We start from the raw sequence: 57,671 nt of genomic DNA on the forward strand, positions 1-57,671 counted from the left end.
GTGTCCGAAGAGAAATAGTTTAACAAAAACAAATTTTAATTAAACAAAGGCGTCTTACCAAAAAGACGCCTTTACTATTTATAGTGGCCAAATTTGACCCTAAATCCTCCTAGTTAAATTTTTTGTTTAATATTTTTAAAAAATAATTCAACATTATGCTTGCTTTTTGTTTAATCATTCATAGATTTGATTCAACAAAAACGAACAGCCATGACGACTCTAGAATTCAGCTACTCATTAAACAAGCTCTCAAGCTCGTTGAAGCCTTTTGCAATGAAATTGACACGGGACGTGGACGATGCAAATGATCTTTTGCAAGACACGATGGTGAAGGCCTTCACCAATAAAGACAAGTTCACCGAAGGCACTAACCTTAAAGCATGGCTGTACACCATCATGAAGAATACCTTCATCACTAACTATCAGCGTATGGTGCGAAGAGGAACTTTCGTGGATACCACTGATAATTTGCATTACATCAATTCGAGCGACTCATTAATCGAAAATGGTGTTTTTGGAAACTTCACCATGGATGACATCAATGAAGCTATCGATAAGCTGGATGATGTCTACAAAACACCATTCATGATGCACTTTCGCGGTTTCAAGTATCATGAAATTGCCGACAAGCTTCAAATTCCGATAGGAACTGTAAAAAATAGAATCCATATTGCCCGCAAACTTCTCAAGGAAGACCTGATGGTCTATAAGCATAAAAATTAATTCAATGCAAAATAAACAGATTGTGGTCATCGGGTCCGGTTTTGCAGGGCTTTCCGCTGCCACATATCTAGCAAGTGCCACGAGTTGTTCAGTTACCCTTCTTGAAAAAAACGATTCCCCAGGCGGTCGAGCCAGAAAGTTCGAACACCAGGGGTTTGTTTTTGATATGGGTCCCAGTTGGTATTGGATGCCGGATGTTTTTGAAGATTACTTTGCTCATTTTGGTAAAAAGCCAGCTGACTATTATGATCTGATTCGCTTGGATCCATCCTATGCAGTAGTGTATGGAGAAAATGATGTGTTGGATATTCCGGCAGATCTGGGCAAATTCAAAGAAATGCTGGACCAAATCGAGCCGGGTGCAGGTGTTCAACTCGATAAATTTTTGGCCCAGGCAAAATATAAATATCAGGTTGGCATCCATGACCTCGTGAAAAAGCCAAGCCGATCACTGCTGGAGTTCGTTTCGCCGAGTCTTTTGGTGGATATGATCAAAATGGACATCTTCCAATCGATGTCCAAGCATGTGAGAAAGTATTTCTCGCACGAGAAGATCATTAGACTGATGGAGTTTCCAGTACTTTTCCTGGGAGAAACAGCCGAAAATATTCCTGCATTATACAGCTTGATGAATTATGCAGATATCGCTCTGGGAACTTGGTATCCCAAAAAAGGAATGCACGAAATCATCAAAGGAATGGTGGCATTGGCTGAAGAAAAAGGTGTAAAAATCCGATATTCAGCCGAAGTGGATACTATTGAAGTGGTAGACGGGTTAGCGAAAAGTGTCCGCCTTAAATCCGGAGAAATCATCTCAGCCGAAATAATTGTGGCTGGAGCAGATTACCACCACGTAGACAGACATTTGTTGGATTCCAAATACAGTAATTATTCTGAATTCTATTGGGACAAGCGGGTGATGGCCCCATCCAGTTTGCTTTTTTATCTTGGAATAAATAAACGACTGAAAAATCTTCGTCATCATAACTTATTCTTTGACGAGCCGCTTGGACCACATGCGGACGCAATTTACACCCATCCAAGGTGGCCCGAAAAGCCGCTTTTCTATGCATCCGTTCCTTCAATCACTGACCCGACAGTAGCCCCGGAAGGCATGGAAAATTTATTTCTCTTGATTCCTTTGGCTCCGGATCTGGAAGACTCAGAGGAAATGCGGGAAAAATATTTTGGAATTATTATGGACCGCTTGGAAAAGATTTCCGGTCAGGAAATCCGTTCTCACATCGTCTACAAACGGTCTTATGCGCATACCGATTTTAAGTCGGATTACCATGCGTTCAAAGGAAATGCCTATGGATTGGCGAATACACTACTTCAAACCGCTATTTTAAAGCCCGGATTGAAAAACAAAAAAGTAAAAAACCTGTATTATACTGGTCAACTGACAGTGCCCGGACCCGGGGTTCCACCGTCATTGATATCAGGAGGAGTTGTGGCTAGAGAGGTGATAAAAGAAAACAATTTGTAGACAAAATGGTATATTTTAGCAATGGATGCAATTGCGCTTTTTGACCAAACCACACTGGAGTGTAGCCGCCTGATCACGCAGCGGTACAGTACCAGTTTTACCCTTGGAATCAAAACCTTGGACAAAAAGTTACACCTTCCGATATATGCCATCTATGGTTTCGTCCGTTATGCGGACGAAATAGTGGACACCTTCCACAATCAAGACAAGCAGGCTTTATTGGAGCGGTTCAAAAAAGACACCTACGAGTCCATAGAGATGGGTATTTCGCTGAATCCCGTCCTTCATGCATTCCAACTTATCGTGAACAAATACAAGATTGACCTGGATTTGATCGAGGCCTTTCTTCACAGTATGGAAATGGACCTTGATTTTAAAACCTACAACGACTCCAAATACCAGGAATACATCTATGGATCGGCTGAGGTAGTAGGTTTGATGTGCTTAAAAGTCTTCTGTGAAGGGGATCAAACCCTGTATCAGAAACTCCGGGAACCAGCCTGTAAGCTGGGAGCGGCTTTCCAGAAGGTTAATTTCCTGCGTGACTTGAAAAGTGACTATGAGGAGCGGGGAAGGGTTTATTTCCCAGGCGTTGATTTCAACCAATTTGATAAAAATGTCAAATCGCTGATAGAAGCAGACATTCAAAAGGACTTTGATGATTCACTCATCGGCATCGAGCAACTTCCAAAAAGTGCCAAGCTCGGGGTGAAAGTTGCTTACCTCTATTACCAGAAGCTCTTTGACAAAATCAAAGGACTTCCGGCCGAAACCATCACACAAAAGCGAATCCGAATACCCAATTCTCAGAAAATCTCGCTACTGATCGGAACTTACTTCGAATCCAAACTCGGGCTTACCTGATGGAAAAGTATCTCTATTTGGTTGTCAATCTCTTTGCACTTTCTTATCCTTTGGCGCAGTCTTTTGAGCAGAGAATCAAATTTTCCTCCCATTGGTATGCCTTGTTCCCTGCCATTTTAATAAGCGGAACATTTTTTTTGATTTGGGATTTTTGGTTTACCCGGATGGGCGTTTGGGAATTCAATCCTACCTATTTGTTGGGAATTTATTTCTTTGACCTGCCGCTGGAGGAATGGTTATTCTTCATTACCGTTCCTTTTGCATGTGTTTTCATCTATGAAGTTCTGATTTATTTCTTCCCAAAGGATTACTTCCTGCCATTTGCAAAGCCATTTATCTACGTCATGATCCCTTTCCTGATCGGATTGGGACTGCTTCATTTAGACAAATGGTACACATCTGTCAATTTCCTCGTGGGTGCCGCAGCGCTCTTGATCCATTTTGTGATTTTCAAAGACAAATACTTTGGAAGATTTCTTTTTGCTTATCTGGTGCACTTAATTCCTCTGATGCTTTGCAATGGAATCCTTACAGGAGGCTTAACAGTGGAGCCAGTCGTGATTTACAATAACTCAGAAAATCTTGGAATCAGGATATGGACTGTCCCGATTGAAGACACCATCTATTCAATGACGCTGTTTCTAATGAATATCAGTATCTTCGAGAGTATTCGAAGCCGAAAAAACAATTCCATTACCAAGCAGTTAACAAGGCAATGAAAAATCTCCAGGTTCAAATTGACGACCATTCCGGGTTTTGCTTCGGTGTAGTCTACGCCATAGAAATGGCCGAAGAAATTCTGGATGAACAGGGTTATTTATACTGTTTGGGCGATATCGTGCACAACGATGAAGAAGTCAACCGTCTGACCCGAAAAGGACTCAAGATTATTGACCATGAAGAATTGTCCAAACTCAACAATGAAAAGGTCTTGATCCGGGCTCACGGGGAACCACCCTCCACTTACGAATTGGCGATCAACAATAATCTGACCCTGATTGATGCCAGCTGTCCGGTCGTACTTAAGCTCCAAAATCGAATCAAGAATTCTTTTGACAAGGACGAAACGATCTATATCTACGGCAAGCATGGACATGCTGAGGTCATCGGGCTATTGGGACAGACTAACAACAAAGCGGTGGTATTTCAGGACATCTCAGAATTGGACATCCCCAGCTTACCCAAGAGCATTACGCTCTACAGTCAGACCACAAAAAGTACAGACAAATTCTACGAAATAAATGAAATTCTAAGGCAAAATGGGATCACCGTCAACACGAATGACACCATCTGTCGGCAAGTGTCCAATAGAGACAAAGAGCTGCGGGATTTTGCGGAAAAATTCGATAAAATAATTTTTGTCAGTGGTACCAAATCTTCGAACGGTAAGGTTTTGTACAATGTCTGTAAGGAAAAAAACCAGCACACCTATTTTGTGTCTAACCCGGATCAAATTGATACCGAATGGTTTGATACAAATGACACTGTCGGAATCTGCGGGGCCACATCCACGCCAATGTGGCTCATGGAGCAAGTGAAGGAGCGTATTCTCAACCTTTGATAAAACCGATTCGCTATGAATCCGGCGACTACCCTTATTCCCAAAAGCATTGACCCAAAAGGACTTTTGATCGGCTGGGGGATAATTTTACTTTGGTCAACATCCCTTATTTATCTGCTTCAGGTCAAGCTCAGCTGGTCCAATCCACTGACTTACCTGGGGATTCTTATCCAAATGCACCTCTACACCGGTCTTTTTATTACTGCTCATGATGCGATGCATGGCATTGTTTCATCCAACAAAAAATGGAACAAATTCACCGGGTTAATCGCTGCATTGCTGTTCTCTTACAATTTCTACTGGAAATTATTCCCAAAACATCACGAGCATCATCGCTATGTGGCCACGGATAAGGATCCGGACTATCATCCTTCCGGAAATTTCTTTCTTTGGTACTTCAGCTTCATCAAGCAATATGTCACGATCTGGCAGATTCTTTTGATGGCAGCGACATTCAACATTTTGAAGCTTTTCATCCCAACCGAAAATCTGATCGTGTTCTGGATGACACCTGCAATCCTTTCTACTTTACAGCTCTTTTTCTTCGGAACCTACCTCCCGCACATGGGAGAAAGTGACAACAAACATCATTCAAACTCACAATCCAAAAATCACCTTTGGGCGTTTATCAGCTGTTACTTTTTTGGCTATCATTATGAGCATCACGACTCACCGGGCACTCCCTGGTGGAGACTTTGGCGCGTGAAAGAGAAACAAACAGCTTGATTTCGTTGATTTTTGTCAATTATTAGACAATCAGGAAACTTTCTGGGGGATTTTCGATTTTATTTCTAAACCAACTTCCATATGCACTTTAGATTGACATTTTTACTCGTCTTTTTAATCCCATTACAGGTTTTTTCTCAAGGAGTCATTCGTGGCCGAGTCTTCAATCCTGTCAATAATGAACCCATTGCCTTCGCCAATATTTTAATTCTAAATACAGATATTGGAGCAATTACGGACGAAAATGGAAAATACGAAATCAGTCCTATAGCACCGGGTCTTTACAATGTTAGGGCAAGTTTTGTTGGATTCAAAAGTTCTACCGCTTTTGAAGTTCAAGTCACCTTAGCGAAAGCAGTTCAGTTAGATTTTGAGCTGGAAGAAGATGCCTCTGAACTGAGTGAGGTGGTGGTTAGCAGTGAATTTACCAGATCGGAGGAGACGCCATTATCTGTCCGTAAACTCAATACCAATGAAATCGAGCGCTATCCTGGCGGGAATAGGGACATTTCACGTGTCATCCAGGCTTTGCCGGGTGTAGCAAGTACGCCCAGCTTTCGCAATGATATTCTGATCCGTGGTGGAGCGCCTAATGAGAACAGGTTTTATGTGGATGAAATAGAAGTTCCCGTCATCAATCACTTTTCGACACAAGGTTCATCAGGAGGTCCAGTTGGAATTCTGAATGTAAACCTGATCAAAAACCTGGACCTCATAGCCGGCGGATTTCCTGCCAACCGGATGGATGCCCTGAGTTCCTTTTTTGAAATCCAACTCAAGGAAGGCCGTCGGGACAAAATGGCCACACAACTGACGGTGGGCGCGTCCGAGCTGACTTTATCCAATGAAGGTCCACTTTCAGAAAAAACAACCTATTCCTTTTCGGCCAGAAGGTCTTACTTACAAGGTTTGTTTAGACTATTAGGACTGCCATTCCTCCCAACTTTCAATGACTTCCAAGTCAAGACCACAACGAAGTTAAATGCAAAAACCGAACTGACATTTATTGGATTGGGGGCCATTGACAACTTTGCACTCAATCAAGATATTCCTGACGATGAAACAGCTGAGGAGCGGGAAAACCGACTCTACCTATTGGATGTACTTCCAATTCAAACACAATGGAATTACGTCACCGGAGTGAAACTGAAGCGCTTTCGGGAAAATGGCTTTTGGACCTTGGTCCTCAGTCGCAACATGCTGAATAACCAATCCTTCAAGTATGCAGGAAATGACAATACTTTAGAATCCAACCTGCTCTTTGACTATAAGTCTCAGGAATCAGAAAATAAATTCCGGGCAGAAAACAGCATTTTCGGCAAAGGATATACGCTCAAATACGGATTCAATTACCAGTATTCGCGCTATTTCATCAGCAATTTTGATAGATCCACTCTTTCAAGTTCCAGTGAGGTAATCGATGTAGCGTCCACTACATTCTTCAATCAATACGGAGCATTTATATCAGGGAGCAAAAATTTCTATTCAAATCGACTCTTACTGACAGGCGGACTAAGGATGGATGGCGCTGACTTTGCTAAAACCGCCTCTAATCCTCTCAATCAACTTAGCCCACGAGTTTCGGCCTCTTACCAATTAAGACCAAATCTCTTTGCAACTGCGAACGCCGGAGTTTATTACCAAAAACCGCCTTATACTGTCTTAGGATTCAGAAACAATGAAGGAGAACTTGAAAACCAAGAAAATGATGTACGATTTATCAGAAACTCCCAACTGATTGCAGGCATTGAGTTTTTGGTACCTGAGAAAAACCGAAGATTCACCGCCGAAGCATTCTACAAAAAGTACAGTAATTATCCTTCCTCCATTCGAAATGGAATAGCACTGGCCAACTTAGGGGCAGACTTTGGCGTGATCGGCAATGAACCCGTGCTGTCCGATGCCGAAGGAAGAGCCTACGGTTTGGAGATTTTGGCGCAGCAGCGATTATTCAATAATTTCTATGGAATCGCATCTCTGACGCTGGTCCGAAGTGAATTTACCAATCCAAATACTGCTGGATTTGTACCCTCCTCATGGGACAATAAATTTATTGTGAGTTTGACAGCGGGGAAGCGATTTGGCAAAAATTGGGAAATTGGTACGAGATGGAGATTTCTTGGCGGAACTCCCTATACTCCATTCGATCTGGAAGAATCCAGCCTGATCAGTAACTGGGATTTGAGGAATTCAGGTATCCTTGATTACAATCAAATCAATGCTATCCGACTGAATCCTTTCCATCAGTTGGATCTGAGAATTGACAAGAAATATTTCTTCAACCGCTGGAATCTCAACTGGTATGTGGATATACAAAATGCATACAATTTCCAGGCAGAGCAACCTCCGATTTTAATCCCGATTCGTGACGATGCCGGAAAACTTCTTGTCAATCCCAATGATCCATCTCGCTATCAGCTGAAATTACTCGAAAATCCGGCTGGTAATATCCTTCCGACCGTAGGGATAATTATAGAATTTTAAAATCTCGTCCCGGGCTCAAAAAGTAGCTTAACAATTCGATCAGCTTTGGATGCATCAGAATTAGTGCAATAGCTGAATTCCACCTATTGCTTCTGCCCCGCATCGGAAAGTTTGATAACCAAGGGAAGTTTACCGGGGTCAGCCTGCAGGCATGCAATCAACGCCTTGGAATGGATGTGGAAATTTCATCTCGATAAAGCTTAAAAATGACTTTGTCGCCTTCTTCTTTTACAATTTCCTGCCGAATAGGTTTTGAGATTGGCATATAGAGAACCTCTTTTCCCATGGACATCAGCTGTTTTTCCTCAAATTGATAGTCGTCAACTGTTCCTCAGACTTTGAGCATGCCAAAAGCTTTGCCGGATGGCAAGAGCGCAACAGGTGTTTTGATGAATGTCCACCCCCCTTTTCCTGATAACCTCTCCAAAAAAAAATCACCTGCGACCATCTGTTCCATAAAAAAAGCCGACTATCTGGCCGGCTTAAAATTGTTGATTTTGGTCTGATTACGGTAATCTCCAACGGACGTTTAGACCAAATCCTGCCCTAAATTCTGTTTCTTCAACCAAAAACAAATAGGGTCTGAAGTCCAATCCAAGGGTAATCGGTACTTCTGAAAATGCATATTCGGCACCTACCTCACCCGCTGCTCCAAACCTGAAATTATTTCCGAGGTAGACCGCCGGGCCAAAACCTGCATACCACTGAAAATCTGTGTCCGGGATATCATCAAAGATAGGATTCCAAAGTGCATCGATCCCGAGTCCATTCCCTCCAAAACTGACATCAGCATGGATTCTACTGAATTCACCAAGGGCGAAAACCCCGTCGATGGCGACGTTATTTCCGTAAAAATCTCCAAACCGAAGACCAATTTCCTGAGCTTGTGATTTCAATGAAGCCAGTAGGGTAAAGCCCAATACAAGAGCGAATAGTTTAAGTGTTTTCATATAGCTGTTAAAAGTTTGATCCAAACTTAGCGAAAATTGGGCCAAGTCCGCTGAAGGGCCATTTTCAATTGTTACTTTCAAAAATTTCAGTACCGATTCTAAGTACTTCTTTGACCAGCAAATCCATGTCTTCCATTCGCGTTCGTTGGTTGACATTGGCTACCCTGAGCGTGTATTTCCCATTCAAAATTGTCGAGCTTGGAGAGGCAATCCCTTCCTCCTGCAGCCGAAGTAAAATCTCCCGGTTTAGCTCCCGAAGCTGGCTCTCAACATAGCCGGGCTGAATCATCCGAAAACAAGTGATGCTCATCGAGACAGGTGCCATCAATTCTAACTTTGGATTTCCATTGACCAATTCAGCCAAGTATTCCGCTTGACGGTTGTTTTGGGCGATCATCTGTGCATATTTCTCTCGGCCATGCTCCTTGAGTGACATCCAGATTTTGAGTGCTTTGAAGCCCCGGGAAAGCTCAAAGCCATAATTATTAATTGAATCCAGGCCACCGGAGAGCCCTCTACTTTCCTGAATTAAATAATTGGGCGTTAGCGCAAAGGAATCACGATGTTTTTTGGCATCTCGAATGAGTGTACATCCAACTTCATAAGGTACATAGAGCCATTTATGCAGATCAAAAGCCAAACTATCGGCCTCTTCAATCGCCTTTAAGGGTCCTGCGTATTTCGGATCCAGTTTTGCCAAAGCACCGTAAGCTCCGTCCACATGAAACCAAAGCCCATATTTTTTTGAGATTGCCAATAAATCATCCATGGGATCAATCGCTCCGGTATTTACAGTGCCGGAAGTCCCAACGATACAAAACGGCAACAATCCTTTTTGCATGTCTTGTTGAATCTGAGCCTCCAGCTCCTCGACTTTCATTTCATAGGATTCGTTTACTCCGATCTTTCTTACTGCCTCCGTACCCAAACCAATAATTTCAGCAGCTTTTTGAATACAGGAGTGAGTCTCCACCGAGCAATACAAGACCAATTGAGCAGAGGCAGATTTTAGACCTATGGTTCTGATTTTTTCATCCCTAAAAGAATTCCTTGCTACGGTTAGTGCAGTGATATTGGCCATGGATCCCCCACTAACCAAAATTCCGGAGGCGTCACTTGGAAAATTCATCAGTTGCTTGCACCAGTTGACCACTTGTCGATCCACATACATCGCCGCATGTTCTCCGATTGCCACATTGGGGTTCATCCCCGATGCAAGTAAATCCGCCAAAACTCCCAATGGTGTTCCTGTGCCCTGGATCCAGGCAAAAAAGCGGGGATGCACATTGCCCTTGTTGTAGGGGAAAATATTGTTTTTGAATTCCTGGTAGATGGTTTCCGGGTCCTGCCCAAGCTCCGGAATCGGCTGATCTAGAAATTCCTTTACCTCGGAAGGAATAGGCTTCCAAATTTTCTCCTCTCTTATTCCCTTCCAGTAATCAAACAAGTCATCAATCATCTGATGCCCAAGTTGGCGCATGGATTCCCAGTTTTCAGGGTCAAGGGTGAGGTTAATATTTTTCTTTTCAGTCATGTTTTTAGGGTTATCCAATCTGATTATCCGCAATCCTGCCAGTAATTAAGAATTATGCTTTAGAAGTTGCGGCTAATCGTCCACAGACGACGGTCGACGGTCCACAGCATGTTCTAAGGAACTTCAAACGATAGTTAATAGGGTTACTGGTAAGAAAGCGGATATACATATTATCCAATTACCAGGATGAATATTCAGAAGTAGGGGTGATCAAGTAGCTTATTTTTTGAAAATAAAATACACTGCCAAGATCAGAAACAAGGCGCCCACCGCGTGATTCCATCGCAAGGTTTCTGTTTTGAAAGCGATGAGGGTGAAAATCATAAAAATCACCAAGGTGATGACTTCTTGAAGGACTTTGAGCTGAACTAAGGAAAACGGCCCACCATTACCAGCAAAACCAATTTTATTGGCCGGAACCTGAAACAGGTATTCAAACAGGGCGATCCCCCAACTGATCAGAATAATGGAGACCAGCCCCAGCTTATTAAACCATTTCCACTCAGCAAACTTCAGATGACCATACCAGGCTAAGGTCATAAAGGTGTTGGAAAGGACAAGAAGTCCGATGGTAAGGAGTGCTTTCATACCCAAGAAGATTTAAAATCAAATTTAGCGTAGAAAAACTGGTTTTAGGCTAATCCGTGTGAGACCACACCGAAAGTCACAAGACGACCAAAACTTTTCAAAATGGGGGTTTTTATTCAATCAAAAATCAAAACAAAACATAGACATCAGCTTCAATTTGAATATATTGCCTAATAAACTACTTGCCCTATGAAAATGACATTTTTTTCTTTTTACCTTCTTTTCAACATCCTGCCATTACGAGCCTATTCGCAGCAAGAGAATCCAACAGCGATTCTACAAAGTTGGTACAGCACCGACGGAACCAATTCTTTAATCTTGGCGATTGGAGAAGATTTTGCGTTGTATGACGGTCAGGTTTGGGCGCTGAAATCATCAGAGGATGGCACCATAGCGATTCATCAGGGCTCAGAAATGCGAACGCTTACGCTGAATAAATCCGGAGATAAAGCCATTCTCACCGAAGCAGACAAAGAGTTGGCTGTTCGCTCCTCCAAATCTACCGATCTCAAAAATCGCAAGGTTGGCCAAACTGACGTTTCCAAAGATTTTTTCCGGGAAGATCAAGTGCTTCTTCAGGGAGTTTTCCTGCCAAAAGAGGCTATGCCCTCCACCATCACCATTATTTACAACCATGCTTTCAGCGAAGAGCAACTCCAGTTTACAGGTGATGTGGATGAGAAGGGACTATTCAAAGTCATATTTCCTTTAGACTATCCCCAAGAAGTAATGGTCCGAATCGGAAATGCATTTTTCACATATTTCTCCAAACCCAGCGCCAAGCAAATCATGGTAGTAGATGAGCGCTCCTTTGGTAGCGGCCAAGCTACTTGGACTCAAGTAAAAAACATCGACTTCATGGGAGATTTGGCTGTAGAAAATGAGGAAAGAAGACTTCTAAATCCCGAATTCATGAAGGTGAGGGATTATTTCATCACCGACAGTATGCAGAAGAACCTCGATCCCGAGGCTTTTTTAAATTATAGATTAGGCTTGATGAAAAAGCACGAGGACTTTTTCAGAAATTATTTTGACTCTCTTCCCGTCAGCCCGCTGATGCAGGAAGTACACCTTCGCAATGCACGAACCTATGCTGGGGACGACCTAATGCGATACATTTGGCTTAATCCTATCATAGAAAACGGACAACAGGTTCTTCGTGAAGTCTCCGATGTTTACATCGCTGAGGTAAAGAAATTGATAACAGCAGATCGGGAGGATTTAATGACGGCTGAGTTTTCTGGATTCATGCGTGAATTCTCCATGCCTACCCGGAAATCGGAATCCGAAAAGTCAAAAAAAAGAGGTGATCAGCTGATCTATGACTATCTGAAATCCTTGAACTTGAGCGATTCTCTTCTGGCTGATCTTGAAAATTGGAAAATACAACTAGACAAAGGAACCCCACCTCAAGAGATGAAAAATCCGGAAAGGTTGGTCTCCTTGATGAAGGAGAATCAGGAAACACTAATCAATTTTAGGTTCCAGGCCATGTGGGAAAACCTTCTGGAAAAAGTTTCAGATCTACCTCCGATTCCCAAATCAAGCATCATCTCCACATTCTTTGACATGGTGTATCTCAGCAGAGGTCAGCAAATCCCTGAGTTTATTCAGGCCCAATTTGATCAAGTCCAGCTCGACCAGAATATCCTTGCGATTATTGAAGACAAAATCGATTACTTCGAACGGAGTAAAAATGCAAAATTCGTGGAAGGAGTAGCGATAGCAGAAAATGCAGACAATGTCCTTGCGGAACTGAAAGAAAAACATCCCGGAAAGGTTATTTACATCGATGTCTGGGCAACTTGGTGTGGACCATGCATCAGTGAATTTAAAAATGCCGAAATCCTAAAAAAGGAAGCTCCCGAAGGAGTAGTTTTCGCCTATATCTGCGCCCAATCTGAACGTGAAGCCTTTGAAAACCAAATCAAAAAATACCAACTGGCAGGTGAACACTACTTTCTGGATCAGGAAGCCTATCAGCAATTTGACAAAGAGCTCAATATCACTGGATTCCCGACCTACTTGCTCATCACCAAAGAAGGCAAACTCATCCGAGAGGGAATCCATCGGCCCAGTTCAGGCGACCAGCTTCTCCAGCAACTGGAAAAGTTTGTCTCTCGATAAACAGTAATTCATATCTCAAAAAATCAACTGATACATCTCCTCCAACTTACTCACCTGTAGGATTTCGATTTTGAATTTCTTCAGGTCCAATCCCTTTACTGCATACTTTGAAACCATAATTTTCTTAAAACCGAGTTTATCTGCTTCTGCGATCCGGTTTTCGATGCGTGATACAGCCCGGATCTCTCCGCCCAGTCCCACCTCGCCGGCAAAAGAAATATGTTCGGAAACCGGGGTATCCTCATAGCTCGAAATCAGCGATGCACACACAGCCAAATCCAGACCCGGATCATCGACTCGAAGACCTCCGGCCACATTCAAAAACACGTCCTGTTGCCCCAGTCGCATTCCACCACGTTTTTCCAGCACTGCCAATAGCATATTCAATCGCTTTGCATCATGTCCGGTGCTGCTCCGCTGCGGCGTACCATAAGTCGCAGGACTGACCAAAGATTGAATCTCGATCAAAAGTGGGCGATTCCCCTCCATCATTGCGCCAATAGCCACACCATTAAGTACTTCTTCCCGCTGGGTAAGCAAAATCTCTGATGGATTAGCCACTGAGCGGAGACCCTCTGCCCGCATCTCGTAAATACCAAGTTCGAGCGTTGAGCCAAATCGGTTCTTGGAGGTCCGTAGAATTCGGTAAGTCAAATGTCGATCTCCTTCGAATTGAAGGACGGTATCAACCATGTGTTCGAGGACTTTTGGTCCCGCAATCGACCCGTCTTTGGTAATATGTCCGATCAAAAACACCGGCGTTCCAGTTTCCTTGGCGAACTTCATCAGCTCAGCCGTGCATTCCCGTACTTGAGATACTGACCCTGCGGCTGATTCCACGTATTGGCTATTCAGGGTCTGAATGGAGTCTATGACCAACAAATCAGGATTAAGTACTTCGATCTGCTGAAAAATCTGCTGGGTATTTGTCTCAGAAAGGACATAGCAATCGGGATTTTTGGCTTCCATCCGGTCTGCACGCATCTTGATTTGGGCTTCGCTTTCTTCACCTGAAACATAGAGAATTGTCTTTCCTTTCAATATCAATGCAATCTGAAGCATCAGCGTTGACTTGCCAATTCCCGGTTCCCCGCCGATCAAAACCAACGAGCCCGGCACAATTCCTCCTCCCAGTACCCGATCCAATTCCGGGTCTCCAGTGACCCAGCGGGCTTGGGCCTCATAGTTGACTTCTGCGATTTTTTGAGGGGAATTCGTCTTTTTGACACCCGTTCCTTGCGGTTTCCAGCTTCCCTTTCCGGTTTCTTCTTTCTGAATGATTTCCTCCACATAGGTATTCCATTCTCCACAGGCCGGACAGCGCCCGATCCACTTAGGACTTTGGACTCCGCAATTTTGACAGAAAAAGGTGGTTTTTACTTTAGCCATTCTTGAAATACGAGGAACGAGTTATGAAATACGATGGGAAGAGAAGTTCTAAACCCAAACTTTCTATGAAATCCAATTAGCACACAAAATTTTTTAATCTTCCAATTTTAAAATCTTCCAATCTTAATGTGCCTGAAGCCAATCCGTCCCCACACCCACTTCCACTTCGATCGGCACAGGTAATTTGATCGCTTTGGACATCAGTCCCGGAATTTCCCTTTTCAACAACTCCACTTCATCCTTGTGTGCGTCAAAAACCAATTCATCATGCACCTGCAGGATCATTTTGGACTTGAGGTTTTCCTTTTTCATCCACTCGTAGACATGGATCATGGCAACTTTGATCAGGTCCGCAGCCGAACCCTGAAGCGGTGCATTGATGGCGTTTCGCTCAGCAAAACCGCGCATGGTCATATTTCGGCTGTTGATATCTCGGAGGTAGCGGCGACGGCCTAGGATAGTTTCGACAAATTCATCCTTTCTGGCTTTTTCTATTGCCCCTTCCATGTATTCTTTCACGGCAGGAAATTCCATAAAATAGGCATCAATGATTTCCTTGGCTTCCCCTCTTGGAATAGCCAGTCGCTGAGCCAAGCCAAAAGCCGAAATCCCGTAAATAATACCAAAATTAGCGGTTTTGGCTTTTCTCCGCATATCTGACGTTACTTCTTCCAGCGGCACTTTGAAGATCTTTGCAGCCGTGGTAGCATGAATGTCCCTCCCATTTCGGAAGGCTTCCAACATGGATTCATCCTGTGAAAAAGCAGCCATAAGTCGGAGCTCTATCTGGGAATAATCCGCTGAAAGCAACACGTGATTTTCGTCTCTGGGAACAAAGGCCTTTCGGATTTCCCGACCACGGGCAGTTCGGATGGGAATATTTTGGAGGTTGGGATTGATCGAGGAAAGTCTCCCTGTGGCTGCGACAAATTGATTATAAGTCGTGTGAATTCGGCCGGTTTTCGGATTGATCATGGTCGGCAGCGCGTCTACATAAGTTGATTTTAGCTTCACCATCTGTCGGTACTCCAAGATCGCCTCGGCTATGGGGTGTTCATTGGCCATTTTACTGAGTATCTCCTCTCCTGTGGCGTATTGACCGGTTTTGGTCTTCTTTGCTTTGGGATCCAATTTCAGTTTTTCAAAAAGCACATCGCCCAGTTGCTTAGGCGAAGCCAGATTGAATCTGACTCCGGCGAGTTCATAGACCTTCTTTTCGATCTCCTGACTCTCTTTTTCCAGCAGCACAGAAAGTTCTGCAAGACTCTCCGTGTCGACTCGGACACCTTCAAACTCCATTTCAGCCAAAACCCGAATGAGCGGATTTTCAACATCCTCAAAAAGTGACTCCAATCCGTTGCCTCTTAGAATCGGATCAAATTTCTCCTTCAGTCTTAGGGTAATATCTGCATCCTCTGCTGCATAGGACGTTACTTCATCTTCATCCACATCCCGCATATTACCCTGATTTTTACCTTTTTTCCCAATCAGTTCCGTGATGGATACCGGCATGTAATTCAAGTACTGCTGTGCCAACCAGTCCATGCTGTGTTTTCCCTCCGGCTCGATCAGGTAATGGGCAAGCATGGTGTCATAGAGCGTCCCCTTTATCTCAATTCCATAATTCTTCAACACCAGCATGTCGTATTTTACATTTTGACCGATTTTGGTGATGGCTTCATTTTCAAAAACCGGACGTAAAATCTCCAAAATTTCCTGGGTCTCGGTCTGATTCTCTGAAACGGGAATGTAATAGGCCTCGCCTGGAAGATATGAAAATGACAAACCTACCAACTCAGCTTGCATTGCATCCAGCGCCGTGGTTTCGGTATCAAAGCATATTTCCTTTTGTAAAAGCAAGTACTCCACCAGCTCTGTGACTTCCTTTTTCCCTTTTACCTTGTGGTAATTATGAACATTGGACCAGATGGTATCCAAGACTGGCGGCGGGCCTACTTCCGGTAGTTCCTCTTCTGTAGACTCTTGGGAACTTGCTGTAACTACAGCAGGCGATGCCGTGGCAGCTCCAAATAAATCCATCTGAGCAGGTGCACCCAGACTGGCTTTTTTTGCACTCGGTTCTTTGAAAATACGTGCAGCGAGTGTTCTGAATTCCAGCTCGGTGAAGATGGCTCTCAGCTTTTCCTCATCGATCCCATCATACCTCAGTTCCTCCTCATGAAAGTCCACCGGCACATCGATTTTTATGGTTGCCAATTCCTTTGATAGGATTCCCTGTTGGGCAAAGTTTTCCACATTCTCCCGCTGCTTTCCTTTCAGCTTATCGACATTGGCAATCAGGCCTTCCAATGAACCGTATTCTTTCAGCAATTTGACGGCTGTTTTTTCTCCGATGCCGGGAATGCCGGGAATGTTATCCACCGCATCACCCATGAGTCCCAAGATGTCACGAACTTTGTCTACATGATCTATGTCCCATTTTTCACAAACCTGCTTTGGCCCCATCACATCGACTGCATTACCCATAAAAGCAGGTTTATACAGGAAAATATGGTCATCGACAATCTGGCCATAGTCCTTGTCAGGAGTCATCATGTATACGGTAAAGTCTTCCCTTTTTGCTTTTTTGGCCAAGGTACCGATGATGTCATCAGCTTCGAATCCGTCCATTTCAAGGATAGGGATCCGAAACGCCCTGACAATCTCCTTGATCCAAGGAATTGCCGTGGTAATATCTTCAGGCTGTTCCAGGCGGTTTGCCTTATACGGTTCGTACTGGACATGACGAAAAGTTGGGGCCTTTGTGTCGAACGCCACCCCAATGTGGGTAGGTTTTTCCTTATCCAGCACCTCAACCAGGGTATTGGTAAACCCCAACATCACACCTGTGTTCAGCCCTTTTGAATTGATTCTTGGGTTCTTGCTAAAGGCAAAGTGGGCCCGGTAAATCAGGGCCATGGCGTCTAATAAAAATAGCTTATGCGCTTGTTTTTGGGACATTTTTGAATGGAATTTTGGTAAATAGTCAGGTCAAACCCGCGCTTCTAAGTTACCATTTTTCCGCTAGGGTCTTCAAAGGATTTAGCGTATCGTCGGATAATGACAGAGTTTGGAGTTCAATTTGGATTGAGTAATTTGTCCAAAACTTAAATATTTATCGCTATGAAAAAGATCCTTACCATCCTTGCATTATTCCTAAGTGTGCAGTTTGTACATGCGACACCGGAAAAAGATCCCAAGAAAGAACTCACTGAGGCACAACAAATCCGGTTGGCTGAAATGGAAGAAAGGCTTGAAGAAATAAAAGCCATGGATTTCAAATCGATGAGCAAAGACGAGATCAAGTCGATCAGAACAGAAATGAAAGAAATGAAGGAGGAGGCTAAAAAGGCCGGAAACGGCGTTTACCTTTCTGTGGGTGCCATTATCATCATTTTACTTATTTTGATCTTGATTCTTTAAAAAAAATACAGGCTGTCTTTCAATTCAGTAAGACAGCCTGCTTTTTAAAAATAAGTTATAGCGTTCCTTTGAGCGCTTATTTTTTTTCCAATTCATCCTGCTCGTTAAGGTAATTTTTCACCTGCAGGCTTCTGAGAAAAATCAAAATCAAGGGAACTAGCCACACCAGTTCATTGAATACCAAATGAAAAATACTACGCTTGTTCCAGCTTAGATCGGGAGCAAACCCCAAGGTAAACCAAATTGCCGTGATGATTTTTCCGGTGATTCCAGCAAGAATTAACCATACCCAGCTCACCGGATAAAAGGCAGACACAAAAACGACCAGTCCTACCACAATCCCAAAAGTCCCAAAATAAGAGGAGGGAAGTCCCGCAAGATCTCCGTTCCCCATCGCCATCCATTGAAGTAGCTGCGGCCCAAACCACTTGTAAAACGCAGACCAGGCAATGGTGTACATCCCTGCCAAAAGCAGCAATCCTCGAAAATGCATGGGGAACGTAGGGTTTATTGTATTTTGATCCATGAGTGGTTTGATTATTTGGGGCGATTTAAACACCTTCCGGTGCTTTAAGTTTGGTATTTACACAAAACTATCCAATGGAACGAAAAAACCACCTTCACTCCCAGGCTTTTCTGCTTTTAGCAGCAACTGCCTTCTTGGCCCTCGGCTTTACGATAGGTCGAAATGCCGGAGAAATCACCCCAATCTCCATAGAAGCCGCCGCCGACTTAGTCGGACTTTCTTTTTCTCCCGCAGAAAAAGACAGCATGATCAGTGCGTTGAATACACAACGGGACAATTTTGAAATTCTCCGAAAAACAAAACTGGAGAATTCCGTTGCTCCTGCGCTGATTTTCAATCCCCTTCCCCAGGGCTTTTACCCAAATCAAGACCAGAAAACTTACGATTGGGGTTTACCTGTAACGGTGGAATTACCCGAAAAAGAGAGTGACATCGCCTATTTGCCAGTAAATCAGCTGGCTGTTTTGATCAAAAACAGAAAGATCACATCCGAACAACTGACCAAAATCTACCTCGATCGGATCAAAACCTACGCTGACACACTGCAATGTCTGATCACTTTGCTGGAGTCACCTGCTTTGGAGAAGGCCCGGGCCATGGATCAGGAGCTTGCAGCCGGGAAATATCGGGGACCACTTCATGGCATCCCCTATGGCATCAAGGATTTGCTTTCAGTCAAAGGGACCAAAACCACTTGGGGAGCAACTCCTTATAAAGATCAATCTTTTGATGAAACAGCCACTGTGGTTCAAAAGCTGGATGATGCGGGTGGAGTCCTGATCGGAAAATTCACGATGGGCGCACTCGCCATGGGAGACATTTGGTACGGAGGTGTCACTAAAAATCCCTGGAACCTAAACCAAGGTTCCAGCGGCTCCTCGGCTGGATCTTCTTCAGCTGTGAGTGCCGGTCTGATACCCTTTGCCCTTGGCACAGAGACATTGGGATCAATCGTTTCGCCTTCGACGAGAAACGGCGTGACGGGACTTCGTCCTACCTATGGCAGAGTAAGTAAAAATGGCGCTATGGCCCTAAGCTGGTCCATGGACAAGATCGGCCCGATTTCACGCTCAGTCTTGGACAACGCCATTGTTCTTTCTGTTCTGAATGGAAAAGATGTAAAAGATGCCTCCACTATTTCCGCTGCTTTCAACTACTCCGCTAAAAATGATGTCAAAAAGCTTAAAGTCGGTTATTTCAAGGCATTCTTTGAAGGGGATCGTGCAAGTAAAAATGATCAGAAAGTACTGGAAGTACTCAAGGCTCAAGGAATCGAACTTCATCCGGTTGATCTCAAGACAAGTATCAATCCTGGGCCTCTTGTAAACATGCTTTTGGTCGAGGCTGCCGCAGCATTTGATGAACTTACACGCTTGAATTTGGATGATCAACTTGTGGCCCAGGGTAAAAATTCCTGGCCGAATATCTTCCGTGCAGCCCGTTTTATTCCAGCTGTAGAGTATGTTCAAATGAGTCGTCAGCGAAGCGTCCTGATCGAGGAGATGCATGAATTAATGAGCCAGTACGACGTGATCGTGACGCCTTCCTTTGCCGGACAGCAACTGCAGATCACCAACCTCACCGGACATCCGGCTCTGTGTATGCCAAATGGATTTTCAGCCAACGGCAGCCCTACTTCCATTACCCTCCTAGCTAACCTTTTTGAGGAGGAAAAACTGATTATGCTTGGTCGACTGATCCAGGAAAATACCGACTGGCAAGCTCAGCGTCCTCCGATGTTTAACAAATAGAATTGAGAAACCCTGAAGGGTAAAAAGTAAAAAAGGCCTTTGATATTTTTTTTCAAAGGCCTTCTTTACTGTAAATCATGATTTTACTTTATGCGTGTTCGGATAGCTGCACATAGCCAAACAATGAATGGCTAGATCACCAGTTTAACGTTACTGTTGACAGTGGACCGTCGTCTGTGGACGTGTATCCGCCCGGTTTATACCAAAATTCATTCAACGTACACCTTTGCGGATACACCTATTTTACTTTACTATTCCTGATATTTTAATGTTGGTAGGCTTCATAAACCAGACTTTCTGTGTCGTCTCAATGGAATAATGATCCAACCTGTTGGTAGCCAGATTCAAATGAAACTCCCCAAACGTGGAAGTTTTAAAAAAGAGGTTTTCTTCACTTGAGTGGAAGGTAATGGAGGAAGGATAATCACGCGTGTATTTGATTTTGATGTTTTTGACTTTCCCTTTCTCCTCCGGCAACAGCTCATGGATCAAATATTCATATTTCGTGTCTGTCGAATACGCTCGCGCCAATGAAGGGGAATTGATGTCAGCCTGATAAAACGCCAGGAACTCTTCTTTCCAATCGGCTGCTGAATAGACCAATTCCACCGTCTTTTCTTCCCCGTTGATTCGGGAGGTTTTAATCACCGAAGCACCGTCGATTTTGGCTATTTCCACATCAAAGAATCCACTCAAATTAAAGTAGGGAAGTTGCTCCATTTCTTTACTTTCTTCGCCAGATACGCAAGCAAAAAACGCAAAAACCAGCACACTTAGGATAAAGTATGATCTGAACTTCATTACTTCAACAGGATTTCACCGGTCATTTCGGATGGAATTTCAATACCCATCAGCTTCAAAATCGTAGGAGCCAAATCGCCCAATTTCCCATCAGTCACCTGAATTTGTTCTGTGTCATCGACCATGATAAAAGGAACAAGATTCGTGGTATGCGCAGTATTTGGAGTCCCGTCCTCATTGATCATCATATCCGAATTTCCATGATCTGCAATCACGATGATGGTATATCCGTTGGCCAAAGCCGTGGTCACCACACTGTGGGCACACGTGTCTACTGCTTCACAGGCTTTCACTGCCGCATCAAAGTCCCCGGTGTGCCCCACCATGTCCGCATTTGCAAAGTTAAGACAGATGAAGTCGGCACTTTTCCTTTTTAGCTCTAAATTGATCTTTGAAGCAATCTCAAAAGCACTCATTTCGGGTTTAAGGTCGTAGGTCGCGACTTTTGGTGAAGGACAGAGAATTCGGCTCTCTCCGATAAACTCCGTCTCCCTTCCTCCGGAAAAAAAGAAGGTCACGTGTGGATACTTCTCCGTTTCAGCGATTCGGATCTGCTTCTTACCGGCCCTTTCCAAGACTTCACCGATGGTATTGTTGAGGTTGTCTTTTTCAAAAAGTACTTGGACACCGGAGAATGTATTGTCGTATTGCGTGAAAGTGATGTAGTCCACATTCAGCTTTTTCATATGGAAATCCTCAAAATCCCGCTGCGTAAGTACCTGTGAGATTTCTCTGCCGCGATCCGTTCTGAAGTTGAAGCAAATCACCAAGTCACCCTCCTCTATGGTTGCAAGTGGTTTATTATTGGATCCCACATGAATTATAGGTCTGATAAACTCATCTGTCACGTTGTTGTCATAGGATTTTTTGATGGCCACCAGGATATCTTTTGATTTTTCTCCTTCCCCTTTGACCATGGCATCGTAGGCGAGCTTGATCCGCTCCCATCGATTGTCCCGATCCATTGCATAATATCTGCCTATTACAGAGGCTATTTGTCCCACAGACGAATTCAAATGGGCTTGAAGCTCTGCCAAGTATTTGATTCCCCCTTTTGGGTCTGTGTCACGTCCGTCGGTGAATGCATGGATAAATACCTGTTCCATTCCATGGGATTTGGCCGCATCACAGAGTCCTTTTAAATGATTGATATGAGCATGGACACCGCCGTCTGATACCAATCCCATGAAGTGTGCTTTTTTTCCGGCTGCTTTTGTTTTGGAAAAAGCTGAAGCAAGAACCGGGTGAGAATTCAATTCTCCATTGACCACAGCAAGATTGATTTTGACCAAATCCTGATAGACCACTCTACCGGCACCGATGTTCATGTGACCTACTTCAGAATTTCCCATTTGTCCTTCGGGGAGCCCCACTGCCAATCCCGAAGCTTCCAGCTTAGCGTGGGGATATTTGACGTAAAGACTGTCCACAAAAGGTGTTTTTGCTTTGTCAATTGCAGAAACTGCAGGATTGGTGGCAATGCCCCAACCATCCAAAATCATCAATAAAACTTTCTTGTCCATGGAGCAAATATATTACTTTTCAATCCAAACTTCCCCCCAGAATCTTTTCTGACATGAGTTGTCTGCCTGATTTTTCTATTCCAAAAAATGAAGTTCTCCATTGCTTTTTTGGCTTGGAATTTGCCAAAAGAGGGTGATGTCCGTGCTAATACTTATAGTTTCAGCCTTTTTATGGATTTATTCTCCTGTTAATGAGAGGAGTCCAGAGGAATCGATCGACCCGATAGTTTCTGCCATTGGAAGCGGTTCGAGCAGCGAATTAGCACGCTTTTTTGATTCCAGTATTTCCATGAATGTCAATGGGCAGCAAGGGGAATATTCCAAAAACCAGGCAGAGATTGTTCTTAGAGATTTTTTTAAGAAAAATCCATCCCAAGGCTTTACCTTGATTTTTCAAAATGAAAACCCCGGAAGCCTAAGCACTTATATCGGTGAATATGCCACCAATCAGGTGAGCTTTAAAGTTTTCATTAAAGTTTCCCAAAATGGGTCCGGTTTTCGGATTTATAGCTTAGACTTTGTAAAAAGCTAATTACAATCGTCGTATGCCGTTCATTTTGGCTATTTTTGGCACATGAAGCCCGCTTACCTGACGCCTGAGTCACTCCAAAAATTTATTCAATCCGCTCTCCTTGAAGATATTGGTCCGGGAGATTATTCTTCTTTGGCTTCAATTCCGGAGGGAAAAACGGGGCGTGCTCAGCTTCTGATCAAGGATGAGGGGATTCTTGCAGGCGTTGAACTTGCCGGTGAAATCTTCAAGTCCGTAGACCCTAGACTTGAAGTGCAATTTTTCAAAAAAGATGGAGATGCAGTGAAAGCAGGAGATGTGGGACTCATCGTTTCAGGCCCTTCAGCTTCCATCTTATCAGCAGAACGTCTCGTACTCAACTGCATGCAGCGAATGAGTGCCATTGCTACTAAAACGCACCGATTGAGTCAGCTGATTTCCCATACCAAAGCAAAACTGATGGACACTCGCAAAACCACTCCCAATTTCCGGTTGATGGAAAAGTGGGCGGTACTCATAGGCGGGGGAGTAAATCACCGTTTTGCACTCTATGACATGGTGATGCTCAAGGACAATCATGTCGACTTTGCCGGAGGAATCCGTGAAGCCATTGAGCGAACCAAAAAATACCTGGCAGAAAACAGCCTAAATCTGAAGATTGAAATAGAAACCCGAAATCTGAATGAAGTTCGTCAGGTCTTGGAAGTAGGTGGAATAGACTACATCATGCTCGACAACATGGACTTTGCCACGATGCGTGAAGCTGTAAAAATGATTGACGGGAAATTTTCTACTGAAGCTTCTGGCGGAATTACAGAAGAAACACTGGCAAAGGTCGCTGAATGTGGGGTAGATTTTATCTCGATGGGGGCTTTGACTCACTCGGTAAGCAGCCTGGATATCAGCTTAAAGGCGATTTAAGGCAAAAAAAGAACAGAAAGCGATTTTTTGGCCTTTTATGTGTGTAAGTAAACTTACAAAACCAATTCAATTAATGAAGACAAAATTTGTGGTAATCGCTTTAATGTTGTTGGGGATTAATGTTGTTGGGGACTTTATCTTCAATCTTCATGCAAATCGAGTTTTCCAGACACCAACTGGACCGATAAGCAATGGACAGTAGTCGAAATGCTTGACATACCCGTGCAAACCTCCAATTCTCCACAGGATGCACATCTGATTTTTAGCGCTGCGGAGAAAATGGTCAATGGAAGTGGAAGTTGCAACCGGATTTTTGGCCCTTATGAGATAGGCAATCGCAATAGCCTCAAGTTTGGAAACTTAGCCTCTACCATGATGGCCTGTCAAAATCAGGCCTTTGAAAATAAGCTTCTGGAAACGCTAAAATCCGTGGAGCGCTACCAGATCATTGGAGGAGAACTTTGGCTCAAAGACAGCCGCAAGCGAGTGATTTTGAAATTAAGATAAATCGCAAGATTAGCAAATGAGAAGGCAAAGGATCCTACTTGCTATGCTTTAGGGTTTCATTTTTCATCATGTTTATCCAATCGAAACAATATAAAAACGTGTCGATTTTTTTGAATATTTTCGACACGTTTGATTCATGTGTCGATTGCCTCGACATGTAATTCGGTATTAAAAAGGAATGGAAAATATTCCAGGACTATTCAGACAAGACACTCATCAGGCCTAGATTAATATAATACACCTCTTTGCCCAGCTTAATGGAATGGAGCAATCCCGTTTTTTCGATCTTTTTGAGATATTCCGCAGCAGTCTGACGCTTGGCAATCGAGTTTTCGTCGAGAATGCTTGTTTTGATATAGGGATAACTATAAAGCAGGTCAACTAATTCCTTTGAAAACGAAGCTTTGAGGGCCTCTTTTATAATGGGTTGAGCATCCTGCTTAAGTTTCAAAATGGTATTTATTTTCGAAAGAGTCATTTCTGCTGTTTCCCCAATCCCTTTTAGAACAAATTTTACCCAACCTTCCCAGTTTTGGTTTTCAGTAACTTCCCTAAGTAATCGGTAGTAATCTGGTTTATTTTGAATGATGTATCTACTAAGATACAAGACGGGTAAACCCAACAAATCTTTATTGATTAAATACAGTACGTTCAATATCCTTCCCGTTCTTCCATTGCCATCACTGAAAGGATGTATAGCTTCAAATTGATAATGAATCACCGCCATTTTAACCAAAGGATCCAAGTCGCTATACTCATCATCATTGATGAATTTTTCCAGTTCGGCCAGCTTTTGCCTAATAATTTCTTCCCCCTCGGGAGGAGTATAGACTACAGCCTTTGTGGATGGGTTGGAAAGTTTTGTTCCGGGATTCTTTCGAATATTATCATCAGTATCTCGCAATTTTTGCATGATACCTACCAGTAGATTGGTCGTGATAAGGCCGTTTTTATTCATTTGGTTTAGCCCCCAATACATGGCCTCTCTATATTGAATCACTTCCTTGGCAGCTGGATTTTTGATGCGTTCGGTGATATTCAATGATGCTTTATAAAGTTCGTCCTGAGTGGTCACAATGTTTTCAATAGCACTTGACTCTTTACTTTCTTGAAGAACGATAGTATTTAAAAGTAAATTTGGATTTGGCAAGGTTTGACAATAGCCTTTTAATTCAGCTAATAACTTATTGGCTTTAATTATTTGTCTAAAAATATTGGGGGTTTCCAAGTTTGCTTTTGGAGGCAAATCAGGCAGGGAATTATAGGAAAAGTCTTTATCAAAACTCATGCGCTTTTTGTTTTTTAAAATTGTCCGAATTCAGCAGTTTATTGCTTTAACCTAGCCTAGTCAGCTTATTTTTTCAACAATGTTGAAAGTAAGGTCCAAAAAGCACTTCCATTAAGTAAGAAAAAAAGTTTGGCTTTTGACATTTACAAAGGAAATTATTTAATCAAGCGATTGAAAACCAAGATTTAAACAGGAATTTGCCTCCATTCTGTTGTTTAAATGTACTTGAGTTTTTTATCTATTTTGAATTTGGGTCGTATTCTACTAGATTTTCCTTCAGAAATTTATATTCAATATAAAAGTGATTCCTATTTCGGCCTGCTTAGGAACTCCACATTCCGCTTGATCCCCAAAAACTTTGGTCGCTTCACCGCCGACTTCGCAAACACCCGCTTGAAAGTCTCCTCAGTCATCTCTACCCAATCCCGATTGGAAAAGCCCGCCAATTCATCCTTAGGCTGAAAAGCAGGTTCCCGATTTGGTTTGGAAAATCGGTTCCAGGGACACACATCCTGACAAATGTCGCAGCCAAAGGCCCAATTTTCCATCTTTCCGGCAAACTCATCGGGAATCGCTTCTTTAAGCTCAATGGTCAAATAGGAAATACATCGCGACGCATCCACTACACCTGCCTGAACAATCGCATCGGTCGGACATGCATCGATGCATGCGGTGCAGGTTCCGCAGTAGTCTTTGGCCAAAGGCAAATCCGGTGTGACTTCCAAGTCGATGATTAACTCTGCCAAAAAGAAAAAGCTTCCCATCTCCCTATTGAGCAGCAGGCTATTTTTCCCGATCCAACCCAAGCCAGCTTTCTGGGCCCATTGCCGCTCCATGACCGGTGCCGAATCCACAAAAGAACGACCGTTGATTTCCCCAATTTCTTCCCTGAGCACTTCCAAAAACTCGGTGAGCTTAGTCCGAATCACGTCATGATAATCGGCTCCATAGGCGTATTTGGCGAGTTTGATGTCCTCAGATTGATGTGGAAGTTGCTTTTCGGGGTAGTAATTATAAATGAGTGAAACAACGGTTTTTGCACCTTCGACCAGTTTGGTTGGATCAAGTCGCTTGTCAAAGTGATTGGCCAAGTACCCCATTTTACCCTGATAGTTTCGGTTGAGCCATTCCTCCAGTCGCGGAGCTTCAGACTCCAAAAACTCCGCCTTAGCAATCCCACAAAAGTCAAAACCCAATCGCTTTGCGATGGATTTGATGAGTTGGGCGTGTTTATCGGCGGGGGTCATAGGAATTCGAAAAGTACTTTAAATCATTTTAAAGAAGAAATTGAGAACATTAAGGAAAAGACACTTATATTTAAATCAAACACGTGTAATTATGAAATATCCAAGTCCCAAGCTTTCGGACAGAGACATGATTAAAGTGGGCATTACAAATGGCCTTTAAAAACAAACTTAAATCATATGAAGACGAAACTAACACTGACTATAAAAAAAGAAATTGTAGAAAAGGCTAAGAGGAAAGCGTCAAGTCAGGGAATTTCTCTTTCCAAGATGATTGAGAATATTTTTGAAAAAGAAGACCCGGAATTGGAAAAAACCCCGGAACAACTTGCTGCCGCAAGATTTCTGGAAAGACTAAAAAACGAGGCTCCAATCAAAGCATTGGAAAAGTCAGACAAAGAATTAATCCGAGAGCATCGAGGTAAAAAATATGTTTAGGATTTTTTTAGACACCAATGTTGCGCTCGATTTGATTGCAAATCGGGAACCTTTCGTTCAGGAAGCACTGCCTTTTTTAGTGCTAGCGAAAAATGGCGATGCCCGTCTGTATATTTCCGAAGTTTCAATAGGAACTATAATTTACATGTCTTTTGACCGATTAAAGCTGGTTAATGCAGAGGAAAAATTGATCCAATTCATTGAATTCTGTCATATACTATCAGGTGGAAAAAAAGCCTTAATGGATTCATTGAACTCAGATTTTAAAGACAAAGAGGATGGCCTTCAATATTTCACAGCGGTTGACAATGACATGGATTTTTTAATCACCCGAGATAAAAAAGACTTTAATACTGCCCTTGGAAAAATCCCAATCCTTACTCCAAACGAATTTTTTGCGAGTTGATTAATTCTGCTATTTCCTCAAATCCTCCCGATCCTGATACCACTGTTCCTCAAAAGTTTCCTTAATCTCCACCGGAGCAGCCAACACCGACCATACCATCCACAAAACCAAAAACGGTCCAGCTAAGAAAATTGCCCAAATCAACGAATAGGCCACATTAAACTGGATCAAGGTCACAAACAGGATTAATACTCCGGTCACGATTCCCACAGCACTGAAATAGTTCTTCATTTTTTTGAGGAATTTAGGATGCTTATTAAACTCCCCAGCCCTTCCCTTTGTTAAACTCAAAACTTTACCTTGATCACCATCTTGATACTAGATACCCGCTACTTGATTCTTAAATCTCGTTTCTTGCTCCTCGAATCTAAAAATATTCAAAATGAAAGGCTTCCGCTTTACCCAATATATTCCCCCAAATGACCCGGAGAAAAACACCTTTGAGAATCTGCTGAACATCTTCCTGCAGCTTGTCACCATGACCGGAGGAGATGTGGGAGAAGCTTTGAGTTGGCTCACCAATCTGGATAAGCGCTACAATATGACCAATCCCAACTACGGAATTGGTGATTTCATAGACGACCTCAAATCCAAAGGCTACCTCACCGAGGAAAATCAAAAAGGTGAATTCAAGATTACCGGAAAAGCGGAACAGAATATCCGGAAAAATGCCCTGGAAGAGATTTTCGGTAAACTCAAGCGTGGAAAATCCGGTCAACATAAAACCACCCATTCCGGCACGGGAGATGAACGGGGCACAGACCGAAGAGCTTTTGAATTCGGAGATAACCTCGATCAGATTGCCTTGACAGATTCCCTTCGCAATGCGCAGGCTAATCATGGATTTTCCGGCGATTACCTCCTCACCGAGGATGACCTGGAAGTCATGGAAAATGAAGTCCGGTCCCAGACTTCCACGGTACTGATGATCGATATTTCACACTCCATGATTCTATATGGTGAAGACCGGATCACTCCTGCCAAAAAGGTAGCCATGGCGCTCGCCGAACTTATAAAAACACGCTACCCAAAAGACACGCTGGACATCATCGTCTTTGGAAATGACGCCTGGCAAATCGAAATCAAGGACTTACCCTACCTGCAAGTGGGTCCTTATCACACCAATACCGTCGCCGGTTTGGAGCTCGCCATGGATTTACTTCGCCGGCGAAAAAATCCAAACAAGCAGATTTTCATGATCACAGACGGTAAGCCGACTTGTCTGAAAGTGGGGATCAAATACTACAAAAACGCCTTTGGAATTGACAGTAAAATCCTGGCAGAAACGCTGAAACTAGCTGCGCAATGCCGAAAGCTGAAAATCCCCGTGACGACTTTCATGATCGCTTCAGATCCTTATTTGAAGGAATTTGTGAAAGAATTCACCAAAGTCAACAATGGAAATGCCTACTACTCCAGTCTCAAAGGGCTCGGAGATTTAATTTTTGAAGATTACAGACGAAACCGAACCAAACGCTTCTAAGCATGGACTACCAAAAACTCACCGGTCACCAACTCTTGCAAATCAAAACCCTCGGACAGCTCAAAGCTTCCGGCTACACTTCCAAATCCATCAAAGAAGAACTTCGCGACAACCTGATCCTGAAGATCAAGCGAAAGGAAAATGTCTTTGAGGGCATTTGGGGCTACGAAGACACCGTCATTCCTGATATCGAGCGGGCAATCCTTTCCCGGCACAACATCAATTTGCTCGGTCTCCGTGGTCAGGCAAAAACGCGAATTGCCCGAATGATGACGCACCTGTTGGACGAATATGTTCCTGTCGTTTTCGGCTCGGAACTAAATGATGACCCCTTGCAGCCGCTTTCGACTTTTGCTAAAGATCTGATCGAAGAAAAAGGTGACGATACACCCATCATCTGGTGGCATCGGGAAGACCGCTACACCGAGAAGTTAGCGACTCCGGACGTTTCAGTCGCCGATCTGATCGGTGATGTAGACCCGATCAAGGCCGCGACGATGAAACTCAGCTACAACGACGAGCGGGTGATCCATTACGGGCTTGTACCCCGATCTCACCGTTCCATTTTTGTGATCAATGAATTGCCAGACTTGCAGGCGAGAATTCAGGTGGCATTGTTTAATATTTTGCAGGAAGGGGATATTCAGATCAGAGGATTTAAGCTCCGTTTGCCGCTAGACATTCAGTTTGTCTTCACCGCCAACCCGGAAGATTACACTAACCGAGGTAGCATTGTAACTCCGCTGAAAGACCGAATCGAAAGTCAGATCATCACGCATTATCCAAAGTCCATCGAGATCGGTCGTCGCATCACTGCACAGGAAGCCAATCTGAAGGGAAAGCCCGTAGAAAATATCTATGTGCCCGAATTGATGAAGGATCTCATCGAGCAGATAGCGATCGAAGCGCGAAGTTCAGAATTGGTGGATGAGAAAAGTGGGGTTTCTGCTCGATTGACCATTTCGGCCTATGAAAATCTGATTTCCGCAGCCGAAAGACGCCTCTACCTGAATGGAGAATCAAACACCATAGTGCGCATCGCTGATTTGATTGGAGTAATTCCTGCCATTACCGGAAAAGTAGAATTAGTCTATGAAGGGGAGCAAGAGGGTGCAGGATTGGTTGCATATAACCTGATCGGAAAAGCCATCCGAACCCAGTTTGTGAACTATTTCCCATCTCCGGAGCAAAAGAAAAAGGAAAAAACCGGCAATCCTTATGTACTTCCACTGGCTTGGTTTGGCGAAGGAAATGTACTGGACATCTTAGCTTCCCAACCGGACAAGGAATACAAAAGCCTGCTGCACACCGTGCCGGGGTTGGAAGACGTGGTCACCCAGTTGGTGAAAAACTTGCCTGAAAAAGAGAAGGAATTCTTTATGGAGTTTGCCCTTCATGGCTTGGCCGAATATTCCCAGCTGAGCAAAAAGCTTTTGGACACCGGACTTCAATTCAAGGACCTGTTCAGTTCAATGTTTGATATGAATGAAGACGATGACTTCGAAGATGAAGAGGATAAGTAAGAAAGGGGCGCAAGCCTCTTTTTTTGTTAAATTGAATTTTCAAAAGAAGTAACTATGACCATTGCAGAGAAGAAAATTGATTTGATTTCTTGGCTATCCAATCTTCAGGACGAAGAGATTTTGGATCAATTAGAGTCTATTCGAAAGAAAACAGTTCTTGATACCTATCAAAAGACACTTTTTCCAATGTCCATGGAAGAATTTGAAAACCGGGTGGCAGAGGCAGAGGATGATATCAAGGCAGGTCGATTTATTTCTCAAGAAGAACTCAAAAACCGAATCAAAGCAGGCAGGATTCTATGAAGATTTTTTGGTCGGAAAAGGGATTATTTGCACTGAAAGTTTACAAAGTCGATACAAATGGGAATAAACATTGAAAAACAAGCGGAATATTGGATTACTGGAGCGGAAGCGGATCTGGAAGTTGCCGAAATTCTGATTGAAAAACGCAGATTTCTCCATGGATTATTCTTTTGTCATTTGGTTATCTAAAAAGCGATTAAAGCGCATGTGGTCAAAGTCACGGGTGAAATAGCCCCCAAAACTCATAACTTGATCTATCTTTCTGAAAAATCTAACCTTGTACTTAGCGATGATACTTTAGAGTTTTTCGGAGTGCTGATGAAATATCAATTGGAAGGAAGATATCCTGGATATCAACCGTTTATTCCAGAACTTCGTGATGTACAAGATTATTTGATAGAAACAAAAAAGCAATTATTATGGCTCAAGGAGAGGTTATCCAACTATTAAAAAAATACATTGAAATCCTTCGAGCTGAAGGCATTTCAGTCAGAAAAGCTTTCTTATATGGAAGTTATAGCGATAACTCTGCCTCAGAGGATAGCGATATTGATGTTTTATTGATTTCTGATGGGTTTGAAGAATCCAATGATAAATTGGTAGGAAGGGTATGGTGTCTAACCAGTAAAGTAAATTCTAGAATCGAGCCTATAATGATTGGAACTAAAAATTATGAGAGTTCAGAAAACTCACCTTTAATCACAAAAGTTAAGCAAACTGGAATCCAGATAGTATGAAATGGCTATTCATCGGCACTTACGGTTAAAAAAAGTTCGTGCTTTCAGCACTCGACACTGGATCATTTATATAAACCCTGCATTGCATACTTGGCTAATACAGGACGTACCGTTGGCACTTTTAATATCCTAAATACCCATTTCTCTGTCTGTGGAAAAAAAACCTTCGAATTGGATGCGGCACCTGCGGTAAATAGGATCAAATTAAAATCAACACAATCCCCACCAACGCAGGCAGGCCCTGCAAATAAAAGATCTTTTTACTTGCCGTAATTCCTCCAAATATCCCTGCGATCAGCACACAGGTCAGAAAAAACAAGGCTACTTTATCCGCCCAAACCAGCTCTGAAATCACTAAGGACCAAACCAAGCCTGCCACCAAAAACCCATTATACAATCCCTGATTTGCAGCCAAAGCCTTTGTCTTGGGGAACATTTCTGCCGGCATTTGACGAAAGATTTTTCGCCCTGTCGTCTCCCAGGCAAACATCTCAAACCATAAAAAATACAGATGAAGTGCGGCTATCAAGCCGATGACGAGGTTGGTGAGAAGTTCCATTGTTTTTATTTGAAGATATGAAAAAAGGTCAACAGTCCACAGACGACAGTCCACCGCCGTTGACTGTTGACCGTTGACCGAAAAACCTATCTTTGCTTCATGTCCGAAATCCAACTGCCCAAAGACTTTGAATCCCAAATGCGGACCCTTTTGGGAAAGCAAGAATTTGAAGATTTCAAAGCCGCAGTAAATCAAGCTCCTCGTACTTCCATCCGGCTCAATCCGGCAAAACCATTTTCTCCAAATTGGCCTAGGACTCCCATTCCATGGTCGGAACACGGATTTTTTCTAGAAGAGCGACCAAGTTTTACCCTTGATCCGGCATTTCAGGCAGGAGCCTATTATGTGCAGGAAGCCTCCTCCATGTTTATCGAGCATGTGCTGAAAAGTTTGAAAATACCCAAAGGAATTTACCTGGACTTGGCAGCTGCTCCCGGAGGAAAAAGCACCTTACTTTCTACTTTTCTGGGAGATGAAGGCACGCTAGTCGCCAATGAAGTCATCCAATCCCGCGCTCAGATTTTAAAAGAAAATGCAATAAAATGGGGTTTGGGAAATATCATCGTGACCAATAACGACCCTGATCATTTTGAGCCTTTGGAAGGATTTTTTGATTTGGTCTTGGTGGACGCCCCTTGCTCTGGGGAAGGTATGTTTCGAAAAGATCCTCAAGCCCGGGAGGAATGGTCACCAGATCACGTTATGCTGTGCTCATCCCGACAAAAACGAATCATGGACAAGGCCGGAGCTTTGGTCAAAGGTGGTGGATACCTGATCTATTCCACCTGCACGTTTAATGGGCAGGAAAATGAGGAAATGATCAAATTTCTCACGGAGGAGTTCGCTTTTGACCCCATTCAAGTTCCGCTCGATCCAAGTTGGAATATCGTAGAATCCCAAGTGGAAACTCCCGATGGGACATTCTTTGGCTATCGGTTTTTCCCTCACAAAGTCGAGGGAGAAGGCTTATTTATTACAGTACTGAAACGTCCTGATTCTGCCTCGACTCAGGAACCCGGTAAAATCAAGGACTTCAAACATCCAGTCCTAAAATCAATCAATGAGCGGGAAGAATACGGCTTTGATACAGAATTAGGCTTTGACGGGAAAGGAAAATACTATAGTCTCAACGACTCTGTTTTTAGGATCGATCAAAAATTCTTCCGGCATTTTGAGCGGATAGCGGTGCATTTGAGTTTGCGCTATTTTGGAGTTGAACTGGGAAAAAAACAGAAAAACGACTGGATTCCTTCCCACGAATGGGCCTTGTCCAATTTGCCAAAAAATGGCTTCGCTACTCATGAGCTCAACTTAGATCAAGCGGTGGATTTTTTTCGAAAAAACGATCAGGAAATTTCCGATTTGCCTATAGGTTGGGTACTGCTGACCTACCAAAACCTACCACTCGGCTGGGTCAAAAATCTCGGAAATAGAGTGAACAACTATTTCCCTAAAGAGTGGCGAATCAGGATGTGAATGTTAGTGATTTTCTTTTTTCACCCATTCCAAAACTTTCCCCTTGGGCAATTCCTCCACAGTTCTTCCTTCCTTACCGGTCATCGTCTCGGCCGCAAAAAGTGAATTGATAATCGCTTCTTCAGTTGCTTCGATGACTGCAAGGAAAAGTGAAGTCATGTCGTCATTCCCCAGAAACGCTGCCTTTTGAAGTGATAAAGCAGGTATAGCGTGAGGAATTCTCAAACCCTTCGCAGTGGAAAATGCAATCACATAATCCCCCGAACCGTTGGATGCGATTCCCCCCGTCTTGGCCAAACCCATTATGGCTCGCTGTGCCATTCGCTCCAGATTCCGCTCCAAAACGGGAGCATCTGTAGCCACCACAATCATACAACTCCCATCGGACTTCTCCAGCGCGTCTTTGAAGGGATATTTTCCCAATTTTTCACCTACAGGTACCCCTGCAATCTGGAGATTCCCTCCAAAATTGGTTTGAACCAATACGCCTACCGTGTACGCACCGAGGCTTACAGGTAATTTTCGTGACGCAGTTCCGATTCCACCTTTCCAGCCAAAGCAAACCGTTCCTGTGCCAGCTCCGACATTTCCCTCTTCCACTGATCCGGTTTTGGCATTTTGAATTGCCTCAATCACCTCATTTGAAGAGATATGCATGCCTCGGATATCATTGAGGTAACCATCGTTAGTCTCACCAACTACCGCGTTGACAGATTGGACATTTTCGTTTCCAGACTGCGCCAACGAATACTTGACAACACCTTCAATTCCAGCCGCTACACTTAGTGTATTGGTGAGGATAATTGGACTTTCAAGCGTGCCCAGCTCCTGAACTTGGGTGACTCCGGCCAGTTTTCCGAATCCATTGCCGACAAAAATTGCGGCAGGCACTTTTTCCTGAAATAGATTTTCACCGTGTGGCAAAATTGCGGTAACCCCGGTTCGGATGCTTTCTCCTTCTATTTTGGTAAAATGGCCTACTTTCACTCCTGCTACATCAGTGATGGAATTGAGCGGACCAGTGGGAAGGATACCAAATGAGATCCCTAATTCACGAGGACGCGTTTGACAAAAAGACATTTGCATCGTTGAAATGATTGAGAATAAACTTAAACTCAAAATAGACCTAAATAAAAACATGACGCGACTAATTTTTCAATTTTCAAATCTTCCAATAATCTAATTATACCTATCTTAACGTTCCTTTACAACTAGAATTTATACATGCTCAAAAAACAGCGATACGAAGCTTTTATTACCCATTTTTCTACGAACATGCCAGTCGCAGAGACCGAATTACAGTATGAAAACCCCTTTCAGCTGTTGGTCGCTGTGGTTCTTTCTGCCCAATGCACTGACAAGCGGGTGAACATCGTCACACAAGAACTATTTAAACATTTTCCTACTGCTGCACACTTGGCTGCCACACACTTTGATGAGCTTTTTCCTTATATCCGTTCTATCTCCTATCCAAATAACAAAACCAAACACCTGATCGGACTGGGAAAGATGCTGATGGAAGAATTTGGAGGAGAAGTACCTTCAACCGTCGAGGAACTTACCAAGCTGCCGGGCGTGGGCCGAAAAACCGCCAATGTCATCACTTCTGTGGTCTGGAATCAGCCCAATATGGCTGTTGATACCCATGTGTTTCGGGTTTCACGACGTCTTGGGCTTGTTCCTCTGACTGCCAAAACACCCCTGGAGGTGGAAAAGCAACTCGTCAAGCATATTCCAAAACAGCACATCCACATCGCACATCATTGGCTGATTCTCCACGGGAGGTACGTTTGCCTCGCTCGCCGACCCAAATGCGAGGAATGTACGCTGACTCATTTTTGTAAATATTTTGAAAAAAATCAAGGGAAGACTTTGAAGGAGGGAGTGAGCTCCTGATGTGTGGGATCCATTTGATCTGGGGAAAAAAGGCAAGCAAAAAGTCAATACAGGCATTGGTGGATGCCACACATCACAGAGGGCCGGATCAGTCGGCCATTTATTCACCCTGGAATGGACTCTGGATCGGAGTAAATCGCCTAAAAATTCTGCACCCAGGATCAGATGCTGACCAGCCTTTTTGGGCTCCGGACGGGAACAGTCTGTTGATTTTGAATGGGGAGATTTACAATTTCCTGGAGTTGAAAAGCCTGTTGATGAAAATGGGAATCGAATTTATTACCCAATCTGACACAGAAGTCTTACTTCATTACCTTCGCGTTTTTGGTGCTAAAGGACTGGAAAAGCTTAATGGCATGTTTGCATTGATATACATCGATCTGATCAGCAAATCTGTCTTGGTCGCCCGGGATCGGAACGGCGAAAAACCACTCTATTACGCCCAAAGTCCGGATAATCTGGTGATTTCTTCAGAACTCAGAGGCATCACAACCTTCCAAAACTATGCCCCGGACTGGGATCAGGTGGAACACTACTTCTATTTCAGAGCTCCCGCTCCGGGAAAGACTTTTCATCGGGGAATCAGCGCTTGGAAACCCGGGCGCTACAGCACCATATTCCGTCATGACACCTTCAGGTGGGATACGCTCAAGGTGTCAAAAGAAAAAAATTCAGTCCCCTCTCAGGCAGACTTTTCCGAACGTCTGGAAAAGGCAGTTCTCAATCAATTTCATGCAGATGTACCTGTAGGAATGCTGCTCAGTGGCGGGGCAGATAGCAGTCTGTTGTATTCACTTTGGTACAAAAAAACCGGAATCCAACTTCCTTCCTACACGATTCAGCACGAAAAAAAATACCGTACAACGTACTCGGACGGGGATCAGGCCATTCGATTTTCCAAACAGATTCCAACCAAACATCAGCTGATCGATGTGGATCAAAAAATCTTCCTGGAAAACTGGGATGAATACATTAGATCGGTAGATCTTCCAATAGGCGATTCAGCAGGTTTTTTGACCTGGTTGATTGGCAAGAAGGCCAAATCGGAAGTCAAAGTCCTGATCTCAGGCGCAGGAGCAGATGAACTTTGGGGCGGGTATCAAAGGCATCAGGCTTTTTCCAGATTTTGGGATCAACATGAATTTTGGAGCAAATGGGCAGGATTTCTGGAGATGTTTCCTTTTGGTAGGGAATGGAAAAAGTTCATGTCAGGAATCCGGCCTGATCCCAATCATACTTTTCTGAATTTTTCTGCACTGCAAAATCCTCCTTCGGAACTCACCGGGGACTACGAGCGAATATTCAATTCCAAACTCTCGGAATACAAGCGTATGCTGGACTTTGACCGACAGGTCTATCTGGTACAGGACGTCTTAAAAATCCATGACAATGCCTTGATGGCGCATGGTATCGAAGGTCGAGCGCCCTATCTCGATACGACACTTTTGGCGCTTTGGCAAAAAGTGGAAGAACCCAAACTTTTTACGGGCAAACCCTGGATCAAGAATTTACTTCGTGAAAATCAACTGTCTTGGGTAGCAGATCGTAAAAAATTCGGATTTGGTTTGCCCCTCAAAGAATGGCTTAGGGAAAAAGGAGAATTCTCAAAAAAGATTTTCGCAACAGTCAAGACCTTTGACCTTACTCACGGTGATCACTTCTCCAATCCCGTAAGACAGCTCCTTCAAAATCCGGAGACAGGTGCCAAAACACAATTCCTTACCCTTTATAATCTGTTTCTTTTGGCAGAATGGGCGAAATTGCGACAGCTATGAAGGTCATCTACATCCATCAGTATTTCCGCACCCCAGACCAAGGAGGGGCGGTGCGGTCTTATCACCTCGCCAAGGGTCTGGTAAATGCAGGAATCGATGTGGAAATGATTACGGCGCACAATTTCCCTGATTACGATCAGCGCTGGATTGATGGTATTCGAGTGCATTATTTGCCGGTGAAATATGACCAGAAATATGGCTTTCTGAAGCGAATCCGGGCATTTTGGAAGTTTGTGTTGAAGGCCAGAAGGCTGATCAAAAAGCTACCAAGACCGGATCTACTGTACATTACCTCGACTCCGCTGACCACAGGTTTGATCGGTCTATGGGCAAAAAAACAGTTGGCTTTACCCTATATTTTTGAAGTGCGCGACCTCTGGCCGGAAGCACCCATACAGGTGGGGGCCATTCGAAATCCTGTCGCAAAATCATTTCTTTACAGGCTGGAGAAGCGCATCTATGATCAGGCACTGAGTTTGGTTGCCCTTTCCCCTGGGATAATCGCGCATTTGCAGAAAGTCAGTCCAAATCGTGATGTAGCATTGATCCCGAATTTTTCGAATCTGGAGGTGTTTTTCCCAAAAGAGAAAAATCAAAAACTACTCAGACAGCTCAGCCTGTCTGATGGTCTGACCATCGCCTACACGGGTGCCCTTGGCCAAGTCAATGCGGTGGAGGAACTGTTGGATTTGGCAGAAATGGCTCAAAACCACGATAAAAAATGGAATTTCCTGATCATGGGAACAGGAAGTCACGAAGAAGATTTAAAGAAAATCGCTCAGACAAAAAAACTGTCGACTGTCCACTTTATCCCTTTCGGTTCAAAGGAGGATGTAAATGAAGTGCTGAGTCTCGCAGATTTTGCCTGGATATCATTTGCGCATTTGCCAGTCTTGAAAACCAACAGCCCCAATAAGTTTTTTGATGCTTTAGCTGCTGGAAAAGCCATTCTGGTCAATCACAAAGGCTGGGTCTATGACTTGATAAAAACCCATGAACTTGGGATTTCCTGTCTTCCGGGAAAGATGGTGGCCACTTTTGCGAAGCTGGAAACCCTGGCGGAAAATCCCGTCGAAGTAGCGCGAATGGGCAGGAATTCCAGAAAATTAGCTGAAGCTTATTTTTCAAAAGAGCTTGCTGTGCGCAGACTTTTGGAAGTCATCCAGCCCCGTCCAAAAGCTACTCAGGCCGACGCGGTCGATATCCGGACTGCCTGAAAATCTTCTCCACATCAAATTCCATCATCAATGCGGCCAAGTCCAAATCCTGATTGAACCGGTAATCATCCACAATATTCCATCCCAGCCATCGGCCCAACCTTCCGGGAGCATTGGTGGATATGGCATCCGTGAATGGTGCCTCTCCGATGTATTTTCGGATTTCGAAGGGATTGGTTTCGTAGAGCAATTCATTTTCCACAAAATGCGCCCAAATGTACTCCTCGTTGTCAAAGCACTCGGCAATCTCCTCGGGTGTGTAACCAATGATGTATTGATCAGAGGTACAGGGTAGGATCGCTTTGACAAAATGATAAGCTTTGCCATAAAAGATCATTTCCGAAAGCAAGGTGTTTTGTGCAGGATCGGTAATGTTGTATTTGGATGAAATAGCAAGGACGATCATCGGCACGAGATATTCCTTTTCATACCTTACAGCCATGTATCGGGCAATATCAGGCTGAAAAGTATGATCAGCCGGAAGAAAATAATCCAGACCAATGACGATCATATCTTCGCTCACGATCAAATCCGAGTTGAACCCCGAAACAAAGGTGTAAACTTTAGGCGCTTTAAAATCAGGAAAATAATATTTGATGGCTTTGAAGGCTGTCTCCAGCTCGTTTTCAAGGTCGGAAATGTCAGCAAATTCGACTTTGACAGAATCATACAGCACTCGGAGTGCAGAATCCTGATGGACTTCCAAAAGATTTGCAGCCAGTGAATCGGGAGAGAAATACAGACTTTGCTGGAGGTATAATTCTGCAAAATCGGGATACTTATCCAATAAAAAGAGGTAATCCTGGGTTGATTGGGCACCAAAAAAAGCATCCTCCAGTCGGGTAACAGTCACATCCAAGTCCTGATCCAAAATCTTGGGATCAAGTTCACAGGTTTCGTTTTTTTTGCCGCAGGCAACCACAAGAAACAAGATCGGAAGTAGATAGATAATTTGCTTTAGCTGCATGGAATTTTGGTTTCGGCTCCAAAAATAAGGAATCCGATCCAATTCCCTTGAAAGGTAACCCAGGATCCCTTGGCGTTTTGCGGGTTGCTTCTTCAGATCGTAATACCGTACTTTCCCAGGTGAAAAACACGTGGATTACCGGACTGGCATTTTTTCGATACCTGACTTTTCAAAAAGTCATGAATTACCTACTGCTCCGAAGTTCATTTCATCTTAGCCAGGTAATTCAAAAACCCATCATGTGGGGCAAACCTACCGCGCTCAGCATCGAACCTACCACAAGTTGTAATTTACGCTGTCCGGAGTGTCCTTCCGGGTTGCGCTCGTTTTCAAGATCCACCGGGATGTTGCAGGAAAAACTTTTTGAGCAGGTCATTGATCAGGTTAAAGGCCACCTTTCATGGCTTCATCTGTACTTTCAGGGCGAACCGTTTTTGAATCCTCGATTTCTGGAAATGGTGCGCTACGCTGATTCAAAGGGGATTTTTACCTCCACCTCCACCAATGCACATTACCTTAATGAAAAACAGGTTGCCGGAATTCTGAAAAGTGGATTGAAACAGCTAATTGTATCTATGGATGGAATCACTCAGGAAGTCTATGAGCAATATCGGGTAGGAGGAAATCTAAGTAAAGTTCAGGAAGGACTGGGGCGGTTGATTTCGAAGCGCAAAAAAGCAGGACAACACTTCCCGAGAATTGTGCTGCAATTTTTGGTAACCGGACAAAATGAGCATCAGCTTCCCGCCTTGAAATCTTGGGCTAAAGCTATGGAAGTAGATGAGCTGCAGCTCAAAACCACCCAAATTTATGACTTCGAAAACGGGTCTGATCTAATCCCAAAAGACTTGGGTTATTCCCGATACCTTCCCTTGGGAAATGGGAAATGGAAGCTGAAAAAGCAACTGGAAAACAAGTGCTGGCGAATGTGGGAAGGGGCTGTCGTAACTTGGGACGGGAAGGTCGTCCCCTGCTGTTTTGACAAAGACGCCAACCATGTAATGGGTGAGCTAAAAAATCAGACTCTAAGCACAATATGGAATGCCATGCCTTATTTTAACTTCAGAAAACAGCTGCTAGCCGACCGAACTCAGATTGAGATTTGCAGGAATTGTACGGAGTAGGACAAAAGCACTACAGAGTTATTTTCGGCTATTTTCTTTCAAATAGAATTTTTCCCACTCGTTCAATGTGGTCAACTAGATCCGGATTCTCAATTTTAAATTTTCAAATATCCAAATTATTGTTCAATTCCTTGATTTAGGATCTGATCGAAAAGGGACTTTTTGGACCTATATTTGGTAGAATTAAGAAATTGATGGATTTTTGATAACCGTAATTGCCCGATATCCACACGGAATAGTCTTTTAGCTCATGATTTCAAACATACGAATCTGGTATTTTTTTGCCTTAATCACGCTGCTGATAGGTTCAATTCCGTCAGCTTTTGCACAGCAAAATACTGACCTGACTACCATCAAAGTCGATGAACTGAGCGATGATCAGGTGGAAGAATTAGTCAATCGGGCCAATGAGGCAGGACTTTCTGTAGATGATTTTCTACAAATGGCCCAACTCAGAGGGATGCCATCATCTGAGGTGGAAAAATTGCGAAACCGAATCGGTGACCTTGATCTGGGCAGCTCCAAAACCCGGAGCACAAATGTCTCCCGCAGAGAACCCCGACAGCAAATGGACCTCAATGAGATCACACAGGGAATCTACCAACCGCAAGCGGAAATTCAAGAACCGACATCAAGCGAAGAAATCTTCGGAACATCCCTTTTTTATCAAAAAAACCGTCGGCTAAGTTTCGAACCAAGCCTAAATCAAGCTACACCCCAAAGCTACATCTTGGGTCCGGGAGACGTAGTATTTGTGGATATCTACGGTCAATCCGAACAATACTACGAGGCCACGGTAAATCCTGACGGATTCGTGATTTTGGACAATATCGGACCCATTTCGGTATCCGGAAAGACCATCACCGAAGCGACAGGAATCATCAAAAGCAGAGTTTCCAGATATTACCCGGGACTCTCAGGGACCAATCCAACAACCTTCCTTCAGGTAACTTTGGGAAATGTCCGAACGATCAAGGTCCACATTTTAGGTGAAGTTCGACTGCCTGGCACATTTACGCTCAGTGCATTTTCTACAGTTTTCAATGCACTCTATTCTGCCGGTGGCCCAAATGAAAACGGTACCATGCGAGCAATCAAAGTGATCCGTAACAACCTTCCAATCGCTGAAATCGATGTCTATGATCTGCTGATCAATGGAACAGCTGATTTGGATTTGCAGCTTCAGGATCAGGATGTGATTTTGGTTTCTCCTTTCCTCTCCAGAATCAAAATCAAGGGCGAAGTAAAACGTCCGATGACCTTTGAAATCAGTCCGGAAGACACATTTGAGGATCTGTTAAGCTATTCCGGAGGGTTCACGGATTTGGCATTTAAAGATCGCGTGGCTATCTCGAGAATTACGGGAAATCAACGCTCCGTATCTGATGTCTATCAAAATCAATTCAATCTTTTTATCCTAAAAGGAGGAGATGAAATCACGGTGAGCAGAATTCTGGATCGTTTTAGCAATCGGGTTCAGATCAGAGGAGCCGTCTATCGGGAGGGTACATTTGCGCTTTCCGAAGGATTGACCTTGTCTCAATTGGTAAAAAATGCAGAAGGACTCAGGGGCGATGCCTACCTGGAGCGTGCCAGCATACTCCGAACCAAATCTGATCTCAGCACAGAAATGATTGAGGTCAACTTAAGGAATGTTTTGGCAGGTTCTGCGCCTGACGTGGTATTGCAGCGCGAGGACGTGATCCGGATTTCCAGCATTTATGATGTCCAAAATGAACGCTATGTGCAGATTTTGGGAGAAGTAAAGAGACCCGGGACTTATCCCTACTCTGAATCCATGAAGATCGAGGAACTGATTATTTTGGCAGGAGGACTTCAGGAATCCGCCAATGCGCAGGACATCGAAATCGCCAGGAGACTGGAAGATTCTGATCTTGGAACACTGGCCGACATCATTCCGGCACGTGTCAATCCGGATCTTTCCATCACCTCGGATTCACCAAGCTTGCTCCCTTTTGATCAAGTAATCATCCGAAAGCGAGCCAATTTTACGATGCAACGTCTGGTGGCAGTAGAAGGTCAGGTGAATTCCCCAGGGATTTTTGCAATCGAAAATAGCCTGGAGCGAATTTCCGATTTGGTGAAACGGGCCGGCGGACTCAATCAGTTTGCTTACTCAAAAGGGGCAACCTTGATCCGTCGGACGGAATTTTTCAACACCGAATCGGAGCAGATCCGCCGGCAACGAAATCTGGAGGCTTTGAGAATGAAGTTGATCGAGGATCCAAACAATTCTGAGGCACAGGAAGAAATGCTTCAACGTTTGTTTAAAGATCTGCCCACTGAAAATGCAAATCCCATCGACACAGCACTTGCAAGCGCGAAAAAAGAATCCTTGGATCAGATCGCAGCCGGGACCCCTGGCTTTGCAGTGAAGCTCAAGGAAACGGAAGCAGTCGCTATCGATTTGCAAAAAATCATCGGAAATCCAGGATCAGAAGATGATCTGATCCTCGAAGAAGGGGATATTCTATCGGTACCTAAACTCCTTCAAACCGTGCGAATGCGGGGAGACGTGGTCTACCCGACTACACTCCGTCACGAAACTGGACGCGGTCTCAAACACTACATCAATGGTGCCGGTGGATTTGAACGCCGAGCCAACAAAAAACAAACCTACGTGGTCTATGCCAATGGTGCCGTGAAGCGGACCAAGGGCTTTTTCGGGATCCGAAATTTCCCTCCAATAGAACCCGGAGCTGAGGTAATTGTGCCAACCAAAGGACCTAGAGTACCTTTACGTCTCGGAGACGTAGTAGGTGTGACCACAGGTTTAGCGACTCTTGCCCTCGTTTTATCTCAAATCAACTGGAAATGACAGGTTCGAAGCATTTTTCTGAAAACCAGTTTACGCTAAAGGAGGTTTTTCAAAATCTCGGAGAGTGGTTTGCATATTTTCTTTCCCGATGGAAAATTCTCCTACTTGCCGGGGTCATTGGCATTGGTTTGGGAGCACTGGTTTCCAAATTCAAAAAGCCTGTTTTCCATGCCGAAACGTCCTTTGTGTTGGAAGAAGGCGACAGTGGCGGAATCGGCCAAATGTCCGGATTGGCTTCCCTTGTTGGGGTCAACCTAGGATCGCTGGGAAGTACAAGCGGCCTTTTCCAAGGGGACAATATCATGGAACTGTACCGCTCCGACCGGATGCTGGGTGAAACCTTGTTGAGTGAATTCAGCGAAAATCAGCTCTTGATCGACCGATTTGTGGAGTTTCAGGAACTGGACAGGAAGTGGGCTTCAAAAGTAGATTTTGAATCCCTTGACTTTTCCATTCCCAGAGAAAATTTCTCGGTAACTCAGGATTCTGTGGTAAAAGAAGTGGCCAAGCTCATCCGTGAAAATCAATTGGCTGTCGCGAAACCGGATCGCAAACTCAGCATCATCCAAGTCAGCATTTCTTCCAAAGACGAACAGTTTGCCAAAGTTTTCAATGAGAAACTGGTGGAAAAGGTGAATTCCTTCTACCTCGAAACCAAGACCAAAAAAACGGGGGAAAATCTTTCTATTCTCCAAACTCAGGCCGATAGTGTTCGGACCATTTTGGATCAAAGTATCGGCGCCTATGCCAGCGCTACCGATCGGGTTCCAAATGCTAATCCGCTGCTAAGTTCAGCCACTGTTGAAAGCAGGAAAAGACAAATTGACGTCCAGGCAACCAGTGCGGTGTATCAAGAGATCGTCAAAAATTTGGAGATCGCCAAAGTGAATCATCGCAACAATTCTCCGCTGATTCAGATCATTGACTCGCCGAGACTCCCACTGAAGCGATCAGAAATACGATTGGTCAAAGGAATGGTTCTCGGGGCGGTGATCACCGGGTTATTGGTGGTTTTTGGACTTTATTTTCGCAGGCTGTATCAAAAGCATGTGCAGGAAAGCTAAACCCTAAGCTGTCGTGTTTGAAAAACTAAACCTGCTCATTCCATTCGGAAATTACATCCGAAACAAATCCTTTCAGAATTTCATTTTTTTGGCGTTAATCCAATCCTCCAATGTGCTGATATCGATCATCTCCATGCCGCTTTTGATTCAGAGTATCGGTGTGGATCAATTTGGCTTGGTCAATCTGGCTTTATCGGTCATTATTCTTCTCAATATTCTCGTCGGCTTTGGCTATAATTTGAGTGCTCCCAGAGAGGTGGCCATCTTGCAGGGAGACAAAGAGGCTCTTTCTCATGTGGTTTCCAATGTCTTTTCGGGAAAAATTCTACTCGCTTCTTTGGCTACTTTGCTGATTTTAGTGAGTGTTTTTGGATTCAATCTATTTGAAGAATACCAGATGATTCTGGTTTTTTCGGTGCTTTTGCTTTTCTCCGAGGCTACGTTACCGCTCTGGTTTTTTCAGGGCTTGGAAAAAATGAAGCTGGTCTCCATCGCCAATATCTTTTCCAAGTTGCTTTTTCTGATGGGCATTGTCCTGTTTATCCATTCGCCAGAAGAGAGCAAATGGGTGAATTTTCTGATGGGTTTCTTTGGTTTGGGAATCAATCTTTTGCTTTTGGGGTATATCCATTCTTTTCTTGGAATAGCGTTCTACCAGCCTGAGTTTTCGGCGATTTGGAAAAGTCTGAAAGACAATTCATTACTTTTCTTCAGCAATCTGGCGAGCCATATCTCCATCAGTGGAGGATTGATCGTGTTGAGTTTCTTTGCCAATGCGGAGACCCTTGGGATGTACAGTCTGGCAGAGCGAGTGATTATGGTTTTGAGACTATTTCCACCTTTTATTTTTCAGGCAATTATTCCAAATGCCAGCAGACTTTACACCGAGGATTTACCTGCATTCTTCAAATTCATGAAAAGGGTGTATAAGAAAGTACTGGTTGTTGGGTTCTTCATTTCAGCATGCGTTCATTTTGCCGCTCCTTTTATAGTTCAGGTTCTCTCAAGGACTGCACTGGAAGAGTCTGTTTTGTATTTGAAAATTCTGGCAATTGTGCCGTTTTTAGCTTGTCTGAATGTCGCAAACGTAACTATGATGATGGCCGCAGATTTGAGACAATTATTGTTTAAAGCAAGTTGGTTGATGTGCGCGTTTATGGTCATTTTGGCTCCGGTATTAACGGGGCATTTTGGGCCAATCGGATTATGCTTTGCCATCATTTCCACCGAAATAGTCGTATTCTTAATTTGTCTGGTGCTGCTGTATCGACATAACAGGACCCTGTTTTATGGCTTTTATTCCTGATCCATCCGTCGCGATTATTTTGGTCAATTGGAACGGGCTTGACTTTACCCAGGAATGTTTGAACTCGCTTCGCAATGTGGATTTCCCTGATTTCAAGATAATTTTAGTAGATAATGCTTCTCAAAATCAGGAAGGCAAACGTCTAAAAAAGTCATTTCCGGAGATCGAATTGATAGAGAATACCGAGAATCTGGGGTTTTCTGGAGGAAATAACGTAGGAATCAGATATGCGCTTGAACAGGGCGTTTCACACATCATGCTTCTCAATAATGATACAGTAGTTGCACCTGATTTCTTGGGGGAAATGATGCGAAAATTCCATCAAGATCCAAATTTAGGAGTAGTTCAACCACTAATTCTTTTCCTAAATGATCCAAAAAAAATCTGGAGTGCAGGCGGCAAATGGGTTCCGTCGATAGGAAGAGCTATTACCCTCGGAGATCACGAACCAGTGGCCGATTATCGATGTAAAAAAACGGACCTGGACTGGGCAACGGGCTGTTGTATGTTGATTTCCCGGGAGGCAATTTTGAAAACAGGACTGCTCAATGAGCAGTATTTCGCTTATTTTGAAGATGTGGAATGGTCTCTAAGATTCAGAAAGGCGGGTTTTGAGATTGCATTGGCAGAAAAGGCGCTGATCTATCATGAAGCGAGTGGCTCTTCCAAAAAGACACATTCAGAGGGCACCTTAAGTCCCAGAGTGTTCTATTACAATGTGAGAAACCAATTTTTGCTGCTCCGGAGCCAAGGAATCCCTGTTGGAATGGTTTATCATTTCTTCCGGTTTTTAGGTTGGGCAGGATATTTCCTGATTCGGGGAAGGTTCAAAAAAATGAAATCTGTCTTTAAGGGAATGCGTGATGGGTTAAGTGCAGAATTAAAAACCGCAACGAGATGGCCCTGATATTTTTCCTAGTGATCGCATTGGGCGTAGGCGCTGGTTTTCTTTGGACGCTTCAGGAGATGATTTTCAAAGGAAAATGGAGTTATTTTATCTTTTTCCTGTCGGCTTTCCTCCCATTTTACATCACTTCGCTTAGTGTCATTTTTCTTGCAACCCGCTCTCCGGAAATCCTGGGGATTTTCCAGATACTTAAAGAAGTGGTGGTGCTTGTAGCGGTACTTATTTTCATTTTTTTTCAAAAGCGAATCTTCGAATATCCATTTAGGCTTCAGTCTACAGATTGGATGATGCTAGGGTTTCTTTGCCTTGGATTTTTGTATCTGCTTCTTCCTTTAGGGCAAGCTTCTTTTCTCAATAAAGCATTGTATTATAAAAGTATGTTGATCCCTGGTTTCGTCTATTTTTTGGGCAGAAATACCCGGTTTGACGAAGTCGAAATTGGCTGGATTTTCAAGATCATCTTTGCTGTGGCGATTGGTGCTTTTGCGGTTAATCTGGTCGAAAATTATCTCCTGCAAGCCCATCTTCAGCAGTATACAGGATATGCCTTGTACAACCAAGTCATAAATGACATTGATCCAACTGGTAATTTCGATCTTACTTGGACTTTTGAAACAACAAATTCAAATAAAAGACTGGCCAGTTTCTTTTCAGATCCACTGGAGCTGGCAAGTTCGGTGCTGATGGGATTTGCGGCCGGATTGATTTATTTTTTGACTTCAAAAAAAGAATACAGCTGGCCCTATTTGTTGATCATGGCTTTTTCCCTGGGGAGTTTGGTTTTTTCAGCTTCCAGAGCTGCTTTTGGCGCCTTTTTCATCATGATCTTCTTTGTGGCGCTGGTGTTCAAGCTTTACAAACTGATCGGTGCTGGTTTTCTGGTGCTGGTTGGATTTGGGATTTATGTGTTCGCATTTGCTTCTGAGGATTTTTACTTTTTCGTGATTGATACGCTGACATTTGAAAACACATCCAGTATTGGCCACGTGGTCGAATGGCTTTTGGCGCTCGATTCAATGGTGGCCAATCCTTTGGGAATCGGTCTGGCAATGAGCGGAAATTTTGGAAGTGTGGACGAAGAACTTCGTGTGGGGGGGGAAAATCAATTTCTGATTTATGGCGTACAACTGGGCTGGATTGGGATGATCCTATACATTTTGACATTAGCTACAGGAATCAGAAATTCAATTCAAGTCTTCTATTCAACCGAAAATACCTCCATCGCACGAGTGGCTTTTACAGGAGCTGTAGTGAAAGTGGGCCTCCTGTTACCTCTTTTCACCGCTAATGTGGAAATCTATACCTATGTTTCATGGATTACTTGGTGGATGATTGGATTTAGCATTAATGAATATTCAAGGCTTAAAAAAAATAACTTATGATTTTACACACCTATTGTCCTCTTTGCAAATCAAAAGATTTGTCAGGGTTTGCTCTTGACACAAAAAGAAAAGGTCCCCATATCTCCGGAGTAAAATGTGAAAGTTGTGAAGTGGTATTTGCAAATCCTATGGCAGATCAGAATGAATTAGCAATTCATTATAGTCAGTACTACGAAAAAGATCATTACGAAAGTATTGGATATAAAAATTTGATTCTTGAACATTTTGAGCGAATAGACACTCTCAATAAGGGTGAGATAATTAAAGAAGCTAGATTCCTAAAAAAACTCGAGGGTGGAATGAAATTTTTGGATGTGGGTTGTGGATTAGGTCTTGGTCTTGCCTATGCCCATCAATTAGGCTGTGAATTGTATGCCACAGAATATGATTCTGGTGCCCTGGATTTTGTTCAGAAGCATTTTCCGGTAAAAACTTTTCAAGGAGATATTCAGGGGGCAGAGTATCCAGACAACTTCTTTGACTTTATTCATATTTCCCATGTGATTGAGCATGTCTTGGACCCAAGGGCATATATACAGGAGATGAAGCGGGTCTTGAAACCGGGAGGAATTGTGGCGATTGGCACTCCTGATATTTCAAGCTGGCTTTACACCATTCATCGCTGGGTTAATTTCCTTCGTTTTAGAATCCCTGATGTAATCGATGGATTAGAACATACGTTTATTTTCCCTAAAGTCCGCTTAAAAAGTTTATGTGAGGAGGAAGGTTTAGATGTCATAGATCATTACACCCATAATTATGGAGAAAAAATCAGTAGACTTTTAGCTTATCAAATGCCAATCCACAAAAAATTTAATCGATTGATTCAGAATGCTTTTCATGTTAATCAATGGATTATTTGTCAAAAAATGCATTGATCTACAAATTAGACAACTACCCAAAAATCTGATTTTGGTTCAATTTTTTAGTCTATCTACAAGACCAAAAGCCTATTTTTACATCTACAGATGAATAGAATAAAAACCATCGAATCGGAGATTTTTGAGCTGAATCAACCCAATGAAGTGGAATACTTCCGCTTTCACAAAAGGCGATACGAGCGGTTTGAGTCATTTTTAAGTTTAAATTTCCCTGTCGATTCTCGATATGAAAAACTAAAAGCCTTGGATATTGGAAGTCATTATCTTCATTCTTCTACGATTATGTCCGAAATGGATTTTGAAGTAGACGGCATGGACGTCTCGGTTTTTTGGGACATGGATTTTGTAAAAAATAGAGGCTCCAAATTTGGGATAACTCCGATCGTCGAGAATGACCTGGCCAAAATGCCGGAGTTCCAGAGCGTCCATGACACCTACGATCTGATCGTGTTTACCGAGATCTTCGAGCACATTACGTTCAATCCCATTCAGCTTTGGAAAACGATCTATCAAATCCTTAAACCCGGAGGAAAAATCTACATCTCTACACCTAATTCGCTTGCTTTGGCCAGTTGGGTCAGGAATTTCAAACACCTCATCACCCTGCAATCGGTGGGAATCACGGTGGACGATATCATTTCCAAAGTCACCTATGGCCATCATTGGAAAGAATACTCCGCTCAGGAGATCAAAACCTACTTCGCAACCTTATCCGATGACTTTCAGATCACCATTAACCCATACCACTACAAAGAACATAAGTTAAAGCCCCCCCATCTGGCATTCAAAGTGCTGTCAAGACTTGGAAACCTGACCCAAAAATTTGCTGAGGAGCTGGAGGTAATTGTAGAATTAAAGGAGAAAAAATTCTGGAAAAAGGAATTGTCGGAGTATTGAGGAAGCGCTAAAATCAATTTAAAACTCAAAAGACAGTCGCTTCGTGAGTAATAAAAGTGTGGTTTATTACTCATGAAGGCTTTATAACCTGAATTGAAAGGAACTCAAATCTGATTTAGATCAAAAAACCTTAACTTATGGTCATTAAACTACGATGTTTATGAAACTACTAGTAGAAATTCCTGATGAAAAGGCAAAATCATTTCTCGAAATGCTGAAAAAGCTGACCTATGTCAAGACTGAAAAACTAAATCGAAAGGATGAGGAATTTTATGAAGGATTGAAAGAAGCGGTGAAGGAGGTTAATCTAATCAAAGAAGGAAAAAAGAAGGGTAAACCACTTTTTGAATTTCTAAATGAGCTTTGAGATCATTGCAATCGATGAGTTCCAAAAAGAACTAAAAAAATTATTGAAAAAATATCCTTCATTAAAAGAAGAGATCTTTCAATTAGGCAATTCTTTAATGGAAAATCCGAAGCAAGGAAAGCCTATTGGCAAAGATTGTTACAAAATTCGTCTTCAAATAAAATCTAAAGGCAAAGGAAAGTCTTCTGGAGGGAGAATAATTACCCATGTGTTTTTTTCTGGACAAACTGTCTTCCTTCTTACTATTTATGACAAGTCGGAGAAAGAAAATATCTCAGAAGTAAGGATAAATGAACTTTTGAAAAAATTGAAAATTTGAAAGTCCTCCTCGATCTCCAATACCTCAACGTCGCCACCACAGGGATCAAAACCTACATGATGGAACTATCGAAAGCAGTGAGGAAATATCCCCATCCTGACATCGAGTGGATTTTTACCCATGAGCCTGAGGATCAAGCCGCCGACAAAACCTACAAATCAGCCCACACCAAGGTCCAAAAACTGAATTATCATCTGGACTATTTCCGATGGAAGGAGTTTTTGCTCCCTGACTTGGTCAAAAAGCACAAACCCGATGTCTTAATTTGTCTGGATTTCATCTCTCCGGCCGCATCACTTCCCTGTAGGAGACTCACGGTAATTCACGATGCCTTTTTTTGGCAAATGCCAAAAAACTACTCCAGATGGTGGCGTAAATATTTCACCAGCCTGATCAGGAAAGGACTCAAAGAACAAACTGAAATCATCACCACTTCAGAATATTCCCGCACTTCCCTGCTGGAGCATCTTGGTGATTCATTTCCGATTTCTGTCGTCTATCAAGCACCAAAAGGGCTAAAAACAGCCACAGACGCACATTTTTTGGCGAAAAACCAGCTTTCCAACCAAGGTTACTTCCTTCATATCGGCACCTTTGACAAACGGAAAAATCTTCCTTTGTTAGTAAAAGCATTTGCCGATTTTCTGGGCAAAACTAAATCGGATAAAAAACTGGTTCTTGCCGGTGGTCCCGGAGAAAGTAAACAAATGAATGATTTGCCAACCGTTGAAAATTTGGTCAATGAGTTTGGTTTGGAGGAAAAAGTACTTCTCCCGGGCTACATTGCGGATGGAGAGATCAAAGCATTGTATGAAGGAGCCTTTGGATATGTATTTCCATCTGAAAATGAAGGATTTGGCATACCCATTCTCGAAGCTTTTGGGTTTGGATTGCCTGTTATTCATTCTGACCAACCTGCTTTGGTGGAAGTCGCCGGTGGTGGGGGCTTGACATTTGCAACAGGAAATCAGGCCGACTTGACTGAAAAATTGGTACTTTTGGATCGTGAAAACAACCTTAGGGAGAAACTGATCCAGATGGGTAAGAGACGATCCAAAGACTTTTCCCCACAAAAATTTATTGAAGCTTTTCATCAGATAATCCTGAGTCCTTTAGTTTAAGCCATGCGGCAAATCACCTGTCCGGTTTGTAAAAATTTCCCATCATTATCCCCAAAAAATCAATCCATCATTCCATGTCCGAATTGTGCGACTAGATGGACTTTTCTTGCGGAGGAAATAGATGGTGATTCACTTTACAACGATGAGGTCTATTCCGTAGTAGATAACCGCAACTCAATTTTTGAGCGGATCATTTTTTCTGAGGCTGAAAAAATCCTTAGAAAAGCTCGAAAAATCAATCCTCTTGCAAATTCGGTTTTGGATTTTGGCTCCGGAAAAGGACAATTTCTCGCAGTCGCAAAAGAATTGGGATGGCAGGGATTAGGCATCGAAACTGCCGAGGAAAGAGCAGATTTTGCCAAGGAAAAATATAAGGTTAAGGTGCTATCTGGAATTTACGAAAAAGGAAAAATCGAGGGAGGAAACTTTGATTTAATCACACTGAACCACGTGTTGGAGCATTTGCCAGGGCCCATAGATTTGGTAAAATCACTTTTGAGTGAAAATCTGGCTTCAAATGGCCTAGTCTATATCGAAGTACCTCGGGCAGATTCTTTGCAGGCACAACTTGCCGGAAAAAACTGGATTCATTGGGATATTCCAAGGCATTTAACTCATTGGACTGAATCTGGATTGGAGGATCAAATGCTGAAAATCGGGTTTGAAATTGTGGATAAACGAGCTTTTTCCGTTCACCTTGGTGTCTTGGGAATGCTGCAAGCTTTGCTTTCAAAGGTTGGATTTAGGGAAAATCTGATTTTAAAACTAAAGCGAAAAAAGTCATTAGGCCTACTTATATCAATAGGATTTTTCCTTCCATTTGCATGGATTTTGGAGTTGGTCTCTACCCGGTTTGGGAAATCGGGAATTATGGGAATTTATTTGAAACGGAATGAAAAGTCATAGAAACATACTTTTTTTACAAAGCTCTTCAGAAGGCTACGGTTCAGGTAAGATTATCCAGCAGGTTTTACGGCTATATAAAAAAGAGGGCTTTAATCCCATTGTTCTTTTGACAAATTCCGGCTCGCTCCAGTCGGTTTTGGAGAATGAAGGATTTCCTGTTTACGTCCAAAATTTGGGCATCCTCCGTCGGAAATATGTCAACCCGACCGGTTTACTCAATAGACTGAGTAAAAACCTGAAAGCCTACCGATTCCTCAGCGAATTGCATAAGCAATACCAGTTTGAATTGGTTTATTCAAACACCCTTGCGGTAATCGTGGGTGCTTATTGGGCTAAAAGAAGGCGGATTCCACATATTTGGCATATCCATGAGATTCTTCCGGGTCCAAAGCCTCTGGTAAAAATGCTGGTCAGTTTACTGGATCAAAGCACTCCAAATCCGATCGCCGTTTCGCATGCGGTGGCCAATCATTGGCAGCCTTTACTGCAAAAATCCAAGATTCAGGTCATTCATAATGGAATTCCTTATGAAGACTTTTTGGAAAATTATCCAGCTGCAAAAAGGGATTTGGGCTTGCCTGAAAGCGATTTGCTTATCGGAATGATTGGCCGGATCAATCCCGGCAAAGGGCAATTGTTTTTTTTGGAACTAGCCAATCGGCTTTCAAAAAAATATCCAAATGCGCATTTTTTACTCGTTGGAGATCCTTTTCCTGGCTACGAACTGATTTTGGAAGAAGTCAGAAAAGAGATTAGAAGCAAGAGATTAGAATCAAGAGTTTCGTATTTGGGCTTTCGGGATGATATTCCAAAAGTCATGGCGGCATTGGATGTATTTGTATTACCCTCGATCCTTCCTGATTCATTTCCGACGGTGATTTTGGAGGCCATGGCAGCGGGGAAGCCAGTCGTAGCAACGCGATCAGGGGGCGCTTCGGAGATGGTTTTGGAGGAAGAAACCGGGTTTCTGATCCCCATAGGAAATGTCGAAAAAGGAGTGGAGTCTTTGGAAAAATTGATTGAAAATGAGCGTCTGCGACTCAAATTTGGACAGGCAGGACGAAAGCGAGTGCTGAGCGAGTATAGCTTGGAAACTTTCGAAGAAAAAATTAAAACGCACCTATGGCAGCACCTAAATCGACCCTAAAAGTAGCCATCATGGGCGCCAAGGGCTATCCTTATGTCTATGGCGGGTACGACACCCTAATCAAGGAACTCGGGGAGCGATTGGTCGCAAAAGGTGTACATGTCAGGGTGTACAATCATCGGGCATTGTTTACAGATCGACCTCGATTCGTAAATGGCATTGAGTGCATTTACACCCCAGCCATTGAGTCCAAAAGCCTGACTCAACTGACGCATACCTTCTTCTCGATGATCCATGCCTGCTTTTCGGATGTGGATGTGATTTTTGTGGTAAACAGTGGGAATGGCCCATTTGGCTTGATTTCGAAGCTTTTTGGTAAGCCCACCGCCATCAATGTGGATGGATTGGAATGGCTTCGTCCCAAATGGAAGGGTTTGGGTTCGAAATATTTCTTTTGGGCTTCCAAGTTGGCGACGAAATTTTACGATCAACTGATCAATGATTCGGATGAAATGAGGAGGGTGTACCTGGAACTTTTTCAGGCTGATTCCAAAGTCATCGCCTATGGGGCTAATCCAAGGGAATCGGTTGAGTCGGCTCCGATAAAAAAATGGAATCTGGAAAGCCGAGGATACTTTTTGATCGTGGGAAGACTAGTTCCGGACAATAATGCCGACTTAATAATTGAGGGATTCTTGAAGTCAAATTCCGATCGAAAACTGGTCATCACTGGTGACGTGCCCTTTGAGGATGAATGGGCCAATCGGTTGAAAAATCATCAGGACAAGCGTTTGCTTTTTACGGGATATGTCAGAGACCCGGATGAATTAGCCGCGCTGTATTCGCATTGCTTTGCGTATTTCCATGGACACGAGTTCGGCGGAACCAATCCTGCGATGTTGAAAGCCTTGGGTTTCGGTTGTGCTATTCTGGCTCTTGACACGCCATTCAATCAAGAAATGCTGCAAAACGGAAAGCATGGTTGGTATTTCGAAAAAAATCCTGAATCGGTAAAGGCTATTGCTGAAAAAGCTGAATCCGAACCCGAAAAAATGGATGAATTCCGAATGTCGGCCAGATCAGGATTGACTCAAAGATATAATTGGGACTATGTGACGGAGCAGTATTTGGATGTGTTTAAAAGTCTGGTGTTTGGTTCCCGCTGATGAACGCTGATTTTCCAGAAAGATCTGCGAATATCTGCGACTTTTTCTGCGTTGATCTACAGGAAATAGAATCAAAATACTTATTGATCAAAAAAAATGTCTCCCGCTGATTTTCGCCGATTGATTTCGCTGATGAACGCTGATTTTCCGGAAAGATCTGCGAATATCTGCGACTTTTTCTGCGATCATCTGCGGGAAATAATTTAATCTTTGAAATCATTAACTCTTCTGTGAATCGATTTCGAAATATCCGCAGTATTGAAATTAACAAGTAACCCAACTTTTATCCCAGATAATCTTAAGTAAGTCACTAGTTGTTTGTAGTGAACCTCTGCAAGTGATTCTACCGACTTAATTTCGATAATTACTTTTTTCTCAATCAACAAATCTATCCGATAACCTACATCTAATTTTAGCTCTTCATAGATTAAGGGAAGACCAACTTGATGCTCAACCAAAAGTCCAGAATTGATCAATTCATAACCCATCGCCGCTTCATAGCTGGACTCTAATAGTCCCGGACCAAGCGTGTTGTAAACCTTAAAAATTGCACCTCGGATTAAAAATGTGATTTCGTTCTCGTGCATAAATAAAAATAATGGTTTTCTAGTTGATTCAAAAAAATCTCCCGCTGATTTTCGCAGATTGAATGCGCTGATGAATGCTGATTTTCCGGAAAGATCTGCGAATATCCGCGACTTTTTCTGCGATCATCTGAGGGAACCATAGAAATTCAGAAACAAAGAAACTTAAACCCTCAAAAAAACCTTATTCTACTATATTTTAACCTAAAACTCTTTAATCCCATGATCAGAAAAGCAACAGCCGTATGGAACGGAAGCGGCAAAGAAGGCAAAGGTCACCTCACCACTGCCAGCACTGTCCTTGACAAAACTCAATATTCGTTCAACACCCGCTTCGAAGACGGCGTAGGAACAAATCCGGAAGAACTCATCGCTGCTGCCCATGCGGGTTGTTTTGCAATGAAACTGAGCTTCAACTTAACTGCTGTGAATTTCCCGCCAAAAGAACTGGATGTGACTTCCAACATTACCTTTGAAGACGGTTCTTTGAAAAAATCGCACCTCGTCCTAAAAGCTCAAGTAGAAGGAATCTCCAAGGAAGAATTTGCGAAGCAGGTCAAAGATGCCGAAGAAAACTGCCCGATCTCCAAAGCCTTGAATATGGAAATCAGTGTGGAATACACATTGAACGCCTAAAAAAAGGTCTTTTTTGCCACAAACCGCGGTGAGGGAACTTAACCTTTACCCTAACCCTCCAAGGGATTCGAAACCCTTGGAGGGTTTTTTATTGCCATCGAAACTTACTCCAATTCTCCTGCTGCCTTTTAGTCAAATATGTCCAAGCCACAAATCGACTTTGTTTGTTTCCCTGAGCCATTTGGATAGTTTTTTGGGAAAATACCCCGGCTTTTTCAAGTTGATAATGAATAGATCTTAGATTTTCAGACTTCGAGACTATAGTCGTAAACCAATAAACTTGATTCTTAAAGTTCAAGCTTTCCTGAATCATTTTTCGGATAAATTCCAGTTCTCCTCCTTCGGTCCAGAGCTCCGAGGCTTGTCCACCAAAGTTTAACTGCACTTTGGAAACGGACTTTCCGGTTAGATTTTTCACCTTTCTTTTGCTTCCTTCTTGGGCAACATGGGCAGATTCGTGAAAAGGAGGATTGCAGATCGTCAGGTCAAAAAATTCGCCTGGTTGGATGATATTTGAGAAAATATTCGAGGCATCCGGCTGATAGCGGATTTCAATTTTCCCATGAAAATTCAGATTTAGCTCAATGATCCTTTCTGCTGATTTTACTGCCTCTTGATTTAGCTCAGATCCCACAAACTTCCATTCATGAATCGCCGAACCCAAGAGTGGATAAATCAGATTGGCCCCAGTCCCGATATCCAATACTTTGATTTTTGGTCCACTTGGAATGATTCCGGCATTATTTTCTGCCAATAAATCAGCCAAATAATGAATGTAATCCGCTCGGCCGGGAATAGGAGGACAAAGAAACCCAACCGGAATATCCCAATATTCAACTTGATAAAAATGCTTCAGAAGTGCCTGATTCAGGGCTTTGACAGCTTTTGGATTGGCAAAATCCAAAGTTAGATTTCCATATTCGTTGTTAAAAATATGTGGTTTCAACTCAGGCAAAGCCTCTGACAGTAATTCCAAATCGTAGCGACCTTGATGGAGATTTCGGGGGTGAAGGCTTGGCTGAGGAGTTTGCTTCTTCATGTAGACAAAACTACCCTTTTCACCTTAATCCACCTCAAAACTCAGCTTCATGGTGATGGAAGCGGTTTTGTTTTTGGCAGAAGTGTTGAACGTTCCGCCCCAAGAATAATCCTCTCCGGAGTTTTGGCCGGTGATTTGGAAGATCCCCATGTTGGCGGTGATCAAGTCCCCCAAATCGGAATTGGCGTTTTCCGCAATTCGTTCGGCGCGGATTCTTCCATCCTCTGTGGCTTTGGCGATCATCTCCAGTTTGAGTGATTCGAGTTGGGTGTAGTAGTAGCGTGGAGGCTGTGAGTAAAACGTAATGCCTTGGTTGAGCAGTTCGGTGATTTCACG

General features: G+C 43.2%; 56 protein-coding genes and 2 pseudogenes (2 of these 58 cut by a window edge). 40 read left to right on the top strand and 18 right to left on the bottom strand.

The annotated features are described in order from the left end of the window. The 8 genes from C4S61_RS07770 to C4S61_RS07805 form a co-directional block, all read left to right on the top strand. Positions 1 to 18: the 3' end of a MerR family transcriptional regulator gene (locus tag C4S61_RS07770; RefSeq protein ID WP_103924225.1), read on the top strand. The gene continues 879 nt to the left of window position 1, outside the view; the window shows 18 of its 897 coding nt (coding positions 880–897); its start codon lies beyond the left edge, outside the window; it ends in the stop codon at positions 16 to 18. Between the two features lie 192 nt (positions 19 to 210). Then, positions 211 to 723 (top strand): RNA polymerase sigma factor, encoded by a 513-nt coding sequence (locus C4S61_RS07775; protein WP_103924226.1) that lies wholly within the window; start codon positions 211 to 213, stop codon positions 721 to 723. A gap of 4 nt (positions 724 to 727) precedes the next feature. Continuing rightward, positions 728 to 2,212, top strand: a complete 1,485-nt coding sequence (locus C4S61_RS07780) for a phytoene desaturase family protein (RefSeq protein WP_103924227.1) — start codon at positions 728 to 730, stop codon at positions 2,210 to 2,212. A 21-nt stretch (positions 2,213 to 2,233) separates the two neighbouring features. After that, positions 2,234 to 3,076, top strand: coding sequence for a phytoene/squalene synthase family protein (locus C4S61_RS07785; RefSeq protein ID WP_103924228.1), 843 nt, complete (start codon positions 2,234 to 2,236; stop codon positions 3,074 to 3,076). Continuing rightward, on the top strand, positions 3,076 to 3,795 hold the full coding sequence (locus C4S61_RS07790; protein WP_103924229.1) for a lycopene cyclase domain-containing protein: 720 nt from the start codon (positions 3,076 to 3,078) through the stop codon (positions 3,793 to 3,795). The genes C4S61_RS07785 and C4S61_RS07790 overlap by 1 nt, the downstream gene beginning before the upstream one ends. Next, positions 3,792 to 4,637, top strand: coding sequence for a 4-hydroxy-3-methylbut-2-enyl diphosphate reductase (locus tag C4S61_RS07795; protein WP_103924230.1), 846 nt, complete (start codon positions 3,792 to 3,794; stop codon positions 4,635 to 4,637). Before C4S61_RS07790 ends, C4S61_RS07795 begins: the two co-directional genes overlap by 4 nt. A gap of 15 nt (positions 4,638 to 4,652) precedes the next feature. Then, positions 4,653 to 5,363, top strand: coding sequence for a fatty acid desaturase (locus tag C4S61_RS07800; protein WP_103924231.1), 711 nt, complete (start codon positions 4,653 to 4,655; stop codon positions 5,361 to 5,363). A gap of 81 nt (positions 5,364 to 5,444) precedes the next feature. Further along, on the top strand, positions 5,445 to 7,847 hold the full coding sequence (locus C4S61_RS07805; RefSeq protein WP_103924232.1) for a TonB-dependent receptor: 2,403 nt from the start codon (positions 5,445 to 5,447) through the stop codon (positions 7,845 to 7,847). Between the two features lie 157 nt (positions 7,848 to 8,004). Here the strand turns inward: C4S61_RS07805 and C4S61_RS22640 are convergent. The 4 genes and pseudogenes from C4S61_RS22640 to C4S61_RS07825 form a co-directional block, all read right to left on the bottom strand. Next, positions 8,005 to 8,166, bottom strand: a pseudogene (locus C4S61_RS22640) (YdeI/OmpD-associated family protein); the annotation flags it as partial. Positions 8,167 to 8,353: 187 nt separating this feature from the next. Then, positions 8,354 to 8,797 carry an outer membrane insertion C- signal gene (locus tag C4S61_RS07815; protein WP_103924331.1) on the bottom strand — a complete coding sequence of 148 codons (444 nt, stop codon included), beginning with the start codon at positions 8,795 to 8,797 and terminating at the stop codon, positions 8,354 to 8,356. A 64-nt stretch (positions 8,798 to 8,861) separates the two neighbouring features. Continuing rightward, positions 8,862 to 10,331 (bottom strand): pyridoxal phosphate-dependent decarboxylase family protein, encoded by a 1,470-nt coding sequence (locus tag C4S61_RS07820; RefSeq protein WP_103924234.1) that lies wholly within the window; start codon positions 10,329 to 10,331, stop codon positions 8,862 to 8,864. 219 nt (positions 10,332 to 10,550) lie between these two features. Then, positions 10,551 to 10,919, bottom strand: a complete 369-nt coding sequence (locus tag C4S61_RS07825; protein WP_103924235.1) for a DMT family protein — start codon at positions 10,917 to 10,919, stop codon at positions 10,551 to 10,553. A 189-nt stretch (positions 10,920 to 11,108) separates the two neighbouring features. Here C4S61_RS07825 and C4S61_RS07830 point away from each other — a divergent pair, with 189 nt between their 5' ends. Next, positions 11,109 to 13,046 carry a TlpA family protein disulfide reductase gene (locus C4S61_RS07830; RefSeq protein WP_103924236.1) on the top strand — a complete coding sequence of 646 codons (1,938 nt, stop codon included), beginning with the start codon at positions 11,109 to 11,111 and terminating at the stop codon, positions 13,044 to 13,046. Between the two features lie 15 nt (positions 13,047 to 13,061). Here C4S61_RS07830 and radA read toward each other — a convergent pair whose 3' ends face one another. Continuing rightward, positions 13,062 to 14,435, bottom strand: coding sequence for a DNA repair protein RadA (radA, locus tag C4S61_RS07835; RefSeq protein ID WP_103924237.1), 1,374 nt, complete (start codon positions 14,433 to 14,435; stop codon positions 13,062 to 13,064). Positions 14,436 to 14,558: 123 nt separating this feature from the next. After that, positions 14,559 to 17,396, bottom strand: a complete 2,838-nt coding sequence (gene polA / locus C4S61_RS07840) for a DNA polymerase I (RefSeq protein ID WP_103924238.1) — start codon at positions 17,394 to 17,396, stop codon at positions 14,559 to 14,561. Positions 17,397 to 17,558: 162 nt separating this feature from the next. Between polA and C4S61_RS07845 the strand changes: the two genes are divergently transcribed. After that, a complete protein-coding gene (locus tag C4S61_RS07845) occupies positions 17,559 to 17,858 on the top strand; it encodes a hypothetical protein (protein WP_103924239.1) in 300 nt (99 codons plus the stop codon). Positions 17,859 to 17,934: 76 nt separating this feature from the next. On the opposite strand, the gene C4S61_RS07850 is transcribed toward C4S61_RS07845, so the two are convergent. Further along, positions 17,935 to 18,384 carry a hypothetical protein gene (locus C4S61_RS07850; protein ID WP_103924240.1) on the bottom strand — a complete coding sequence of 150 codons (450 nt, stop codon included), beginning with the start codon at positions 18,382 to 18,384 and terminating at the stop codon, positions 17,935 to 17,937. Between the two features lie 74 nt (positions 18,385 to 18,458). Between C4S61_RS07850 and C4S61_RS07855 the strand changes: the two genes are divergently transcribed. Next, on the top strand, positions 18,459 to 20,135 hold the full coding sequence (locus tag C4S61_RS07855) for an amidase (RefSeq protein ID WP_103924241.1): 1,677 nt from the start codon (positions 18,459 to 18,461) through the stop codon (positions 20,133 to 20,135). 243 nt (positions 20,136 to 20,378) lie between these two features. On the opposite strand, the gene C4S61_RS07860 is transcribed toward C4S61_RS07855, so the two are convergent. Together C4S61_RS07860 and gpmI are read right to left on the bottom strand one after the other, a co-directional pair. Next, positions 20,379 to 20,936: a hypothetical protein gene (locus tag C4S61_RS07860; RefSeq protein WP_103924242.1), complete on the bottom strand. Its 558-nt coding sequence runs from the start codon at positions 20,934 to 20,936 to the stop codon at positions 20,379 to 20,381. Further along, a complete protein-coding gene (gene gpmI, locus C4S61_RS07865) occupies positions 20,936 to 22,459 on the bottom strand; it encodes a 2,3-bisphosphoglycerate-independent phosphoglycerate mutase (protein WP_103924243.1) in 1,524 nt (507 codons plus the stop codon). Before gpmI ends, C4S61_RS07860 begins: the two co-directional genes overlap by 1 nt. 136 nt (positions 22,460 to 22,595) lie before the next feature. Between gpmI and C4S61_RS07870 the strand changes: the two genes are divergently transcribed. The 3 genes and pseudogenes from C4S61_RS07870 to C4S61_RS07880 form a co-directional block, all read left to right on the top strand. Next, positions 22,596 to 22,991, top strand: a complete 396-nt coding sequence (locus tag C4S61_RS07870; RefSeq protein ID WP_103924244.1) for a DUF4783 domain-containing protein — start codon at positions 22,596 to 22,598, stop codon at positions 22,989 to 22,991. A gap of 42 nt (positions 22,992 to 23,033) precedes the next feature. After that, positions 23,034 to 23,891, top strand: a complete 858-nt coding sequence (gene nadC, locus C4S61_RS07875) for a carboxylating nicotinate-nucleotide diphosphorylase (RefSeq protein ID WP_103924245.1) — start codon at positions 23,034 to 23,036, stop codon at positions 23,889 to 23,891. Between the two features lie 186 nt (positions 23,892 to 24,077). Beyond that, positions 24,078 to 24,398, top strand: a pseudogene (locus C4S61_RS07880) (META domain-containing protein); the annotation flags it as partial. A gap of 196 nt (positions 24,399 to 24,594) precedes the next feature. On the opposite strand, the gene C4S61_RS07885 reads toward C4S61_RS07880, so the two are convergent. Together C4S61_RS07885 and queG are read right to left on the bottom strand one after the other, a co-directional pair. Beyond that, positions 24,595 to 25,686, bottom strand: coding sequence for a Fic family protein (locus tag C4S61_RS07885; protein WP_103924247.1), 1,092 nt, complete (start codon positions 25,684 to 25,686; stop codon positions 24,595 to 24,597). 308 nt (positions 25,687 to 25,994) lie between these two features. Next, the gene (gene queG, locus C4S61_RS07890) at positions 25,995 to 26,933 is read right to left on the bottom strand and encodes a tRNA epoxyqueuosine(34) reductase QueG (protein WP_103924248.1); all 939 of its coding nucleotides are present in this window, start codon (positions 26,931 to 26,933) and stop codon (positions 25,995 to 25,997) included. Between the two features lie 177 nt (positions 26,934 to 27,110). Between queG and C4S61_RS07895 the strand changes: the two genes are divergently transcribed. Then, complete coding sequence (locus tag C4S61_RS07895; RefSeq protein WP_103924249.1) at positions 27,111 to 27,368, top strand: DUF6364 family protein; 258 nt, start codon at positions 27,111 to 27,113, stop codon at positions 27,366 to 27,368. Further along, positions 27,361 to 27,774, top strand: coding sequence for a type II toxin-antitoxin system VapC family toxin (locus C4S61_RS07900; protein ID WP_103924250.1), 414 nt, complete (start codon positions 27,361 to 27,363; stop codon positions 27,772 to 27,774). The genes C4S61_RS07895 and C4S61_RS07900 overlap by 8 nt, the downstream gene beginning before the upstream one ends. Positions 27,775 to 27,783: 9 nt before the next feature. Here C4S61_RS07900 and C4S61_RS07905 read toward each other — a convergent pair whose 3' ends face one another. Continuing rightward, positions 27,784 to 28,005 (bottom strand): hypothetical protein, encoded by a 222-nt coding sequence (locus C4S61_RS07905; protein WP_103924251.1) that lies wholly within the window; start codon positions 28,003 to 28,005, stop codon positions 27,784 to 27,786. A gap of 151 nt (positions 28,006 to 28,156) precedes the next feature. On the opposite strand from C4S61_RS07905, the gene C4S61_RS07910 reads away from it, so the two are divergent. From C4S61_RS07910 to C4S61_RS07930, 5 genes are all read left to right on the top strand, one after another. Next, a complete protein-coding gene (locus C4S61_RS07910) occupies positions 28,157 to 29,257 on the top strand; it encodes a vWA domain-containing protein (protein WP_103924252.1) in 1,101 nt (366 codons plus the stop codon). A 2-nt stretch (positions 29,258 to 29,259) separates the two neighbouring features. Further along, on the top strand, positions 29,260 to 30,780 hold the full coding sequence (locus tag C4S61_RS07915) for a P-loop NTPase family protein (RefSeq protein ID WP_103924253.1): 1,521 nt from the start codon (positions 29,260 to 29,262) through the stop codon (positions 30,778 to 30,780). Between the two features lie 54 nt (positions 30,781 to 30,834). Further along, positions 30,835 to 31,083: a hypothetical protein gene (locus C4S61_RS07920; protein WP_103924254.1), complete on the top strand. Its 249-nt coding sequence runs from the start codon at positions 30,835 to 30,837 to the stop codon at positions 31,081 to 31,083. A 207-nt stretch (positions 31,084 to 31,290) separates the two neighbouring features. Beyond that, positions 31,291 to 31,533 carry a HEPN domain-containing protein gene (locus C4S61_RS22645; protein ID WP_160111215.1) on the top strand — a complete coding sequence of 81 codons (243 nt, stop codon included), beginning with the start codon at positions 31,291 to 31,293 and terminating at the stop codon, positions 31,531 to 31,533. After that, positions 31,503 to 31,820 (top strand): nucleotidyltransferase domain-containing protein, encoded by a 318-nt coding sequence (locus C4S61_RS07930; protein WP_103924256.1) that lies wholly within the window; start codon positions 31,503 to 31,505, stop codon positions 31,818 to 31,820. Before C4S61_RS22645 ends, C4S61_RS07930 begins: the two co-directional genes overlap by 31 nt. A gap of 199 nt (positions 31,821 to 32,019) precedes the next feature. Here the strand turns inward: C4S61_RS07930 and C4S61_RS07935 are convergent, their stop codons facing one another. After that, positions 32,020 to 32,379, bottom strand: a complete 360-nt coding sequence (locus C4S61_RS07935) for a DUF1304 domain-containing protein (RefSeq protein WP_103924257.1) — start codon at positions 32,377 to 32,379, stop codon at positions 32,020 to 32,022. 99 nt (positions 32,380 to 32,478) lie between these two features. Between C4S61_RS07935 and C4S61_RS07940 the strand changes: the two genes are divergently transcribed. Further along, entirely contained in the window at positions 32,479 to 33,855 is a 1,377-nt protein-coding gene (locus C4S61_RS07940) for a methyltransferase RsmF C-terminal domain-like protein (protein WP_103924258.1), read from the top strand. 3 nt (positions 33,856 to 33,858) lie between these two features. Here C4S61_RS07940 and C4S61_RS07945 read toward each other — a convergent pair whose 3' ends face one another. Next, complete coding sequence (locus C4S61_RS07945) at positions 33,859 to 34,941, bottom strand: DmpA family aminopeptidase (protein ID WP_103924259.1); 1,083 nt, start codon at positions 34,939 to 34,941, stop codon at positions 33,859 to 33,861. Between the two features lie 138 nt (positions 34,942 to 35,079). Here C4S61_RS07945 and nth point away from each other — a divergent pair, with 138 nt between their 5' ends. The 3 genes from nth to C4S61_RS07960 are packed head-to-tail and all read left to right on the top strand — an operon-like array spanning position 35,080 to position 38,743. Beyond that, on the top strand, positions 35,080 to 35,751 hold the full coding sequence (nth, locus tag C4S61_RS07950) for an endonuclease III (RefSeq protein ID WP_103924260.1): 672 nt from the start codon (positions 35,080 to 35,082) through the stop codon (positions 35,749 to 35,751). Beyond that, the gene (asnB, locus tag C4S61_RS07955; RefSeq protein ID WP_103924261.1) at positions 35,751 to 37,526 is read left to right on the top strand and encodes an asparagine synthase (glutamine-hydrolyzing); all 1,776 of its coding nucleotides are present in this window, start codon (positions 35,751 to 35,753) and stop codon (positions 37,524 to 37,526) included. The genes nth and asnB overlap by 1 nt, the downstream gene beginning before the upstream one ends. After that, the gene (locus tag C4S61_RS07960) at positions 37,523 to 38,743 is read left to right on the top strand and encodes a glycosyltransferase family 4 protein (RefSeq protein ID WP_103924262.1); all 1,221 of its coding nucleotides are present in this window, start codon (positions 37,523 to 37,525) and stop codon (positions 38,741 to 38,743) included. Before asnB ends, C4S61_RS07960 begins: the two co-directional genes overlap by 4 nt. Here the strand turns inward: C4S61_RS07960 and gldB are convergent. Then, positions 38,706 to 39,710, bottom strand: coding sequence for a gliding motility lipoprotein GldB (gene gldB, locus C4S61_RS07965; RefSeq protein WP_103924332.1), 1,005 nt, complete (start codon positions 39,708 to 39,710; stop codon positions 38,706 to 38,708). The two genes, C4S61_RS07960 and gldB, sit on opposite strands and share 38 nt — an antisense overlap. Before the next feature lie 119 nt (positions 39,711 to 39,829). Here gldB and C4S61_RS07970 point away from each other — a divergent pair, with 119 nt between their 5' ends. The 14 genes from C4S61_RS07970 (at position 39,830) to C4S61_RS08035 (ending at position 55,076) form a co-directional block, all read left to right on the top strand. Further along, complete coding sequence (locus C4S61_RS07970; RefSeq protein ID WP_235009877.1) at positions 39,830 to 40,834, top strand: radical SAM/SPASM domain-containing protein; 1,005 nt, start codon at positions 39,830 to 39,832, stop codon at positions 40,832 to 40,834. Positions 40,835 to 41,084: 250 nt separating this feature from the next. After that, complete coding sequence (locus tag C4S61_RS07975; protein WP_103924263.1) at positions 41,085 to 43,673, top strand: SLBB domain-containing protein; 2,589 nt, start codon at positions 41,085 to 41,087, stop codon at positions 43,671 to 43,673. After that, a complete protein-coding gene (locus tag C4S61_RS07980; protein ID WP_103924264.1) occupies positions 43,670 to 44,737 on the top strand; it encodes a GumC domain-containing protein in 1,068 nt (355 codons plus the stop codon). The genes C4S61_RS07975 and C4S61_RS07980 overlap by 4 nt, the downstream gene beginning before the upstream one ends. Positions 44,738 to 44,750: 13 nt before the next feature. Continuing rightward, a complete protein-coding gene (locus C4S61_RS07985; protein ID WP_103924265.1) occupies positions 44,751 to 46,043 on the top strand; it encodes an oligosaccharide flippase family protein in 1,293 nt (430 codons plus the stop codon). Next, positions 46,027 to 46,950 carry a glycosyltransferase family 2 protein gene (locus C4S61_RS07990; RefSeq protein ID WP_103924266.1) on the top strand — a complete coding sequence of 308 codons (924 nt, stop codon included), beginning with the start codon at positions 46,027 to 46,029 and terminating at the stop codon, positions 46,948 to 46,950. Before C4S61_RS07985 ends, C4S61_RS07990 begins: the two co-directional genes overlap by 17 nt. After that, complete coding sequence (locus C4S61_RS07995; protein WP_103924267.1) at positions 46,941 to 48,332, top strand: O-antigen ligase family protein; 1,392 nt, start codon at positions 46,941 to 46,943, stop codon at positions 48,330 to 48,332. Before C4S61_RS07990 ends, C4S61_RS07995 begins: the two co-directional genes overlap by 10 nt. Next, positions 48,329 to 49,210 (top strand): class I SAM-dependent methyltransferase, encoded by an 882-nt coding sequence (locus tag C4S61_RS08000; protein WP_103924268.1) that lies wholly within the window; start codon positions 48,329 to 48,331, stop codon positions 49,208 to 49,210. Before C4S61_RS07995 ends, C4S61_RS08000 begins: the two co-directional genes overlap by 4 nt. Before the next feature lie 90 nt (positions 49,211 to 49,300). Then, on the top strand, positions 49,301 to 50,110 hold the full coding sequence (locus C4S61_RS08005; RefSeq protein ID WP_103924269.1) for a class I SAM-dependent methyltransferase: 810 nt from the start codon (positions 49,301 to 49,303) through the stop codon (positions 50,108 to 50,110). Between the two features lie 160 nt (positions 50,111 to 50,270). Beyond that, positions 50,271 to 50,477, top strand: coding sequence for a hypothetical protein (locus tag C4S61_RS08010; RefSeq protein ID WP_103924270.1), 207 nt, complete (start codon positions 50,271 to 50,273; stop codon positions 50,475 to 50,477). After that, a complete protein-coding gene (locus C4S61_RS08015; protein WP_103924271.1) occupies positions 50,467 to 50,796 on the top strand; it encodes a hypothetical protein in 330 nt (109 codons plus the stop codon). The genes C4S61_RS08010 and C4S61_RS08015 overlap by 11 nt, the downstream gene beginning before the upstream one ends. Next, a complete protein-coding gene (locus C4S61_RS08020) occupies positions 50,793 to 51,917 on the top strand; it encodes a glycosyltransferase family 4 protein (RefSeq protein WP_103924272.1) in 1,125 nt (374 codons plus the stop codon). Before C4S61_RS08015 ends, C4S61_RS08020 begins: the two co-directional genes overlap by 4 nt. A 3-nt stretch (positions 51,918 to 51,920) precedes the next feature. After that, positions 51,921 to 52,823, top strand: coding sequence for a class I SAM-dependent methyltransferase (locus tag C4S61_RS08025; protein WP_103924273.1), 903 nt, complete (start codon positions 51,921 to 51,923; stop codon positions 52,821 to 52,823). Next, a complete protein-coding gene (locus tag C4S61_RS08030) occupies positions 52,810 to 53,970 on the top strand; it encodes a glycosyltransferase family 4 protein (RefSeq protein WP_103924274.1) in 1,161 nt (386 codons plus the stop codon). Before C4S61_RS08025 ends, C4S61_RS08030 begins: the two co-directional genes overlap by 14 nt. Next, positions 53,946 to 55,076: a glycosyltransferase gene (locus tag C4S61_RS08035; RefSeq protein WP_103924275.1), complete on the top strand. Its 1,131-nt coding sequence runs from the start codon at positions 53,946 to 53,948 to the stop codon at positions 55,074 to 55,076. Before C4S61_RS08030 ends, C4S61_RS08035 begins: the two co-directional genes overlap by 25 nt. A 203-nt stretch (positions 55,077 to 55,279) precedes the next feature. On the opposite strand, the gene C4S61_RS08045 is transcribed toward C4S61_RS08035, so the two are convergent. Continuing rightward, positions 55,280 to 55,663, bottom strand: a complete 384-nt coding sequence (locus C4S61_RS08045) for a GxxExxY protein (RefSeq protein WP_103924277.1) — start codon at positions 55,661 to 55,663, stop codon at positions 55,280 to 55,282. A gap of 219 nt (positions 55,664 to 55,882) precedes the next feature. Between C4S61_RS08045 and C4S61_RS08050 the strand changes: the two genes are divergently transcribed. Next, entirely contained in the window at positions 55,883 to 56,296 is a 414-nt protein-coding gene (locus C4S61_RS08050) for an OsmC family peroxiredoxin (RefSeq protein ID WP_103924278.1), read from the top strand. Between the two features lie 88 nt (positions 56,297 to 56,384). On the opposite strand, the gene rlmF is transcribed toward C4S61_RS08050, so the two are convergent. After that, positions 56,385 to 57,335 carry a 23S rRNA (adenine(1618)-N(6))-methyltransferase RlmF gene (rlmF, locus tag C4S61_RS08055; protein WP_103924279.1) on the bottom strand — a complete coding sequence of 317 codons (951 nt, stop codon included), beginning with the start codon at positions 57,333 to 57,335 and terminating at the stop codon, positions 56,385 to 56,387. 24 nt (positions 57,336 to 57,359) lie between these two features. Next, positions 57,360 to 57,671 carry the end of an SIMPL domain-containing protein gene (locus C4S61_RS08060; RefSeq protein ID WP_103924280.1) on the bottom strand. 420 nt of this gene lie beyond the right edge of the window, so only the last 312 of its 732 coding nucleotides appear in the window; its start codon lies beyond the right edge, outside the window; the stop codon is at positions 57,360 to 57,362.

The organism is Algoriphagus boritolerans DSM 17298 = JCM 18970, from assembly GCF_900108085.1.
In the GTDB taxonomy this organism is placed as follows: Bacteria; Bacteroidota; Bacteroidia; order Cytophagales; family Cyclobacteriaceae; genus Algoriphagus; species Algoriphagus boritolerans.

Bases quoted from the DNA above. Each gene is read 5' to 3' on its own strand.
- C4S61_RS07775 (WP_103924226.1), top strand. From the start codon at position 211: ATGACGACTCTAGAATTCAGCTACTCATTAAACAAGCTCTCAAGCTCG.
- C4S61_RS07780 (WP_103924227.1), top strand. From the start codon at position 728: ATGCAAAATAAACAGATTGTGGTCATCGGGTCCGGTTTTGCAGGGCTT.
- C4S61_RS07785 (WP_103924228.1), top strand. From the start codon at position 2,234: ATGGATGCAATTGCGCTTTTTGACCAAACCACACTGGAGTGTAGCCGC.
- C4S61_RS07790 (WP_103924229.1), top strand. From the start codon at position 3,076: ATGGAAAAGTATCTCTATTTGGTTGTCAATCTCTTTGCACTTTCTTAT.
- C4S61_RS07795 (WP_103924230.1), top strand. From the start codon at position 3,792: ATGAAAAATCTCCAGGTTCAAATTGACGACCATTCCGGGTTTTGCTTC.
- C4S61_RS07800 (WP_103924231.1), top strand. From the start codon at position 4,653: ATGAATCCGGCGACTACCCTTATTCCCAAAAGCATTGACCCAAAAGGA.
- C4S61_RS07805 (WP_103924232.1), top strand. From the start codon at position 5,445: ATGCACTTTAGATTGACATTTTTACTCGTCTTTTTAATCCCATTACAG.
- C4S61_RS07815 (WP_103924331.1), bottom strand. From the start codon at position 8,797: ATGAAAACACTTAAACTATTCGCTCTTGTATTGGGCTTTACCCTACTG.
- C4S61_RS07820 (WP_103924234.1), bottom strand. From the start codon at position 10,331: ATGACTGAAAAGAAAAATATTAACCTCACCCTTGACCCTGAAAACTGG.
- C4S61_RS07825 (WP_103924235.1), bottom strand. From the start codon at position 10,919: ATGAAAGCACTCCTTACCATCGGACTTCTTGTCCTTTCCAACACCTTT.
- C4S61_RS07830 (WP_103924236.1), top strand. From the start codon at position 11,109: ATGAAAATGACATTTTTTTCTTTTTACCTTCTTTTCAACATCCTGCCA.
- radA (WP_103924237.1), bottom strand. From the start codon at position 14,435: ATGGCTAAAGTAAAAACCACCTTTTTCTGTCAAAATTGCGGAGTCCAA.
- polA (WP_103924238.1), bottom strand. From the start codon at position 17,396: ATGTCCCAAAAACAAGCGCATAAGCTATTTTTATTAGACGCCATGGCC.
- C4S61_RS07845 (WP_103924239.1), top strand. From the start codon at position 17,559: ATGAAAAAGATCCTTACCATCCTTGCATTATTCCTAAGTGTGCAGTTT.
- C4S61_RS07850 (WP_103924240.1), bottom strand. From the start codon at position 18,384: ATGGATCAAAATACAATAAACCCTACGTTCCCCATGCATTTTCGAGGA.
- C4S61_RS07855 (WP_103924241.1), top strand. From the start codon at position 18,459: ATGGAACGAAAAAACCACCTTCACTCCCAGGCTTTTCTGCTTTTAGCA.
- C4S61_RS07860 (WP_103924242.1), bottom strand. From the start codon at position 20,936: ATGAAGTTCAGATCATACTTTATCCTAAGTGTGCTGGTTTTTGCGTTT.
- gpmI (WP_103924243.1), bottom strand. From the start codon at position 22,459: ATGGACAAGAAAGTTTTATTGATGATTTTGGATGGTTGGGGCATTGCC.
- C4S61_RS07870 (WP_103924244.1), top strand. From the start codon at position 22,596: ATGTCCGTGCTAATACTTATAGTTTCAGCCTTTTTATGGATTTATTCT.
- nadC (WP_103924245.1), top strand. From the start codon at position 23,034: ATGAAGCCCGCTTACCTGACGCCTGAGTCACTCCAAAAATTTATTCAA.
- C4S61_RS07885 (WP_103924247.1), bottom strand. From the start codon at position 25,686: ATGAGTTTTGATAAAGACTTTTCCTATAATTCCCTGCCTGATTTGCCT.
- queG (WP_103924248.1), bottom strand. From the start codon at position 26,933: ATGACCCCCGCCGATAAACACGCCCAACTCATCAAATCCATCGCAAAG.
- C4S61_RS07895 (WP_103924249.1), top strand. From the start codon at position 27,111: ATGAAGACGAAACTAACACTGACTATAAAAAAAGAAATTGTAGAAAAG.
- C4S61_RS07900 (WP_103924250.1), top strand. From the start codon at position 27,361: ATGTTTAGGATTTTTTTAGACACCAATGTTGCGCTCGATTTGATTGCA.
- C4S61_RS07905 (WP_103924251.1), bottom strand. From the start codon at position 28,005: ATGAAGAACTATTTCAGTGCTGTGGGAATCGTGACCGGAGTATTAATC.
- C4S61_RS07910 (WP_103924252.1), top strand. From the start codon at position 28,157: ATGAAAGGCTTCCGCTTTACCCAATATATTCCCCCAAATGACCCGGAG.
- C4S61_RS07915 (WP_103924253.1), top strand. From the start codon at position 29,260: ATGGACTACCAAAAACTCACCGGTCACCAACTCTTGCAAATCAAAACC.
- C4S61_RS07920 (WP_103924254.1), top strand. From the start codon at position 30,835: ATGACCATTGCAGAGAAGAAAATTGATTTGATTTCTTGGCTATCCAAT.
- C4S61_RS07930 (WP_103924256.1), top strand. From the start codon at position 31,503: ATGGCTCAAGGAGAGGTTATCCAACTATTAAAAAAATACATTGAAATC.
- C4S61_RS07935 (WP_103924257.1), bottom strand. From the start codon at position 32,379: ATGGAACTTCTCACCAACCTCGTCATCGGCTTGATAGCCGCACTTCAT.
- C4S61_RS07940 (WP_103924258.1), top strand. From the start codon at position 32,479: ATGTCCGAAATCCAACTGCCCAAAGACTTTGAATCCCAAATGCGGACC.
- C4S61_RS07945 (WP_103924259.1), bottom strand. From the start codon at position 34,941: ATGCAAATGTCTTTTTGTCAAACGCGTCCTCGTGAATTAGGGATCTCA.
- nth (WP_103924260.1), top strand. From the start codon at position 35,080: ATGCTCAAAAAACAGCGATACGAAGCTTTTATTACCCATTTTTCTACG.
- asnB (WP_103924261.1), top strand. From the start codon at position 35,751: ATGTGTGGGATCCATTTGATCTGGGGAAAAAAGGCAAGCAAAAAGTCA.
- C4S61_RS07960 (WP_103924262.1), top strand. From the start codon at position 37,523: ATGAAGGTCATCTACATCCATCAGTATTTCCGCACCCCAGACCAAGGA.
- gldB (WP_103924332.1), bottom strand. From the start codon at position 39,710: ATGCAGCTAAAGCAAATTATCTATCTACTTCCGATCTTGTTTCTTGTG.
- C4S61_RS07975 (WP_103924263.1), top strand. From the start codon at position 41,085: ATGATTTCAAACATACGAATCTGGTATTTTTTTGCCTTAATCACGCTG.
- C4S61_RS07980 (WP_103924264.1), top strand. From the start codon at position 43,670: ATGACAGGTTCGAAGCATTTTTCTGAAAACCAGTTTACGCTAAAGGAG.
- C4S61_RS07990 (WP_103924266.1), top strand. From the start codon at position 46,027: ATGGCTTTTATTCCTGATCCATCCGTCGCGATTATTTTGGTCAATTGG.
- C4S61_RS07995 (WP_103924267.1), top strand. From the start codon at position 46,941: ATGGCCCTGATATTTTTCCTAGTGATCGCATTGGGCGTAGGCGCTGGT.
- C4S61_RS08000 (WP_103924268.1), top strand. From the start codon at position 48,329: ATGATTTTACACACCTATTGTCCTCTTTGCAAATCAAAAGATTTGTCA.
- C4S61_RS08005 (WP_103924269.1), top strand. From the start codon at position 49,301: ATGAATAGAATAAAAACCATCGAATCGGAGATTTTTGAGCTGAATCAA.
- C4S61_RS08010 (WP_103924270.1), top strand. From the start codon at position 50,271: ATGAAACTACTAGTAGAAATTCCTGATGAAAAGGCAAAATCATTTCTC.
- C4S61_RS08015 (WP_103924271.1), top strand. From the start codon at position 50,467: ATGAGCTTTGAGATCATTGCAATCGATGAGTTCCAAAAAGAACTAAAA.
- C4S61_RS08025 (WP_103924273.1), top strand. From the start codon at position 51,921: ATGCGGCAAATCACCTGTCCGGTTTGTAAAAATTTCCCATCATTATCC.
- C4S61_RS08030 (WP_103924274.1), top strand. From the start codon at position 52,810: ATGAAAAGTCATAGAAACATACTTTTTTTACAAAGCTCTTCAGAAGGC.
- C4S61_RS08035 (WP_103924275.1), top strand. From the start codon at position 53,946: ATGGCAGCACCTAAATCGACCCTAAAAGTAGCCATCATGGGCGCCAAG.
- C4S61_RS08045 (WP_103924277.1), bottom strand. From the start codon at position 55,663: ATGCACGAGAACGAAATCACATTTTTAATCCGAGGTGCAATTTTTAAG.
- C4S61_RS08050 (WP_103924278.1), top strand. From the start codon at position 55,883: ATGATCAGAAAAGCAACAGCCGTATGGAACGGAAGCGGCAAAGAAGGC.
- rlmF (WP_103924279.1), bottom strand. From the start codon at position 57,335: ATGAAGAAGCAAACTCCTCAGCCAAGCCTTCACCCCCGAAATCTCCAT.